This is a genomic window from Bacillus sp. 22483 (genome assembly GCF_052044605.1).
In the GTDB taxonomy this organism is placed as follows: Bacteria; Bacillota; Bacilli; order Bacillales; family Bacillaceae; genus Bacillus; species Bacillus altitudinis.
In genome coordinates, this window is record NZ_JBQENU010000006.1 from 170,663 (window position 1) to 228,333 (window position 57,671).

At 42.0% G+C, this 57,671-nt stretch carries 55 protein-coding genes, 1 riboswitch and 2 other annotated features (2 of these 58 running past the window's edge); of the genes, 48 read left to right on the forward strand and 7 right to left on the reverse strand.

The window, feature by feature from the left end:
* From mdh to ACTJJQ_RS11420, 17 genes are all read left to right on the forward strand, one after another.
* A protein-coding gene (mdh, locus tag ACTJJQ_RS11340; protein ID WP_007501693.1) for a malate dehydrogenase crosses the window boundary here: on the forward strand, window positions 1-666 show its 3' portion. The gene continues 273 nt to the left of window position 1, outside the view; 666 of the gene's 939 nt are visible here — the last part of the coding sequence; its start codon lies off the left edge, out of view; the stop codon is at window positions 664-666.
* Window positions 667-853: 187 nt separating this feature from the next.
* Entirely contained in the window at window positions 854-1,582 is a 729-nt protein-coding gene (locus tag ACTJJQ_RS11345) for a response regulator transcription factor (protein WP_017358269.1), read from the forward strand.
* The gene (gene pnpS, locus ACTJJQ_RS11350) at window positions 1,575-3,317 is read left to right on the forward strand and encodes a two-component system histidine kinase PnpS (RefSeq protein ID WP_017367831.1); all 1,743 of its coding nucleotides are present in this window, start codon (window positions 1,575-1,577) and stop codon (window positions 3,315-3,317) included. Before ACTJJQ_RS11345 ends, pnpS begins: the two co-directional genes overlap by 8 nt.
* A gap of 254 nt (window positions 3,318-3,571) precedes the next feature.
* Complete coding sequence (gene polA, locus ACTJJQ_RS11355) at window positions 3,572-6,211, forward strand: DNA polymerase I (protein WP_057079215.1); 2,640 nt, start codon at window positions 3,572-3,574, stop codon at window positions 6,209-6,211.
* Between the two features lie 25 nt (window positions 6,212-6,236).
* Window positions 6,237-7,070 (forward strand): DNA-formamidopyrimidine glycosylase, encoded by an 834-nt coding sequence (gene mutM, locus ACTJJQ_RS11360; protein WP_440600213.1) that lies wholly within the window; start codon window positions 6,237-6,239, stop codon window positions 7,068-7,070.
* A gap of 174 nt (window positions 7,071-7,244) precedes the next feature.
* A complete protein-coding gene (gene ytaF / locus ACTJJQ_RS11365; protein WP_007501684.1) occupies window positions 7,245-7,877 on the forward strand; it encodes a sporulation membrane protein YtaF in 633 nt (210 codons plus the stop codon).
* A 13-nt stretch (window positions 7,878-7,890) separates the two neighbouring features.
* Window positions 7,891-8,496, forward strand: coding sequence for a dephospho-CoA kinase (gene coaE / locus ACTJJQ_RS11370; protein WP_440600214.1), 606 nt, complete (start codon window positions 7,891-7,893; stop codon window positions 8,494-8,496).
* Window positions 8,497-8,668: 172 nt separating this feature from the next.
* A complete protein-coding gene (locus ACTJJQ_RS11375) occupies window positions 8,669-9,691 on the forward strand; it encodes a glyceraldehyde-3-phosphate dehydrogenase (protein WP_008346043.1) in 1,023 nt (340 codons plus the stop codon).
* 235 nt (window positions 9,692-9,926) lie between these two features.
* Window positions 9,927-10,307, forward strand: a complete 381-nt coding sequence (gene speD, locus ACTJJQ_RS11380) for an adenosylmethionine decarboxylase (protein WP_003216492.1) — start codon at window positions 9,927-9,929, stop codon at window positions 10,305-10,307.
* Window positions 10,308-10,492: 185 nt separating this feature from the next.
* Window positions 10,493-10,879 (forward strand): hypothetical protein, encoded by a 387-nt coding sequence (locus ACTJJQ_RS11385; protein ID WP_057079219.1) that lies wholly within the window; start codon window positions 10,493-10,495, stop codon window positions 10,877-10,879.
* Window positions 10,880-10,883: 4 nt separating this feature from the next.
* Window positions 10,884-11,342, forward strand: coding sequence for a transcriptional regulator NrdR (nrdR, locus tag ACTJJQ_RS11390; protein WP_003216720.1), 459 nt, complete (start codon window positions 10,884-10,886; stop codon window positions 11,340-11,342).
* Window positions 11,343-11,441: 99 nt separating this feature from the next.
* A complete protein-coding gene (locus tag ACTJJQ_RS11395; protein ID WP_052320466.1) occupies window positions 11,442-12,866 on the forward strand; it encodes a replication initiation and membrane attachment family protein in 1,425 nt (474 codons plus the stop codon).
* A 17-nt stretch (window positions 12,867-12,883) separates the two neighbouring features.
* On the forward strand, window positions 12,884-13,813 hold the full coding sequence (gene dnaI / locus ACTJJQ_RS11400; RefSeq protein WP_008346034.1) for a primosomal protein DnaI: 930 nt from the start codon (window positions 12,884-12,886) through the stop codon (window positions 13,811-13,813).
* A 32-nt stretch (window positions 13,814-13,845) separates the two neighbouring features.
* Complete coding sequence (locus ACTJJQ_RS11405) at window positions 13,846-14,484, forward strand: TVP38/TMEM64 family protein (RefSeq protein WP_058336551.1); 639 nt, start codon at window positions 13,846-13,848, stop codon at window positions 14,482-14,484.
* Between the two features lie 60 nt (window positions 14,485-14,544).
* Window positions 14,545-15,414: a putative sporulation protein YtxC gene (gene ytxC / locus ACTJJQ_RS11410; protein ID WP_008346029.1), complete on the forward strand. Its 870-nt coding sequence runs from the start codon at window positions 14,545-14,547 to the stop codon at window positions 15,412-15,414.
* Between the two features lie 43 nt (window positions 15,415-15,457).
* Window positions 15,458-15,705 (forward strand) — a binding site (T-box leader).
* A 45-nt stretch (window positions 15,706-15,750) separates the two neighbouring features.
* Window positions 15,751-17,691 carry a threonine--tRNA ligase gene (gene thrS / locus ACTJJQ_RS11415; RefSeq protein ID WP_048001859.1) on the forward strand — a complete coding sequence of 647 codons (1,941 nt, stop codon included), beginning with the start codon at window positions 15,751-15,753 and terminating at the stop codon, window positions 17,689-17,691.
* A 171-nt stretch (window positions 17,692-17,862) separates the two neighbouring features.
* The gene (locus tag ACTJJQ_RS11420) at window positions 17,863-18,783 is read left to right on the forward strand and encodes a methyl-accepting chemotaxis protein (protein WP_017358260.1); all 921 of its coding nucleotides are present in this window, start codon (window positions 17,863-17,865) and stop codon (window positions 18,781-18,783) included.
* A gap of 55 nt (window positions 18,784-18,838) precedes the next feature.
* Here the strand turns inward: ACTJJQ_RS11420 and ACTJJQ_RS11425 are convergent, their stop codons facing one another.
* Window positions 18,839-19,618 (reverse strand): HAD family hydrolase, encoded by a 780-nt coding sequence (locus ACTJJQ_RS11425; protein ID WP_076822409.1) that lies wholly within the window; start codon window positions 19,616-19,618, stop codon window positions 18,839-18,841.
* Window positions 19,619-19,754: 136 nt separating this feature from the next.
* Window positions 19,755-20,330 carry a DUF4352 domain-containing protein gene (locus tag ACTJJQ_RS11430; protein WP_017358258.1) on the reverse strand — a complete coding sequence of 192 codons (576 nt, stop codon included), beginning with the start codon at window positions 20,328-20,330 and terminating at the stop codon, window positions 19,755-19,757.
* Between the two features lie 336 nt (window positions 20,331-20,666).
* Window positions 20,667-20,798: a sequence feature (ribosomal protein L20 leader region), on the forward strand.
* Window positions 20,799-20,869: 71 nt separating this feature from the next.
* On the opposite strand from ACTJJQ_RS11430, the gene infC reads away from it, so the two are divergent.
* The 4 genes from infC (at window position 20,870) to ACTJJQ_RS11450 (ending at window position 22,332) form a co-directional block, all read left to right on the forward strand.
* Entirely contained in the window at window positions 20,870-21,385 is a 516-nt protein-coding gene (gene infC, locus ACTJJQ_RS11435; RefSeq protein WP_024718649.1) for a translation initiation factor IF-3, read from the forward strand.
* Window positions 21,386-21,410: 25 nt separating this feature from the next.
* Window positions 21,411-21,611: a 50S ribosomal protein L35 gene (gene rpmI / locus ACTJJQ_RS11440; RefSeq protein ID WP_003216324.1), complete on the forward strand. Its 201-nt coding sequence runs from the start codon at window positions 21,411-21,413 to the stop codon at window positions 21,609-21,611.
* Between the two features lie 31 nt (window positions 21,612-21,642).
* Window positions 21,643-22,002: a 50S ribosomal protein L20 gene (rplT, locus tag ACTJJQ_RS11445; RefSeq protein WP_007501659.1), complete on the forward strand. Its 360-nt coding sequence runs from the start codon at window positions 21,643-21,645 to the stop codon at window positions 22,000-22,002.
* A 63-nt stretch (window positions 22,003-22,065) separates the two neighbouring features.
* A complete protein-coding gene (locus ACTJJQ_RS11450; RefSeq protein ID WP_008346019.1) occupies window positions 22,066-22,332 on the forward strand; it encodes a DUF1294 domain-containing protein in 267 nt (88 codons plus the stop codon).
* 17 nt (window positions 22,333-22,349) lie between these two features.
* Here ACTJJQ_RS11450 and ACTJJQ_RS11455 read toward each other — a convergent pair whose 3' ends face one another.
* Window positions 22,350-22,754, reverse strand: coding sequence for a hypothetical protein (locus ACTJJQ_RS11455; protein WP_046527305.1), 405 nt, complete (start codon window positions 22,752-22,754; stop codon window positions 22,350-22,352).
* 179 nt (window positions 22,755-22,933) lie between these two features.
* Here ACTJJQ_RS11455 and ACTJJQ_RS11460 point away from each other — a divergent pair, with 179 nt between their 5' ends.
* Together ACTJJQ_RS11460 and cstA are read left to right on the forward strand one after the other, a co-directional pair.
* Entirely contained in the window at window positions 22,934-24,022 is a 1,089-nt protein-coding gene (locus ACTJJQ_RS11460) for a M42 family metallopeptidase (RefSeq protein WP_017358255.1), read from the forward strand.
* 349 nt (window positions 24,023-24,371) lie between these two features.
* Window positions 24,372-26,168: a carbon starvation protein CstA gene (gene cstA / locus ACTJJQ_RS11465; protein ID WP_039168858.1), complete on the forward strand. Its 1,797-nt coding sequence runs from the start codon at window positions 24,372-24,374 to the stop codon at window positions 26,166-26,168.
* A gap of 45 nt (window positions 26,169-26,213) precedes the next feature.
* Here cstA and sspI read toward each other — a convergent pair whose 3' ends face one another.
* Window positions 26,214-26,435: a small acid-soluble spore protein SspI gene (gene sspI, locus ACTJJQ_RS11470; RefSeq protein WP_008346010.1), complete on the reverse strand. Its 222-nt coding sequence runs from the start codon at window positions 26,433-26,435 to the stop codon at window positions 26,214-26,216.
* Window positions 26,436-26,548: 113 nt separating this feature from the next.
* On the opposite strand from sspI, the gene ACTJJQ_RS11475 reads away from it, so the two are divergent.
* From ACTJJQ_RS11475 to pheT, 3 genes are all read left to right on the forward strand, one after another.
* The gene (locus ACTJJQ_RS11475; RefSeq protein ID WP_035701950.1) at window positions 26,549-27,292 is read left to right on the forward strand and encodes a TrmH family RNA methyltransferase; all 744 of its coding nucleotides are present in this window, start codon (window positions 26,549-26,551) and stop codon (window positions 27,290-27,292) included.
* A gap of 376 nt (window positions 27,293-27,668) precedes the next feature.
* On the forward strand, window positions 27,669-28,703 hold the full coding sequence (gene pheS, locus ACTJJQ_RS11480) for a phenylalanine--tRNA ligase subunit alpha (RefSeq protein WP_008346004.1): 1,035 nt from the start codon (window positions 27,669-27,671) through the stop codon (window positions 28,701-28,703).
* 15 nt (window positions 28,704-28,718) lie between these two features.
* The gene (pheT, locus tag ACTJJQ_RS11485; protein WP_440600215.1) at window positions 28,719-31,133 is read left to right on the forward strand and encodes a phenylalanine--tRNA ligase subunit beta; all 2,415 of its coding nucleotides are present in this window, start codon (window positions 28,719-28,721) and stop codon (window positions 31,131-31,133) included.
* A 41-nt stretch (window positions 31,134-31,174) separates the two neighbouring features.
* Here the strand turns inward: pheT and rnhC are convergent, their stop codons facing one another.
* Window positions 31,175-32,098, reverse strand: coding sequence for a ribonuclease HIII (gene rnhC / locus ACTJJQ_RS11490; protein WP_254000711.1), 924 nt, complete (start codon window positions 32,096-32,098; stop codon window positions 31,175-31,177).
* A gap of 134 nt (window positions 32,099-32,232) precedes the next feature.
* On the opposite strand from rnhC, the gene zapA reads away from it, so the two are divergent.
* The 15 genes from zapA (at window position 32,233) to ACTJJQ_RS11565 (ending at window position 49,108) form a co-directional block, all read left to right on the forward strand.
* Window positions 32,233-32,490: a cell division protein ZapA gene (gene zapA, locus ACTJJQ_RS11495; RefSeq protein WP_008345998.1), complete on the forward strand. Its 258-nt coding sequence runs from the start codon at window positions 32,233-32,235 to the stop codon at window positions 32,488-32,490.
* 7 nt (window positions 32,491-32,497) lie between these two features.
* On the forward strand, window positions 32,498-33,031 hold the full coding sequence (locus tag ACTJJQ_RS11500; protein ID WP_025207758.1) for a CvpA family protein: 534 nt from the start codon (window positions 32,498-32,500) through the stop codon (window positions 33,029-33,031).
* Window positions 33,032-33,145: 114 nt separating this feature from the next.
* Window positions 33,146-34,858: a DNA polymerase/3'-5' exonuclease PolX gene (gene polX / locus ACTJJQ_RS11505; protein WP_368774594.1), complete on the forward strand. Its 1,713-nt coding sequence runs from the start codon at window positions 33,146-33,148 to the stop codon at window positions 34,856-34,858.
* 21 nt (window positions 34,859-34,879) lie between these two features.
* A complete protein-coding gene (locus tag ACTJJQ_RS11510; protein WP_281201256.1) occupies window positions 34,880-37,237 on the forward strand; it encodes an endonuclease MutS2 in 2,358 nt (785 codons plus the stop codon).
* 14 nt (window positions 37,238-37,251) lie between these two features.
* On the forward strand, window positions 37,252-37,656 hold the full coding sequence (locus ACTJJQ_RS11515) for a DUF350 domain-containing protein (protein WP_007501637.1): 405 nt from the start codon (window positions 37,252-37,254) through the stop codon (window positions 37,654-37,656).
* Between the two features lie 162 nt (window positions 37,657-37,818).
* Window positions 37,819-38,274: an Imm63 family immunity protein gene (locus ACTJJQ_RS11520; RefSeq protein ID WP_236809999.1), complete on the forward strand. Its 456-nt coding sequence runs from the start codon at window positions 37,819-37,821 to the stop codon at window positions 38,272-38,274.
* A 100-nt stretch (window positions 38,275-38,374) separates the two neighbouring features.
* The gene (locus ACTJJQ_RS11525) at window positions 38,375-40,084 is read left to right on the forward strand and encodes an AMP-binding protein (RefSeq protein ID WP_035391186.1); all 1,710 of its coding nucleotides are present in this window, start codon (window positions 38,375-38,377) and stop codon (window positions 40,082-40,084) included.
* A gap of 174 nt (window positions 40,085-40,258) precedes the next feature.
* Window positions 40,259-40,843: a TetR/AcrR family transcriptional regulator gene (locus ACTJJQ_RS11530; protein WP_017367816.1), complete on the forward strand. Its 585-nt coding sequence runs from the start codon at window positions 40,259-40,261 to the stop codon at window positions 40,841-40,843.
* Between the two features lie 25 nt (window positions 40,844-40,868).
* Window positions 40,869-41,648 carry an enoyl-CoA hydratase gene (locus tag ACTJJQ_RS11535; RefSeq protein ID WP_017358245.1) on the forward strand — a complete coding sequence of 260 codons (780 nt, stop codon included), beginning with the start codon at window positions 40,869-40,871 and terminating at the stop codon, window positions 41,646-41,648.
* 31 nt (window positions 41,649-41,679) lie between these two features.
* Window positions 41,680-42,453 (forward strand): electron transfer flavoprotein subunit beta/FixA family protein, encoded by a 774-nt coding sequence (locus ACTJJQ_RS11540; protein WP_052321056.1) that lies wholly within the window; start codon window positions 41,680-41,682, stop codon window positions 42,451-42,453.
* Between the two features lie 44 nt (window positions 42,454-42,497).
* Entirely contained in the window at window positions 42,498-43,475 is a 978-nt protein-coding gene (locus ACTJJQ_RS11545; RefSeq protein WP_017358243.1) for an electron transfer flavoprotein subunit alpha/FixB family protein, read from the forward strand.
* 74 nt (window positions 43,476-43,549) lie between these two features.
* Window positions 43,550-45,028 (forward strand): alpha-N-arabinofuranosidase, encoded by a 1,479-nt coding sequence (locus ACTJJQ_RS11550; RefSeq protein WP_440600216.1) that lies wholly within the window; start codon window positions 43,550-43,552, stop codon window positions 45,026-45,028.
* A gap of 246 nt (window positions 45,029-45,274) precedes the next feature.
* The gene (gene trxA, locus ACTJJQ_RS11555) at window positions 45,275-45,589 is read left to right on the forward strand and encodes a thioredoxin (protein ID WP_007501629.1); all 315 of its coding nucleotides are present in this window, start codon (window positions 45,275-45,277) and stop codon (window positions 45,587-45,589) included.
* A gap of 140 nt (window positions 45,590-45,729) precedes the next feature.
* Window positions 45,730-47,502, forward strand: coding sequence for an excinuclease ABC subunit UvrC (gene uvrC, locus ACTJJQ_RS11560; protein ID WP_046344170.1), 1,773 nt, complete (start codon window positions 45,730-45,732; stop codon window positions 47,500-47,502).
* 61 nt (window positions 47,503-47,563) lie between these two features.
* Window positions 47,564-47,741: riboswitch (Lysine riboswitch) on the forward strand.
* A 131-nt stretch (window positions 47,742-47,872) separates the two neighbouring features.
* Window positions 47,873-49,108 (forward strand): aspartate kinase, encoded by a 1,236-nt coding sequence (locus ACTJJQ_RS11565; RefSeq protein WP_206114005.1) that lies wholly within the window; start codon window positions 47,873-47,875, stop codon window positions 49,106-49,108.
* Between the two features lie 374 nt (window positions 49,109-49,482).
* On the opposite strand, the gene ACTJJQ_RS11570 is transcribed toward ACTJJQ_RS11565, so the two are convergent.
* The gene (locus ACTJJQ_RS11570; RefSeq protein WP_019744096.1) at window positions 49,483-49,926 is read right to left on the reverse strand and encodes a YslB family protein; all 444 of its coding nucleotides are present in this window, start codon (window positions 49,924-49,926) and stop codon (window positions 49,483-49,485) included.
* A 283-nt stretch (window positions 49,927-50,209) separates the two neighbouring features.
* Here ACTJJQ_RS11570 and ACTJJQ_RS11575 point away from each other — a divergent pair, with 283 nt between their 5' ends.
* From ACTJJQ_RS11575 to ACTJJQ_RS11595, 5 genes are all read left to right on the forward strand, one after another.
* Window positions 50,210-50,818 carry a succinate dehydrogenase cytochrome b558 subunit gene (locus tag ACTJJQ_RS11575; protein WP_007501622.1) on the forward strand — a complete coding sequence of 203 codons (609 nt, stop codon included), beginning with the start codon at window positions 50,210-50,212 and terminating at the stop codon, window positions 50,816-50,818.
* Window positions 50,819-50,855: 37 nt separating this feature from the next.
* The gene (gene sdhA / locus ACTJJQ_RS11580; protein ID WP_008345971.1) at window positions 50,856-52,616 is read left to right on the forward strand and encodes a succinate dehydrogenase flavoprotein subunit; all 1,761 of its coding nucleotides are present in this window, start codon (window positions 50,856-50,858) and stop codon (window positions 52,614-52,616) included.
* 1 nt (window position 52,617) lies between these two features.
* Window positions 52,618-53,382: a succinate dehydrogenase iron-sulfur subunit gene (gene sdhB, locus ACTJJQ_RS11585; protein WP_017358239.1), complete on the forward strand. Its 765-nt coding sequence runs from the start codon at window positions 52,618-52,620 to the stop codon at window positions 53,380-53,382.
* A gap of 122 nt (window positions 53,383-53,504) precedes the next feature.
* Entirely contained in the window at window positions 53,505-53,963 is a 459-nt protein-coding gene (locus ACTJJQ_RS11590; RefSeq protein WP_007501614.1) for an acyl-CoA thioesterase, read from the forward strand.
* Window positions 53,964-54,035: 72 nt separating this feature from the next.
* On the forward strand, window positions 54,036-54,752 hold the full coding sequence (locus ACTJJQ_RS11595; RefSeq protein ID WP_135226591.1) for a biotin--[acetyl-CoA-carboxylase] ligase: 717 nt from the start codon (window positions 54,036-54,038) through the stop codon (window positions 54,750-54,752).
* Window positions 54,753-54,875: 123 nt separating this feature from the next.
* Here ACTJJQ_RS11595 and ACTJJQ_RS11600 read toward each other — a convergent pair whose 3' ends face one another.
* Window positions 54,876-56,006: a 2-methylaconitate cis-trans isomerase PrpF family protein gene (locus ACTJJQ_RS11600; RefSeq protein ID WP_156060316.1), complete on the reverse strand. Its 1,131-nt coding sequence runs from the start codon at window positions 56,004-56,006 to the stop codon at window positions 54,876-54,878.
* 135 nt (window positions 56,007-56,141) lie between these two features.
* On the opposite strand from ACTJJQ_RS11600, the gene ACTJJQ_RS11605 reads away from it, so the two are divergent.
* Window positions 56,142-57,002 (forward strand): LysR family transcriptional regulator, encoded by an 861-nt coding sequence (locus ACTJJQ_RS11605; protein ID WP_007501609.1) that lies wholly within the window; start codon window positions 56,142-56,144, stop codon window positions 57,000-57,002.
* Window positions 57,003-57,157: 155 nt separating this feature from the next.
* Window positions 57,158-57,671 carry the 5' end (the start) of a CitMHS family transporter gene (locus ACTJJQ_RS11610; RefSeq protein ID WP_060832539.1) on the forward strand. It continues 803 nt past the right edge of the window, so only the first 514 of its 1,317 coding nucleotides appear in the window; it begins with the start codon at window positions 57,158-57,160; its stop codon lies beyond the right edge, outside the window.

Here is a 57,671-nt window from a genome sequence, read left to right on the forward strand (position 1 = left end):
AGCCGTGACGACCTCGTGTCAACAAATGAAAAAATCATGCGCAGTGTGACACGTGAAATCGTTAAATATTCTCCAGAAGCGATCATTGTTGTGTTAACAAACCCTGTTGATGCAATGACATATGCAGTTTATAAAGAATCAGGATTACCAAAAGAAAAAGTCATCGGACAATCAGGAATTCTTGATACAGCACGTTTCCGTACGTTCGTTGCTCAAGAATTAAACCTATCTGTGAAAGATGTGACGGGCTTTGTTCTTGGCGGACATGGGGACGACATGGTTCCTCTTGTACGTTACTCTTATGCAGGCGGTATCCCGCTGGAAACATTAATTCCTAAAGAGCGAATTGATGCAATTGTTGAAAGAACAAGAAAAGGCGGCGGTGAGATCGTCAACCTATTAGGTAACGGTAGTGCGTATTATGCACCTGCTGCTTCACTCGTAGAAATGGTTGAGGCGATCTTAAAAGATCAACGCCGCGTCATGCCGACGATTGCATACCTTGAAGGTGAATATGGCTACGAAGGCATTTACCTTGGCGTTCCAACAATCGTAGGTGGAAACGGCCTTGAGCAGATCATCGAGCTTGAGCTGACAGAAGAAGAAAGAAGTCAGCTTGACCGTTCTGTTGAATCTGTAAAGAACGTCATGAAAGTATTGTCTTAATATGAATAAAAAAGAAGGCTTCTCGTATGAGGAGTCTTCTTTTTGTTTACAAAGTCAATCTTGTCGAAATTTTAAATTGTTCTCTTGTTAAGCTTTCGTTAAAATGAAAGAGAAAGCATGACTTCTCGCTTTTCACATAAGATACAAAAAACCGGATGCAGGGGAAATCACTAATTGGAGGCACAACATGAATAAAAAAATATTAGTTGTGGATGATGAAGAATCAATTGTAACACTTCTAAGCTATAACCTTGAAAGGGCGGGCTACGATGTCGTCACAGCAAAAGACGGAGAAGAAGCGCTTGAAAAAGCAGCAAGTGAACAGCCTGATCTGATTGTGCTTGATTTAATGCTTCCGAAAATGGACGGCATTGAAGTGTGCAAACAACTGAGAATTCAAAAAATGATGTTCCCTATTTTAATGCTGACAGCAAAGGACGATGAATTTGATAAGGTGCTCGGTCTTGAACTTGGAGCCGATGATTACATGACAAAACCTTTCAGTCCTAGAGAAGTGGGTGCTCGGGTAAAAGCCATTTTGAGAAGAGCACAGCAATCTCAGCCGGCTCCCGTGCAAGAAGAGAAGGAAGAGATCATTGCAGACCAAATCAAAATTGGAGACCTGCGCATTTTACCTGAACATTACGAAGTCTATTTCCAAGAAGAACGTCTAGAGCTCACGCCAAAGGAGTTTGAACTGCTTCTTTATTTGGCTAAGCATAAAGGCCGTGTCCTTACGCGTGATCTATTGTTAAGTGCGGTTTGGAATTATGACTTTGCAGGTGATACTCGTATTGTGGATGTGCATATCAGCCACTTGCGGGACAAAATTGAAAAGAACACGAAAAAACCAACATATATTAAAACCATTCGAGGCTTAGGCTACAAATTGGAGGAGCCAAAGCCAAATGAGTAAAGTGAGAACCCGCCTTTTTTCTGGGCTCATTTTTCTCCTGTTTATTGTGTTTGTTGCGCTTGGTCTTTTCTTGGATCATATGTTTCATATTTTTTATGAAACAAAATTAACCGAACGAATGGAAAAGGAATCGAGTTTTCTCCTTTCTTCAATGAATGTTGAAGATTTGAACGCGGAGCAAAACAAGAAGATTCTCAATCAAGCAAAGCAGCATCTCGATATGAATGCGTCGATTGTGGACGTGAAGGGGAATATCATACATACAACGGGTCAAGCAGAACAAAGAGCCGTCATTTTAAACACGCTGGAAAATGAGCAGCTCCAAACAAAAGGAACGTTCATTGAGGATGAGAAAGATGCGCTGTTTCATTATGCAGTTCCAATGATGAAACAAAACGAACCGGCGGGATATTTATTTCTTCATGCTTCATTCCAGCCTTTGAATGAGATTGATGGTCAGCTCTGGCTTGCATTAGCCTTTTGTCTTGGTTCAGCCATTATTATCATCGTCTTTTTTGGCTATCGCATGTCGATGAAGTATGTAAAGCCGATTGATTATGCCACAAAGGTGGCCAAACAGCTTGAACGAGGGAACTATGATACAAATAACTATGAAGAGCTGATCATTGAAACAAGTGAACTCAATACATCAATGAAGCGTCTGGCAGAAAGTCTTCAAGACATGACAAGCGCTGGCGAAATGCAGCGAGATCGTCTGCAAACAGTCATTGAAAACATTGGAGCGGGGATTATTTTGATTGATAAAATGGGCTATATCCACTTAGTCAATCGAACATTCCGCAAGCAATTCAAAGTGCAAAAACACATTTACATGCACAAGCTGTATCATGAAGCCTTTACCCATGAAGAGATTATTGAGTTAATAGACGAAATTTTCATGACAGAAACCAAGGTCCGAAAGTTCTTACGTCTCGCTGTTGACATCGAGCGGCGTTATTTCCAAGTCGATGGTGTCCCGATCTTAAGTACGGACGATGAATGGAAAGGAATTGTTCTTGTCTTTCATGATGTGACAGAAACAAAGCAGCTAGAACAGATGCGAAAAGACTTTGTCGCTAACGTGTCACATGAATTAAAGACACCGATCACGTCAATTAAAGGCTTTTCTGAAACACTTCTTGATGGTGCCATTGACGACAAAGAAGCGCTGACACAATTTTTGTCCATCATCCTAAAAGAGAGTATTCGTTTAGAAACGCTCATCCAAGACTTACTTGATCTCTCGAAAATTGAACAGCAGCATTTTAAGCTGAATATTCAAGAAGCCAATGCGACAGAAATCATTCAAGAGATTGAAGTGCTGCTAAAACAAAAGGCTGCTGAAAAAGGCATTGACCTACAAGTGCGTGTCCCGAAAGAGCCGGTCTATGTCATGGCAGATCCGCTGAGATTAAAACAAATTTTCCTCAACCTGATCAATAATGCCCTCACCTATACACCAGAGGGAGGAAGTGTCACGATCACAGCAAGACAGAGGAAAGACAGCTATGAATTTGATGTAGCAGATACAGGGATCGGTATGAAAAAGAGTGAGATTCCAAGAATATTCGAGAGATTTTATCGAATTGATAAAGATCGAAGTAGAAACTCAGGCGGTACAGGGCTTGGTCTTGCCATTGTCAAACACCTTGTCGAAGCACATGAAGGAACGATTTCTGTTCATAGCAAACAAGGCAAAGGGACGACGTTTACCGTGAGTTTAAAGTCAAAATAGAGAAGAATGGAAAGTGGCGTTAAAATTTACATGATCTTTACAATGAATTCATGTTTTGTTAATCAATCATTGGTAGGATGAATAGGAACCCCTTCATCCAAGGAGCCAATTTTGGAAGGACGAAAACACTTGTTGTTTTCGTCCCTTTTTTATGCAGGCTCGTCTATTTTCTTTTCAAAATAAACTTTGATAAAATGAACATACAATGTGCGAAAGAGACGGCTGAGCCGGCTCAGTCGATGGAGGATTAAAAGATGACAGATCAAAAGAAATTAGTACTTGTGGATGGAAACAGTCTCGCTTATCGAGCCTTTTTTGCTTTGCCGCTATTATCCAATGATAAAGGCGTACATACAAATGCCATTTATGGCTTTGCGATGATCTTAATGAAGATGCTGGAAGACGAGAAGCCGACTCATATGCTCGTAGCATTTGATGCGGGTAAAACCACCTTCCGTCACGAGACCTTTAAGGAATATAAAGGCGGAAGACAAAAAACTCCGCCAGAACTATCAGAACAAATGCCGTTCATCCGTGAGCTATTAGATGCTTATCAAGTGAAAAGGTACGAGCTTCCGCAATACGAGGCAGATGACATTATCGGCACACTGGCTGTAGAGGCAGAAAAGGACGGCTTTGAGGTCAAAATCTTCTCAGGAGATAAAGACTTAACGCAGCTTTCAACAGACCATACAACAGTAGCCATTACGAAAAAAGGGATCACAGAAGTAGAATATTACACGCCGGCCCATATTGAAGAGAAATACGGCCTCAGACCAGATCAAATCATCGACATGAAAGGGCTGATGGGAGACTCATCAGACAATATCCCTGGCGTGCCTGGTGTCGGTGAAAAAACAGCGATCAAATTACTAAAGCAGTTTGAAACGGTTGAAAATCTGCTTGATCATATTGACGAAGTCAGCGGGAAAAAGCTAAAAGAAAAGCTTGAAGAATATAAAGAACAAGCGGTGATGAGTAAAAAGCTGGCGACGATTCTCGTAGAAGCACCAATAGATGTGTCAAGCAAAGAGCTCGCCTATGAAGGTCCTCACATGGAGCAGGTCATCTCGCTTTATAAAGAACTGGGCTTTCAAACGCTGCTAGAGCGTTTAGGAGAAGCGCCAGAATCAGATGAACCAGTAGAAATAGACGAACTAGACGTGAAGAAAATGACAGATGTCACGGAGGACATGCTGACAGATCACGCTGCACTTGTGGTAGAACAGCTAGGAGACAATTATCACGAAGCCGATTTGATAGGGTTTGCGATCCATAATGAGAACGGTGCATTTTTTATGACAAAAGAAGATGCTCTGCAATCTGAAGCGTTTAAACAATGGGTACAGGATGAAACGAAGAAGAAATGGGTCTTTGATTCCAAAAGAGCGGTTGTTGCGCTCAGATGGCATGATGTTGATCTTAAAGGTGTCGATAACGATGTCCTGCTCGCTTCCTATGTGGTCAATCCGCAGAAATCCTATGAGGACGTTGCAAGTGTGGCGAAGGAATATGGCCTGAACATAGCCCTTTCCGATGAAAAAGTATACGGAAAAGGAGCGAAACAGGCGATTCCACCGGAAGAAGAGCTAAAAGACCATCTTGGAAGAAAAGCAGCAGCGATCTCTGCGCTGCATGATTTGACCCGTGAAGCGTTAGAAAAAAATGATCAGCATGAGCTGTATGAAGATTTAGAGCTGCCACTTGCCCTCATCTTAGGTGAAATGGAATCTCTTGGGGTAAAAGTGGATGTTGAACGCCTTCAGAAAATGGGTGAAGAACTCACGAAGAAGCTGAAGGAATATGAAGAAACCATTCATCGGTTAGCAGGAGAAACATTTAACATTAATTCACCGAAGCAACTTGGTGTGATTTTATTTGAAAAATTAGGACTGCCCGTTATCAAAAAGACCAAAACCGGCTACTCTACGTCTGCGGATGTCCTTGAAAAGCTTGAAGACAAGCACGAAATTATTCGGTCCATTCTGCATTACCGTCAAATAGGAAAGCTGCAATCTACTTATGTGGAAGGCTTAATGAAAGTGACGCGCAAAGATACGCATAAAGTGCACACAAGATTTAATCAGGCACTTACACAAACAGGAAGACTAAGCTCAACAGATCCAAACCTTCAAAACATCCCGATTCGTTTAGAAGAAGGCCGAAAGATTCGTCAAGCATTCGTTCCGTCAAAAGAAGGCTGGCTCATGTTTGCAGCTGACTATTCTCAAATTGAGCTGCGTGTACTCGCGCACATTTCTCAAGATGAGAACTTGATTGAAGCCTTTACGCAAGATATGGATATTCACACGAAAACAGCAATGGATGTGTTCCATGTCTCAGAAGAAGAAGTGACTTCCTCTATGAGAAGACAGGCCAAAGCTGTCAACTTCGGAATCGTATATGGAATTAGTGATTATGGACTGTCTCAAAATCTTGGGATTACAAGAAAAGAAGCAGCGGCCTTCATTGACCGTTATTTAACAAGCTTTAAAGGCGTGAAAACCTATATGGAGGACATCGTGCAGGAAGCAAAACAAAAAGGATATGTGACCACGCTTCTTAAACGTAGACGATATATCCCAGATATCACAAGCCGTAATTTTAATGTGAAAAGCTTTGCGGAAAGAACGGCAATGAACACACCGATCCAAGGCAGTGCCGCCGATATCATCAAAAAAGCGATGATTGATATGGCACGAAAGTTAAAAGAAGAGAATCTGCAGGCAAATCTGTTATTGCAAGTGCACGATGAACTGATCTTTGAAGCGCCAAAAGAAGAAATCGCCATATTAGAAAAAATCGTCCCAGAAGTCATGGAAAGCGCACTTCAGCTCGATGTGCCGCTAAAAGTCGATTTCGCTTCAGGCCCATCTTGGTACGACGCAAAATAAAGAGAGAGAAAAAGGAGCGAGGAGCATGCCGGAATTACCAGAGGTTGAGACCGTCCGGCGCACTCTTCAGCGGTTAGTCAAAGGAAAAACGATTGAAACGGTCGATATCAAATGGCCAAATATCATCAAACGTCCTGGGGAACCGGAAGAGTTCGCTAGAAGGATGGTAGGAGAAACCATTCAAACCATTGAAAGAAGAGGGAAGTTTCTACTCTTTCATTTAGACCACTATGTGATGGTCTCCCATTTAAGAATGGAAGGGAAATACCGTGTACATGAAACTGGTGAGCCTTATGATAAACATGTACACGTCGTCTTTACGTTCACAGATGGTACCGAACTTCGGTATCATGATGTCCGTAAATTTGGGACGATGCATCTATTTCAGCTAGGCGAAGAAGAAAAAGAACTTCCGCTATCACAGCTGGGGTATGAACCTTTTTCAGACTCATTTACACCAGACTATTTATGGGAGCAATTAAAGAAAACCTCCCGCGTGGTCAAAACGGCTTTACTTGATCAAAAAATCGTGGTAGGCCTCGGTAATATTTATGTAGATGAAGTGCTGTTTAAATCAGGCATTCATCCAGAAACAAAAGCGAATCAGCTAAGTCTTGCATCTTGCAAGGTGCTCCACAAACATATTATTGACACGCTTCAAGTGGCTGTTGATGCAGGAGGTAGCACCATTCGTTCCTACATCAATTCACAAGGTGATATTGGGACTTTTCAGTTACAGCTTCTTGTATATGACCGGCGGGGAGAACCTTGCCAGACGTGCGGAAGTATCATAGAAAAAACAGTGGTTGGAGGGCGCGGCACTCATTTTTGTGTGACCTGCCAAAAACGCCCTTCATAAAAGTAAGCCGTCAGCATGCTTCCTTTTTGCCATGCATACGATAAAAAACATTCTTTTTTCAGCAAGGTGTAGACTGACACACAGCCCACCTGCTCTTCATATAGTGAAGAAGAGTCTAAGGACGCCTAGAGACTCTTGATCATCGTTGCATGAACAGAAAGGAAGAGTACAGGTATGATTTCGTTTTCGCTTCTGTTTTTAGCTATTGCCGTCAGCATTGACAGCTTTTCTGTAGGTTTTACGTATGGTCTTCGCAAGATGAGAATTCCATTTAAAGCCATCGTTATTATTGCTTGCTGTTCAGGAATTGTGTTGCTCATTTCCATGCTGATTGGCAGCCTGCTCACGACATTCCTCCCTGTCTCAGTGACAGATAAACTGGGTGGAGGCATTTTAATTGCCATCGGACTTTGGGTTCTGTATCAATTTTATAAACCAGCGAAAGAGCGTGATTTGCTCCTTCATGAAAAAACACTTCTCAATGTAGAAGTGCAGTCTCTTGGGCTTGTCATTCATATTTTGCGAAAGCCTACAAGTGCAGATATTGACCGCTCTGGCACCATTAATGGAATGGAAGCGGTGCTTCTTGGAATTGCTTTATCCATCGATGCATTTGGTGCAGGGATTGGTGCAGCGATTCTTGGTTTTTCTCCAATTGTCATGAGCATCACGGTCGCTGTGATGAGTTCTCTTTTTGTATGCATCGGACTGCGTGCGGGTCATTATTTGGCCAATTGGCGCTGGATCGATAAACTCGCATGCTTACCAGGGCTGTTGCTCATTTTAATTGGGGTGTGGAAGCTGTAAAGGAGGAAACGAATTGACGCTCGTCATTGGATTAACAGGCGGGATTGCTAGCGGAAAAAGCACAGTCTCGCAGATGATAAAAGAAAAAGGCATTCGGGTGGTGGATGCTGATATCATTGCAAAAGAAGCGGTTTCTAAAGGATCGGCTGCCCTTCATCAAATCGTTCAAACTTTTGGTGAAGAGGTTCTTCTGCCAAATGGTGAACTGAACCGGCAGCAGCTTGGAACGATCATTTTTTCTGATGAAGAGAAAAGAAAACAGCTCAATGCCATCGTTCATCCTGAAGTCAGAAAGGAAATGCTCAAACAGCGTGATGAAGGGGTGAGCAACAATGAAACATTTGTTGTGCTTGATATCCCGCTCCTATTCGAGAGCAAGCTGGAAGGGCTAGTCGACCGCATCATCGTTGTGTACACGACGCCTGAATTGCAGCTGTCGCGGCTCATGAATCGAAACGACCTGAGCGAGGAAGAAGCACTGAATCGCATTCACTCCCAGCAGTCTCTTGAGGAAAAATGCCAAAAAGCAGACCGTGTGATAGAAAACACAAAAGATCTTGCTTTTATTAGAAAGCAATTAGAGAACATATTAAACGAATGGGAACATACAGATAAGTAAGAGTACATACAGTACTCTTCTTTTTTTATGCTTTTTTCGTCAATTTCATTGCAAAGAACAGCCCTTTTTTGAAAATATACGTTTATATACTGGCAATTACATTCTAATGTGATATACTAATTTCATAAATAAATTTATTGAGTATAACACATAATAGAGGAGTGACCTGTTCATGAAGGTAAAAGCAGCGATCAATGGGTTTGGCAGAATTGGACGCATGGTCTTCAGAAAAGCAATGCTTGATGATCAAATTCAAATTGTAGCGGTGAACGCAAGCTATCCTGCCGAAACGCTAGCACATTTAATTAAATATGACACAAATCATGGACGTTACGAATGCGATGTGACAGCAGAAGATGACGCGTTGATTGTCAATGGCAAAAGAGTGCTTTTGCTCAATAATAGAGACCCAAAGCAGCTTCCATGGGGAGAGCTTGGGATTGATATCGTGATCGAAGCAACAGGGAAATTTAATTCAAAAGATCAAGCGATGGGCCATATAGATGCCGGAGCGAAAAAGGTCGTACTTACAGCTCCAGGTAAAAATGAAGACGTTACAATTGTAATGGGTGTCAATGAGGATGATCTTGATCCTGAAAAGCACGTCGTTATTTCAAACGCATCTTGTACAACAAACTGTTTAGCGCCAGTTGTCAAATTGTTAGATGATGAATTTGGCATCGACAACGGCTTAATGACAACGGTTCATGCTTATACAAATGATCAAAAAAATATCGACAACCCCCACAAGGATTTGCGCCGGGCAAGAGCATGTGCCCAGTCCATCATTCCAACGACGACGGGTGCCGCTAAAGCGCTTTCTTTAGTGCTGCCGCACATGAAAGGGAAATTACATGGACTTGCACTTCGAGTGCCAGTTTCTAATGTATCGATGGTTGATCTTGTGGTCGACTTGAAAAAAGATGTCACAGCAGAAGAAGTCAATGCTGCCTTTGCAACGGCTTCAAAAACATCTCTTGCTGGCATATTAGACTACACCGATGAACCACTTGTCTCCACAGACTTTAACACAAACCCTTATTCTGCTGTCGTTGATGGACTTACAACGATGGTGATGGAAGGCAGAAAAGTAAAAGTTCTTGCATGGTATGACAATGAATGGGGCTATTCTTGCAGAGTGGTTGATCTTGTAAAGTTTGTTGGTTCCCAGATGAAAGAGCTTTCAGCTGTTTGAAATGAAGAAGACTGAACGTCCCTTTTCAAGAAATGAGAGAAAATCCCACTAAAAACACAGCTTGCAAAATGGGTCTAAACAAAGTATACTATTTTTCGTGAACTTCTTGTTCGCAGACTCATTCGGGTATACTTAAAGGGTTAGGACCTCTTTGGACTAACTTTCCCCCGTGGTATATGTCCGGTCCGGCTGCTTAGAACTTCACTCTTTCATTCTTGTTTAAGGGGGGTCCATGATGGAAACAATCGGACGTCACGTTATCTCCGAGTTATGGGGATGCGACTGTGATAAACTGAACGACATGGATTTTATTGAAAAAACGTTTGTAAATGCAGCTTTGAAATCAGGAGCTGAAGTAAGAGAGGTTGCTTTTCACAAATTTGCACCTCAAGGAGTAAGTGGAGTTGTCATTATTTCTGAATCTCATTTGACAATTCACAGCTTTCCTGAACATGGTTATGCGAGCATAGATGTTTATACTTGCGGCGATCTAGATCCGAATATTGCAGCAGATCATATCGGAGATGAACTAGGTGCTGAAACAAGAGAAAACATCGAAATTCCTCGAGGCATGGGACCTGTACAAGTGAAACAGGCGCAAGCCAAAGCACTGTAAACATAAAAAAGATTGCAATGGGAGCTGGCCAAAAGCATTAAATGCCTTTGTGTTATGCTCCTTTTTATATTTGTTCCATACACGGGCATCCAGCATGATCTAACCTGTCTATACTTTTGTTCTAGGAAAACAAAGGTTTTTTTTATAAAATAAAGAAGAGGGTTTATGACAAAGGGGATACGTGTATGACTTTAGGGCAAAAGCTAAAACGATTCATTTCAAATCATACAGAAACATCTGACCATCATCCAGTGTCAGAGCTGAAAAGCCATTACTACAAATCGACACAAACTCAAGTTTTCCAAACGGTAGAAGCCGTTCTTTCAAGAAACGATTCCTATCAAGTGACATCTGTTTCAGCAGAACGAGGTGAAATCAGCGCAAACATACGAACGCCGAAAAAAGCTTTTCTCGTGGCGACTGTCATTTCAATTCGTCCTTTTGAAACAGCTGTCGATTTTAATGTGACAACAGAAACAGCACTGCCAACAGACTTTGGCTACAGTCAAAAGGCTGTTTTGTCCCTTTATAAAGAACTAGACAAACAACTTCCAAGAACAGATCGGAGCTGATGAAATGAAATGTCCCACATGTCAGCACCTTGGCACAAGGGTGCTTGATTCAAGACCAGTAGATGAAGGAAAATCCATTCGTCGGAGAAGAGAGTGTGAAAGCTGTCAATATCGCTTCACGACGTTTGAAAAATTAGAAGAATTGCCATTGATTGTGGTGAAAAAAGAAGGAATTCGAGAAGAATTCAGCCGGGAAAAGATGCTAAGAGGCCTCATCAAAGCGTGTGAAAAACGTCCTGTCGCTTTAAAACAGCTCGAGGATGTCTGCTTTAACATCGAGAAGGAATTGCGTAACCAAGGCATGTCAGAGGTGAAAAGCGAGCTTGTAGGGGAAATGGTGATGGACGAGCTGGCGAAAATTGATGAAGTGTCTTATGTCAGGTTTGCCTCGGTTTACCGTCAGTTTAAAGATATCAATGTGTTTATTGATGAATTAAAAGATTTATTAAAGAAAGAACGCTAAAAAAGAGCTGAAGATTCTTCATGCTCTTTTTCCTGCGTAAAGCGTAAAACGCAAAAAGAGTGTACAATGAAGACAACCGTATTAAGGGAGGATCAGCATATGACAGAGCATTGGAAGGAAGTGCTAGCCGTCGATCCGTATGTCGTCAAAAGCGCTTCATTGCTCGGTGACATCGATAGACAGCTTATTACTCTTTTATATCAGCCGCTTATTGGCATGTCCGCTTTCAGTTTATACATGACGCTATGGGGAGAGCTGGAACAAAATCGAATGTGGGGGAAACCCGCACCTCACCGTCAGCTGATGGTGATGCTGCAAACGAATTTAAATGATATTTTTGAGGAGCGCTTAAAGCTTGAAGCGATCGGATTACTCCGCACATATGAACAGGAAACGGAAGAAGGCAGACTGTTTACATATGAGCTCGTGCCGCCGCTGAGACCGGATGAATTTTTCCAAGACGGTATGCTGAATGTCCTTTTGTATCATCGGGTAGAGAAAGCAAAATATATGCAGCTCCGTGATTATTTTTCTTATCCAGGAGTTCCTGCTGATGCAAAGAACATCTCCCGATCGTTTGAAGAAGTGTTTCACGTCTTGCAGCCAGGAGAGCGCAAGATGACAGAGGAAATCAATCAGGCGTCATCGCTTGATGAGGGCTACGAATATGTGACAGTTGGCTCAAGTCAGCCTGCACCGCTTTCAGATGAATCTTTTGATTTTGATCTCCTGTTAGCAGGCATGTCGGACATGATGATTCCGAGAAAAGCTTTGACAAAGCAAGTGAAAGAGACAATTAAGAAGTTAGCGGTCGTCTATGGCATCACACCGCTGCAAATGCAAAATATTGTCGCAGGTGCCTGTGGTTCAGATCAGATGATATCAACTGAGGATCTGCGAAAAGCAGCGAGAGACTGGTATCAAATTGAATACAGGGGCGAACAGCCGAAGCTGATTGATCAAAAACAGCCAAGGCATTTACGTCACGATGCCACGCAACAGCCAGGTGCAGATGCGCCTGATGCGAAATTGATTGAAAAGCTTGATCATATTTCGCCTAGAGAGCTTCTAAAAGATATGGCAGATGGCATTGAGCCAACATATGCAGACTTAAGAATTGTTGAAGATATTATGCTTGAGCAGCAGCTAGAGCCTGGGGTCATGAATGTCCTGATCTACTATACACTGCTAAAAACGGATATGAAACTGTCCAAAACATATATGCAGAAAATCGCCGCCCATTGGGTGCGAAAGAAAATCAAAACCGTGGCAGCTGCTATGAAAATTGCCAAAGAAGAGAATAGGCAAATGACAGAATGGGCGCAGCAAAAAAATAAGCGTCAATCCTATGGATCAGGAAAAGTGATCCGCGAGGAGAAGCTGCCTGACTGGATGAAAGAAGCTGAAACGAAAGAACAGCCCGCAAAAGAACAGACAGATAACTTGTCTACAGAGGACCTTGAACGAGAAAAAGAAAAATTGTTAGATCAGTTTAATAATATGAAAAAGTACAATGCACATTAATGTGAGGTGAGATGGAGATGAAACCGATCGGTCGTTCATTTGATCAGCTAAAAGGGCGGGTAGATTTTCGCGTGAGATACAATCAGATTAAAGAAAGTGTCCTAGCTGATGAAGATGTAAAAGCTTTTTTAAAGGAGCATCAAGAGGACATCCAAGAAGACATGATCAATCGCAGTTTGAACAGGCTCTTTGAATATGTACAGCAATCAAAGGGCTGTTCTTACTGCTTAGAGGAAGAGAATGTAAATGTCATTTTAGACGGGTATCACCCGAAGCTTGTGATCAAAGGTCAGAGCATTGATATTGAATATTCCCCTTGTCCTGTCAAACTGCGGCTTGATAGACAGAAAAAACAGCAAGAACTCATGAAAAGTATGTATATTCCGCAGAATGTTCTTCAAGCGACGTTTGCTGATTTAAATGTGGTTGGAAGACAAGAAGTCATTCAAAAAGTAGGTCAATTCTTGCAAAGTTATGATGAAACAGGTAAGGGCAAAGGCCTCTATTTACATGGAAAGTTTGGGGTCGGAAAAACATTTATTCTGGCAGCGATTGCGCAGCAGTTAGCGGTAAAAGAGTATCCATCTCTCCTTGTATACGTGCCTGAATTTGTGAGAGAGTTAAAAAATTCGTTAGCCGATCATACACTCGAAGAGAAGCTGAATATGGTCAAATCAACACCGATTTTAATGCTTGATGATATTGGAGCAGAGTCGATGACAAGCTGGGTACGAGATGAACTTTTAGGAACAATCTTGCAATACCGCATGGCAGAGCAGCTGCCGACTTTTTTCTCTTCTAATTTCTCACCGAATGAGTTAAAACATCACTTTACGTACTCGCAGCGCGGGGAAAAAGAAGAGGTGAAGGCAGCTCGATTAATGGAACGTATTCTCTACCTAGCTGAACCAGTTCTGCTTGAAGGGGAAAATCGCCGTCATTTATAAAAAGATAGGTCACGTGAAGGGGAGCGGATGAAATGAATAAAAGAAAATGGCTGCTTTTCCTCGTGATTGGCGTCCTAGCTGCTGTGCTATGGTGGCTCAACAAACAGCATTTTCAACTGTCGCCGAAAGATGTGAAGAATTGGATTCTTCAATTTGGGATGCTAGCTCCCTTTGTCTTTCTTTTCTTATCACTTTTTCGTCCATTTGTGCTTGTCCCTCTCACCGTCTTTTCGCTAGCAGCAGGTTTGGCATTCGGCAGTGTCCTTGGGACCATTTATGCCTTAGCTGGCGCGACAGCAGGTGCAACAGGATCTTTCCTGCTTGCCTCAACCTTCCGTTCAAACAAGCAGGAAACCGAATCAAGCAATCGGAAGCTAAAAGCGGTGACGTCCCGTATTCAAGAGCATGGATTTCTTTATATCCTCTTATTACGCATTGCGCCCATTCACTTTGATTTTGTCAGTTATGCTGCAGCAGCTTCACGTGCGAATTATCGTGCATTTGCGGCAGCGACTTTTTTAGGGTTAATACCTGGTACTGTGGCGTTAAATGTCCTTGGATCAAGCTTTGTAAGCGGAAATTATGCCGCCTTAGCGATTGTTTGTTTGATTTATTTGATCTTTATCTCAGTGCCACTGATTTTAAAAAGAAAGATGCCTGATTTATTTTAGGCGTCTATTTTTTATGTTCTCCCCATATATATGTAACAGATGTCGTTAGGGGGGACAAACATGCTTGAAATAATCTTTGAAGATGAATATGATACCGCCGCTTTTTTACATCTTGCTGAACACTTGGACAGTCGGCATCACATTTCGATTCAACAAGGGAAAGACCGGCTTCTCATAGAAGCGAAGAAATCAGGAGAAGCCATAGAGCACATTGTGCGGACATTACTGATTCACTTTTTTTTGGAATGCAAAGAAAATGAACGCATGCGCAGCATCCTTGAAAACACATACTTATTTAAAGATCCAGAAGAGCAGCACCAAATTCTTTCAATCGCACATAGCATCATGAAAGGGGATCTAGATGATATCCCTGGAATTCATCAAGACCCGCCGAGGGAGGATCTGTTAAAAAAAGAGCTTGAGACGATTTCTTTACAGAAAGGTGTTTTTTCCATTGGTTCATTTATGACATTTAGGCTCTCAGCGTATGACAGAAGGCTGAAGAACTATGTTGAAGTATCCATCGAAGAATATAAAATGGAACAAGAATATCAAAACTTTATTCAATCCCTTCGAGACTATGTGATGTCAAGAGAACCTAAGCTTGAAAAAGTACATGTTGTACATCAGGACCGCCTGATGATTTGGGAATTTCGGTACGCTTCTGAGCGTGATCAAAAACAATACATAGACAGACAGTTTGTAAGAGAGCATCCAATGTATATTGATTCGCAGTTGATTGCACCGCTTGTATCCATTGCGCCACAAAAGATTGACCTATTTACAGATGATACGGGTCACTCGATGGTGCAAACCATTCAAAATATTTTTCAAGAAAGAGTTGAGGTATTCCCTCCTCATTCGTTTCAGGAACAGCATGTTCAATTTGTTCCTAGTCATTTGGAAAAGAAAAGTGAAAAGCTTTCTTGATTTTCACGAAAAAACGTTTTATAATACGGTGTAACTTCATACAGAGACCGTATTGATAAGGACATGAACAAATGAACACCCGCTTAAAGAGAGGGAAGCCGTGGCTGAAAGCTTCCTAGCGTAGGAACATTTGCTTTACCACCTTTGAACATCAGCTGTGAACTGTTTAGTAATAGCTGACGGGAATTCCCGTTATTGAACCACAAGCCGTATTTGTTTTTGACAAAGCAAGCTGCAAATACGGGAAAAAGGGTGGAACCACGATTCCGTTTATTCAACCTCGTCCCTTTCCAGGGGGCGGGGTTTTTATATTGCCAAAAAAAGGAGTGACTAGAGATGTCAGAACAAATTCAACTTACATTTCCAGATGGAGCAGTCAAGGAGTTTGACAAAACAGCTACAACAGAAGACATCGCGGCATCAATTAGCCCAGGCCTAAAGAAAAAAGCGCTTGCCGGTAAATTGAACGGCAAAGAAATAGATCTGCGTACGCCGCTGTTAGAAAGTGGAACAATCGAGATCATCACAGATAAGAGTGAAGAAGCGCTCGATATTATGCGACACAGCACAGCGCATTTGCTTGCACAGGCAATCAAACGCATTTATGGAAAAGAGTATCACGTCCAGTTTGGCGTAGGCCCTGTCATCGAAAATGGCTTTTACTATGATGTCGACATCGATGTAGCGATTACACCTGAAGATTTACCAAAGATTGAAAAAGAAATGAAAAAAATCATTAACAGCAATTTGCCGATTGAGCGCATTGAAGTTTCAAGAGAAGAAGCGAAAGCACGCTTTGAAGCAATTGGCGATGAATTGAAGCTAGAGCTGTTAGAAGCAATCCCAGAAGGCGAAGCCGTCACAATTTATGAGCAAGGTGAATTCTTCGATCTATGCCGAGGTATTCACTTGCCGTCTACAGGGAAAATCAAAGAATTCAAGCTGTTAAGCCTTGCAGGTGCTTACTGGAGAGGCGACAGTAACAACCAAATGCTTCAGCGTATTTACGGAACAGCTTTCTTCAGCAAAGAAGAATTAAACGAGCATTTACGTCTGCTTGAAGAAGCAAAAGAGCGTGATCACCGTAAACTAGGCAAGGAATTGAAACTGTTTGCGAACTCTCAAAAGGTGGGCCAAGGTCTTCCGCTCTGGCTGCCAAAAGGGGCAACAATTCGCCGCGTCATTGAGCGTTATATTGTTGATAAAGAAGTACGCCTTGGTTATGAGCATGTGTATACACCCGTTCTTGCGAGTGTAGAATTGTATAAAACATCAGGCCACTGGGCGCATTATCAAGAAGACATGTTCCCTGTGATGGAAATGGACAACGAAGATCTTGTCCTCCGTCCAATGAACTGTCCGCACCATATGATGATTTACAAAAACGAGCCGCATAGCTATCGCGAATTGCCAATTCGGATTGCAGAGCTTGGTACAATGCACCGCTATGAAATGTCAGGTGCTTTATCCGGCCTTCAACGTGTTCGCGGGATGACATTAAACGATGCTCATATCTTTGTTCGTCCAGATCAAATCAAAGACGAATTCATTCGTACAGTTCGCCTAATTGAAGAAGTGTATCAAGACTTTGGCTTGAATGACTACACATTCCGCTTATCTTACCGTGATCCAGAAGATACTGAGAAGTATTTTGACGATGATGCAATGTGGAATAAAGCGCAGTCTATGCTGAAAGATGCAATGGACGAGCTTGGACATGACTACTATGAAGCAGAAGGCGAAGCGGCATTTTATGGTCCGAAGCTTGACGTCCAAGTAAAGACAGCTCTTGGAAAAGAAGAGACTTTGTCTACTGTACAGCTAGACTTCTTACTTCCAGAGCGTTTCGATCTCACATATATCGGAGAAGATGGAAAACACCATCGTCCAGTTGTCATTCATAGAGGAGTTGTGTCCACAATGGAACGCTTCGTTGCCTTCTTAATTGAAGAATACAAAGGAGCTCTTCCAACATGGCTGGCACCTGTACAATTCCAAGTCATCCCGGTTTCACCATCTGTCCATCTAGATTACGCGAAAAAAGTGCAAGAACGTTTGCAGCTTGAAGGACTGCGTGTAGAACTAGACAGTCGTGATGAAAAAATAGGATACAAAATTAGAGAAGCGCAAATGCAAAAGATTCCGTACATGCTAGTTGTCGGTGATCAAGAAGCAGAAAATGGCGCGGTCAATGTAAGAAAATATGGGGAACAAGATTCAGAAACAATGGACCTCGAAGCTTTTGTGAAACATGCAGTCGCAGAAGCAAAAAAATAATGAAGGCGCACGAAACAGTCAGTGATCTCATCTATTGAGGTTGCTGGCTTTTTTCTTATGGAAAAAAATTCTCCACTAGTGATCCATTTGCGCAAATGATACGTTTAGATAGTACGAAAGTATGGGTAAGTATGTACTATTAGAGAGAGGCAAATTGGGGGAATGAAAGCGATGATTCAAACAACAAACACTTCATCAACACAAGTATTGGAGCAATCAGCTGTGCTTCGTGCGTTAGAGCACTCACTGGCGATGATTGAATTTGATGTCACAGGTAAGGTCCTATGGGTCAATGATATTTTTGCAAAAGCCATGAAATATTCAAAGGAAGAAATGATTGGTTTAAAGCATAGACAGTTTTGTCCTCCGCATATTGCAGAAGACGCAAGTTATCAAATGTTTTGGAAGCGTTTGAAAAATGGTCAAGTGTTTCAGGAAAAGGTGCAGCGGATCACGAAGTACGGTGACACCTTATGGCTTGAAGCGACGTATACACCAGTGCTCAATGAAGAGGGGAACGTAGTGGCTGTCGTGAAAGTGGCAACAGATATTACGGAGAGAGAAAACACAATGAAGCAGGTAGTAGAAGACCTAAAAGATATGTCTGCAAAATTAATGGAGCGAGCGGAAATCGGCATCCAGCATAGTCAAAGTGTAAATGCTTCTTTTGAACATATTGCGAATGAAACGGATCAAAACATGAGTTTGCTAGAAGGGTTAACAGAGCAGGTGGAGTCGATCAGCTCAATTGCTACAACGATTAACAGTATCGCTTCCCAAACGCAGCTGCTCGCATTGAACGCGGCCATAGAAGCTGCGCATGCGGGTTCCTATGGAAATGGCTTTAGTGTCGTCGCGGCAGAAATCCGTAAGCTTGCGACAGATTCAAAGGAAGCGATCGTAAAGGTGGATCGTTATGTGAAGGCGATCCATTTAGAAGTTGAAAAGGTCAGCAACGGAACAAGCCGTGCAAAGACAAGCGTGTTTACAAACCGGGATCTTGTCAAGCAAGCAAGCGAGGAATTCATGAATGTAGGAGAAGCAGCACGCGGCTTAGATCGTCAAGCACAAAGTTTAGCAGCAATTGTATAGCCGAAAACGAAAAAACACCCAATCTTGATCAGGAGAAGGGTGTTTTTCCTATGGTTTATTTTAAAATATCAAACAATTCGTGTAAGTCTTTAATTTCATAATCTGGTGTCACATCTGTTTCATTTTTCTTGCCATGACGATTGATCCAAACGGTTTGGATGCCAGCGCGAGAAGCGCCGAGAATATCTGTTTTTGGATTATCTCCTACCATGATGACGTCACCTTTTGTGAGATTTAACAGCTGAAGGCAGTGCTCAAAGATGCCAGGATCAGGCTTTCCTTTCCCATAATCTCCTGAAATCACAATTTCATTAAAGTAAGGGGCAAGTTCCGGGACACCTGCAAGTTTTTCTTTTTGCAGACTAGGATCTCCATTTGTTAAAAGAAGTAATTCATAGTTGCCCTTCAGGCGCTCTAAAACAGGATACGTTTCTTCATAGACATACGGGCGTTTTCTGCGCTCTGCTGCAAAGAAATCTGCTAAGTATTGACCAAATGCTTCATCGTCAATTCCTGCCTCTTTTAAGCCGTTTGTCCAAGCGTTTTTGCGATACTCTGGTGCAAGGGCGTTCAGCTTTTGAAAGCCTTCGCTAATCGGCTCACTAAAATTGGACCACAGTCCTTCAAAAGGATTAATGCCAATCATGACAGTATAATCATATGTTTCATAAGAAGAGTACAGCTTTCTTGCTTCTTCACGCACAATCTGTTCAAACGATTCTGGATCAAGTCCATATTTCTTTTCCGCTTCCCTGCATGTTTCCTGAAAAGTGGTATGAATGCTTTTTTCATCCCAAAGCAAAGTATCATCTAAATCGAAAAATACGGCTTTCATGATCTTCTCCCTTGTTATGTATGTAGTTACCCTCAATTGCATGTGACAGGCTCATGTTCATTTTACAATAGAAGTTTTAGAGTTTAAATAGATTATTTAGTAATAAAAAAAGTGCACAAAAATGTGCACTCTTACATTATTTTGATAAATCAATGGTCTTATACTTACCGCCAGTCCATCCTAATCCTGATGAGACTTGAAGCGAGAATTTCTTTTCGTTTGGAACTTCAAAAGCAATTCTGCCTTTTTTAGATAATTTAGGATTTATTTGTTTTAAGAAGAAACTTGAATCGGTATCATTTACATACATATTATTTGTTGCAAGTGATTTGTATTCTGTGCCGTCTTTGCCAATTAACCTGAACATCTCAGTATCTACCATTCTGCCTTTTTTACCTGTATTTTTGACCGTTACTTCAACAATCACAAATTTGCCGTCTGTCGTTACATCGCTCATATACTGTTTTTGTAAAGATTTTGCTTCTGTTACGCTGTTTACTTGATAAGTAAAATCTTCGACTGCTACTTTATCTCCAATTTTATGCGTTTTTTCTTTATCATTTTTCTTTTCGCTACTCGTTACTGCATTTTTAGAACCAGTATTTGATGTATTATCTTTTTTGCTGCCGCCCCCAGCCATACAAGATACAAAGATAATAATCAAAATGAGAATAATGATACTAAGACACCCAATCTTAAAAAACTTTTTCAAATAAATCCCCTACTTTTCCTTAATTTATTAAATGAATTTGAATACTTCTCCAATGATAAGTCTAAAGAATTATAAAATCAATCATTTTTTTGAAAAAATAGATATATAATCCTTTTTTATATGGAATATGATTTATATTTTTGTTTATTTATGTATACAACTTGATTTATATCGGTGTGATAATGAAAAATTGAAGGATTTGAAGAGACTTTATTTCTTTTTAAATAAGGCTTGCCCAAATCGTTTCGTCATGCTAAAATGAAAAAGTTGTTTCAAGAGTTCGGTTACTTGACGGACAAATGAAAATTGTGTAGAATAGTTAACGAATTGAATAGATATCACAAGCAGAAGCACCCGCTTCTCACCTGATTGACACATGTTTGTAGTTGACAGGTTGACCGTACATTTATTTTTTCATGCAAATGTTCGCAGTGTGGGTGTTTTATATGCCCACACTTTTTGTTTGCCTGTAAAACATACAACGAAATGGTCAAAATGAATTGTGAACTCAATTCAAAATCTCATGGAGGTGGCTCACTATTAGCAAAGATCAATTAGTTAATGAAGGTATTCGTGCGCGTGAAGTTCGTTTGATCGGACAAAATGGCGATCAGCTTGGGATTAAAACCCGCCAGGAAGCTCTGGAAATTGCTACGAAAGCCAATCTTGACCTTGTGTTAGTTGCTGCAAATGCAAAACCACCTGTTTGCCGAATCATGGACTATGGTAAGTTCCGATTCGAACAACAGAAGAAGGAAAAAGAGGCACGTAAGAATCAAAAAATCATTAGCTTAAAAGAAGTTCGGTTGAGCCCGACAATCGATGAACATGATTTTAACACGAAGCTCCGTAATGCAATCAAATTCCTTGAAAAGGGAGATAAAGTGAAAGCTTCTATCCGCTTTAAAGGCCGTGCGATTACGCATAAAGAAATCGGACAGCGCGTGTTAGACCGTTTCTCTGAAGCTTGCGCTGAAGTAGCAACAGTAGAAACAAAACCTAAGATGGACGGACGCAGCATGTTCCTCATGCTTGCACCAAAAGTCGAAAAGTAAAAGTAACAGAGGGAGGAAACATCCAATGCCAAAAATGAAAACTCACCGCGGATCTGCTAAACGTTTCAAAAAAACAGGTTCTGGTAAACTTAAACGTTCTCATGCGTACACAAGTCACTTGTTCGCTAACAAATCTACAAAGCAAAAACGTAAATTGCGTAAGAGCGCAATCGTAAGTGCTGGAGATTTCAAACGTATCAAACAACAACTTGCAAACATCAAGTAATCTGGAATAGGAAACATAGGAGGGAATTACAATGCCAAGAGTAAAAGGCGGAACTGTGTCGCGTCAGCGTCGTAAAAAGGTTCTTAAATTAGCAAAAGGTTATTTCGGTTCAAAACATAGATTATATAAAGTAGCAAACCAACAGGTGATGAAATCTGGAAACTACGCTTTCCGTGACCGTCGTCAGAAAAAACGTGACTTCCGTAAACTATGGATCACTCGTATCAATGCTGCAGCTCGTATGAACGGTCTTTCTTACAGCCGTTTAATGCATGGCTTAAAGCTTTCTGGTATCGAAGTAAACCGCAAAATGCTTGCTGATCTTGCTGTGAATGACCTAAACGCATTCAACCAGCTTGCTGATGCTGCAAAAGCACAACTAGACAAGTAAGTCATATAAAAGATCATTCCGCCAAGGAGTGATCTTTTTTTCTCATCATGTGAGGTGAAATCAATGAATATCGCTCTGATCGTGCTGCTCATCTTGGTCAATGTCTATGGGTTTTGTCTCATGGGAGAGGATAAACGCCGAGCGAAAGCACACAAATGGAGAATATCAGAAGCGCACTTATGGAGTGCCGCAGTACTTTTTGGTGCTGCTGGGTCATTTCTTGGCATGCAGTATTTCCGTCATAAAACGAAGCATCCTGCCTTTCAAATGGGTATGCCTGCTTTAATTGTTGTCCAATTGGTGATATTGGTCTATCTCAATCTCATCTGAAAAGGGAGCAGACGCCGTTAAGTCGGCGTATCTGCTCCCTTTTTTTGTTTGATTTTTTTGATGGGCTGATCCCAATCAATTTTTGTTTGAGGATACCGTTCAATGATGTTGTCCTCAAGTTTTTCAAAGTCTTCTAATGTGAATTCATTTAGCTTCTCAGGTGACTCCGTCCAAACGTAAATGGAGTGGACAAACAGAGGATGATCCTTAGAAGGAACATGCTTCTCCCCTTCAAACAAGACACCTTTATAGACGAAATTAAAATTTTTACGGGCATTTTGCTGTTCGTCCATAAAATAAAAGCCTTCTTTTAATTGTGCTTGTTTCAGCTTTCTTCTCGGGTTTGAGAAGAATTTTACCGCCATGTAGAATATATAGACAAGCAATGCAACAAGAGCAAGTCTAATGAGGATGACAAACATGACAGGATGCACCTCCAATACCGTTATCTGATGTACTACGAATGAGAAAGACAAAAGGTTTCAACTTTTTTAAAAAAAATATTTCGATTAACGAAAAAATATTCATAAAAAGATCGTATTGAACGAAAGAGGTTTTGTATAATAAGAATGCACCATGAAGAAAAAGGAGGATACACAGAATGACAAAACTAGATCAAACATTAACTATGCTGAAAGACCTAACGGATGCAAAAGGGATTCCAGGAAATGAACGTGATGTAAAAAAAGTCATGCAGTCATACATAGAAACATATGCGGATGAAGTCTCTACAGACCGCCTTGGCAGCTTAATTGCTAAGAAGGAAGGAAATGCAAATGGGCCTAAAGTGATGCTTGCTGGTCACTTAGATGAAGTAGGATTCATGGTGACAAAAATCGATGACAAAGGCTATATTCGTTTTCAAACGGTCGGTGGCTGGTGGTCTCAAGTTATGCTGGCGCAGCGTGTCACCATTGTGACGAAAAAAGGAGACATTACAGGTGTGATTGGTTCTAAACCGCCACATGTTTTATCACCAGAAGCACGAAAGAAATCAATCGAAATCACAGATATGTTCATTGATATTGGGGCTTCGAGCAAAGAACAGGCAATGGAATGGGGCGTCCTCCCTGGAGATCAAATCGTACCTTACTTTGAGTTTACGGTAATGAATGACGAAAAAATGCTTCTTGCAAAAGCCTGGGACAACCGTATCGGCTGTGCAGTAGCGATTGATGTCATGAAGAATTTAAAGGATACTCAGCATGAAAATATTGCATACAGTGTAGCAACTGTCCAAGAGGAAGTTGGCTTACGTGGAGCTAAAACAGCTGCAGCTACCATCCAGCCTGATATTGGATTTGCTATTGATGTTGGAGTAGCAGGTGATACACCAGGTATTACTGAAAAAGAAGCAACAAGCAAACTTGGCAAAGGACCAACGATTGTTGTGTTCGACGCTTCCATGGTTTCTCATAAAGGGCTTCGCGATTTTGTTGTCCAAACTGCAGATGAATTAAACATTCCTTATCAATATGATTCCATGCCAGGTGGAGGAACAGATGCTGGAGGTATTCACTTAACAGGTCATGGCGTTCCATCACTATCCATCGGGATTCCAAGCAGATATATTCATACCCATGCAGCCATGATTCATCGAGATGATTATGAAAATGCGGTGAAGCTTTTAACAGAAGTCATCAAAAGACTTGATCAAAAAACGGTCGAACAAATTACGTACGGTTCTTAATGATAAAACCTTTCCTCAGTATGGGGAAAGGTTTTTTAATTGCGTTGAATTTCCCAGGAAATGAACTTTGGAATGTAAGTTGTGTCAAAAGAACTGTTTTCAGTAAATGAAGTGATATTTTTCTAGTGAGGAAGGCACATGTGATCTATCTTGTATTTATGTAAGATGAAATCAATAAAAAGGACAGAGCCAATTGAGGCTCTGTCAAAAGAGAGTTTATGGAAGTAGGTGAAGCTTATTTTAGATTAAATCAATTATTCCTATTTGTCAACTAGGTTTTAAAAGAAAGAAAAATCACTCAATTTATGTTATATTTGTAACAAATTGTTTATACAAAGGGGATGGTTAAATGAATGCGGTTTCAATTGTGATAGGATCGATGTGTATTTTAGCGATTGCCTATCGCCTCTATGGCACGTTTATGATGGTGAAGGTACTAAAGGTCACAGATGATCATCCTACACCGGCTCATGCACTCGAGGATGGGAAAGATTATGTGCCAACAAACAAATGGGTCACATTTGGGCATCACTTTGCTGCAATTGCCGCTGCTGGTCCATTAGTTGGTCCGATTTTAGCCGCACAATTTGGGTATTTACCTGGTCTCCTTTGGCTCTTAATTGGAGCGGTGATTGGCGGAGCTGTTCATGATCTTGTGGTCTTGTTTGCTTCGATGCGAAAAAAGGGGAAATCACTATCCGAGGTAGCGAAAGAGGAGCTTGGTCCTGTTGCAGGATTTTGCACAGGGCTCGCCATGTTATTTATTATTACAATTACAATGGCAGGACTGTCCATGGTTGTGCTTCATGCTTTAGAACGAAATCCTTGGGGAACCTTTGCAGTTGGTATTACCATTCCAATAGCGATGGGAGTCGGCCTTTATTATAAAAAGACAGGCAATTTAAAGCTGGCGACATCTGCGGGATTCATATTACTGATGTTGGGGGTATTCCTTGGACCGAATATTCAAGGAACAGCACTTGGAGATTTGTTAACACTTGATACAAAAACGCTTGCTCTTGCCCTGCCAATCTATGCGTTCTTTGCTGCGGCCCTGCCGGTTTGGTTGCTTTTGGCACCAAGAGACTATTTAAGCAGTTTTATGAAAATTGGTGTTTTCATCGCGCTGATTGCGGGAATCTTTGTGGTTAATCCAACCATCCAATTTCCGGCGTTTACGGAGTTTGTAAATGGAGGAGGGCCTGTCTTAGCTGGACCTGTATGGCCTTTTATTTCGATTACCATTGCTTGTGGTGCGATTTCTGGTTTTCATGCATTTGTTGGCTCTGGCACAACGCCAAAAATGCTAGATCGTTGGAGTGATATGAAGCCGGTGGCGTTTGGCGCGATGCTCGTAGAATGTTTAGTGGGAATCATGGCGTTAATTGCCGCTACTGCGCTTCATCCGGGAGATTATTTTGCAATTAATAGTACACCTGAAGTGTTCCGTACGCTTGGTATGAGTGTCGAGAATCTTCCTCAACTAAGCAAAGAAATCGGTCTTGACTTAGAAGGAAGAACAGGTGGAGCTGTTACATTAGCTGTAGGGATGGCGTACATCTTTACGGGTATTCCGTTCTTTAGTCATTTGGCCTCTTATTTCTTCCAATTCGTGATTATGTTTGAAGCCGTCTTTATTTTAACGGCGATTGACGCAGGAACCCGTGTCGCGCGATATTTGATCCAAGACTTCTTTGGAGAAGCATATAAACCGCTGAAACGAAATGACTGGGTACCAGGGTCAGTCTTTGCAAGTGCACTTGCTTGTTTTATGTGGGGATACTTGCTTTACTCTGGAGACATTGGGTCCATTTGGGCACTCTTTGGCGTGTCAAACCAGCTAATGGCCTCGGTCGGATTAATCATTGGGGCGACGGTTGTGTTAAAAATTGCGGATAAAAGACGGTATATGTTGACTTGTTTAATTCCACTTGCTTACTTATATGTGACGGTGAATTATGCGGGTTATTGGATGGTTGCGAATGTCTATCTCAATCCTGAAGCATCTGGCTACAGTGTACTGAACGCCGTGCTTTCGATGATTATGCTGATTTTAGGTTTTGTCATTATCGTGTTCGCTATTAAAAAATGGATCGAGATTTGGCGCGATCCAGCTCTTCGAATGGAGACACCAATCACTGGCTAAATGAACAAAGCCGGCTTGCTCATAGATAAGCAAACCGGCTTCTTGTTATTGCTGATGCTCAGGCTTTAAGCCCTGCTCCAATGTTTCAAGAATTTCATTTTTTTCATCTTCTGATGCCTCTTGCCATAACACCTCAAACAAAACGCCAAGACCTGGCAGCATTTTTTCCTCGCCACTTTGAATCGCATCTAAAATCGTATGCTCAAGCTGCTCTTGATTATGGCCAGTAATGTTTTGAATCACTGCGCCTCTTAAATTAAAATCCATTGCCCACACTCCTTTTTTGATGGTGATAGCCCTATTCTGTCTCAAAGACAGGTTTATTATGTAGTGTGCTTGAGATATAATAAATTCATGATATTTAAAGGAGTTAAAGTCGCTTGAAATATATAGAATCAGCTAAAAACGCACACATTAAACAATGGAAAAAGCTCCATACAAAAAAAGAACGAACGAAAACAGGGCTATTCCTTGTTGAAGGAAAACACTTAGTAGAAGAAGCATTAAAAAGCGGGGTTGTGAAAGAGTTAATGATCACAACACCTGACATGCTCCCTGCTGACATCGAGCCTGACATTGAGTTGTATGAATTAAGTGAAGAGGCTTTTACTGCGATGACGGAAACGGAAACACCTCAGCAAATCGCAGCGGTTTGTACAATTCCTGTATTTGAGGAGAAAAAATATGAACGAATGCTTCTGTTAGATGCAGTGCAGGATCCGGGGAATTTAGGCACACTTATTCGGACAGCAGATGCAGCGGGTCTTGATGCTGTGATTCTAGGGGATGGAACCGTTGATGCGTTTAACGGAAAAACGCTCCGTTCAGCACAAGGGTCTCATTTTCACCTGCCTATCTTAAAACAAACGCTACAACAGACAATTCCAGCATTAAAGGCGCAAGGTATACCTGTATATGGCACTGCTTTAAAAAATGCGAAAGAGTATAGACACATAGCATCAGAAGGTCCATTTGCGTTAATTGTAGGCAACGAGGGAGCAGGTATTGATCCAGAGATTCTTCAAATGACAGATCAAAATTTATATGTTCCAATGTACGGACAAGCGGAATCATTAAATGTGGCTGTGGCAGCAGCGGTTCTTGTCTATCATTTGCGCGGATAGTGTTGCAACACGTCCTATTTTTCACTATAATGAAACTAATATTTTAAAAACCATGATAGAGGAAGATTGTTTCACGGAGCGTCCTAATAGGGAGAATGCATCGTAGACTGAAAGTGCATTTAAGGAATGCTGAAACAGGAATTCACCTCTGGAGTTGTCACCGGGACCGCAGGTTTTGCGTAAAGGTGAACCGGATTCGTTTGATTCCGTTATGTCAATGAAGCTTATTCGCACATATATTTGTGCTTAACAAGGGTGGTACCGCGACCACAACTCGTCCCTTCTTTTATGGAGGAACGAGTTTTTTTATTGTCTTCAAACGATCAAACAGCCGTTTATCCGAGCGGTTTTGTATATCAAAAGGAGGATCACACTCATGCAAGAAACGTTAAAACAGCTTGAAACAGAGGCGATAGCAAAGGTTGAAGCAGCCAGCTCGCTCAAAGAAGTCAATGATATTCGTGTTCAATATTTAGGGAAAAAAGGTCCGATTACAGAAGTGCTGCGCGGAATGGGCAAGCTTTCCGCTGAAGAAAGACCAAAAATGGGCGCACTTGCAAATGAAGTGAGAGAGCAGATTGCTGGTGCCATTGCTGAAAAAAATGAGCAGCTAGAAGCAGAAGAAGTGAAAAAGAAACTGGCTTCTCAAACCATTGATGTCACATTGCCAGCAAGTCCGATCAAAATCGGGGCAAGACATCCATTAACGATTGTCGTAGAAGATATTGAAGATTTATTTATCGGCATGGGCTATACCGTTGAAGAGGGCCCAGAGGTGGAAACAGATTACTATAACTTTGAAGCGCTCAATCTTCCAAAAGAACACCCTGCACGTGATATGCAGGACAGCTTCTATATTACTGAAGACACACTCATGAGAACACAAACATCACCCGTTCAAGCACGTACACTTGAGAAATATAAAGGCCAAGGTCCTGTGAAGATCATCTGTCCTGGTAAGGTATATAGACGTGACAGCGATGATGCCACTCACTCGCATCAATTCATGCAGATTGAAGGACTTGTGGTAGATCACAATATTAGCATGAGTGACCTCAAAGGAACGCTTGAGACAGTCGCAAGAAAAATGTTTGGGGAAGATCGTGAAATTAGACTGCGCCCAAGCTTTTTCCCATTCACAGAACCTTCCGTTGAAGTTGATGTGTCATGCTTTAAATGCGGCGGGAAAGGCTGTTCCGTATGTAAAGGAACAGGCTGGATTGAAATTTTAGGTGCAGGAATGGTTCACCCGAATGTATTAAAAATGAGCGGATTTGATCCAGATACTTACCAAGGCTTTGCTTTTGGAATGGGTGTTGAACGTATTGCGATGCTGAAATACGGCATAGATGACATTCGTCATTTCTACACAAATGATATTAGATTCACGAAGCAATTTAAGCAGGACTAAGAGGAGGAAATCAACATGTTTGTTTCATATAAATGGTTAGAGGACTATGTCGATTTAGAAGGCATCAAGCCGGATGAATTAGCAGAGAAAATCACAAGAAGCGGAATTGAAGTGGAAGCCGTTGAGTATAAAGGCGAAGGCATCAAAGGCGTTGTCGTTGGACACGTCATTGAACGTGAACAGCATCCGAATGCGGATAAATTAAACAAATGTCTTGTTGATATCGGCGAAGACGCACCGGTGCAAATTATATGCGGGGCTCCAAATGTGGATAAAGGACAGCATGTGGCTGTCGCAACGGTTGGTGCAGTCCTTCCTGGAAACTTTAAAATTAAAAAAGCAAAACTGCGCGGTGAAGAGTCTCATGGCATGATTTGTTCTCTGCAAGAATTAGGCGTAGAGAGCAAGCTCGTACCAAAAGAATATGCAGAAGGCATCTTTGTTTTCCCGAATGACGTGAAACCAGGAGATGATGCCCTTCAAGCGCTTCAATTAGATGACGCGGTACTTGAACTTGGCTTAACACCAAACCGTGCCGATGCCCTTAATATGCTAGGAGTGGCTTATGAGGTTGCCGCCATTTTAGGGAGAGACATCAAGCTTCCTGATACAGCGCATGACACTTCTTCTGAAAAAGCAGCAGACTATATTTCTGTTAAAATTGAGGATCAAGAAGCGAATCCACTTTATGCAGCGAAGATCATTAAAAATGTAAAGATTGGACCAGCACCGCTTTGGATGCAAACAAGATTGATGAATGCAGGTATCCGCCCAATTAACAACGTCGTGGATATTACGAATTTTGTCTTACTTGAATACGGCCAACCTCTACATGCCTTTGATTATGACCGCTTTGGTTCAAAGCAGGTGGTCGTACGTAAAGCGGCTGAAAATGAAATGATTCAAACTCTGGATGAACAAGAACGTACATTGTCTTCGAAGCATCTTGTCATTACAAATGGCACAAAAGCGCATGCTGTTGCAGGCGTCATGGGCGGTTTTGAATCAGAGGTGCGTGATGAGACGACAACGATTCTTTTAGAAGCGGCATATTTCAACGGTCAAACCGTCCGTCAAGCATCTAGAGACTTAGGGCTTCGCAGTGAATCAAGCACAAGATTTGAAAAAGGGCTCGATCCGCAGCGGACGAAATCAGCAGCCGAAAGAGCAGCGCAATTGATCAGCATCTATGCAGGTGGTGAAGTGTTAAGCGGGACTGTGGAGGAAAACCACCTTGAAACAAGTATGAATGTCATCCACGTATCAACTGAGCGTGTGAACAAGGTGCTTGGTATGAGCATTTCAAAAGAAGATATGATTCAGATTTTCAACAAACTAGGCTTTACTGTGGGCGAATCAAATGATGTGCTTGTCGTAACGGTTCCTTCCCGCAGAATGGATATTACGATTGAAGAAGACCTCATTGAGGAGGTCGCGAGACTATATGGCTACGACAATATTCCATCTACACTCCCTGCGACAGCTGGTACCGTTGGCGGTCTCACGCCATACCAAGTGAAGCGCAGAAAGGTGAGACGTTTCTTAGAGGGCGCAGGGCTTTCTCAAGCGATTACGTATTCATTAACGAATCAGCATAAGTCCACAGCCTTTGCTTTAAATCCAGCTTATCAAACAAGACTTTCCTTGCCGATGAGTGAGGAACGAAGTGTGCTGAGACAAAGCCTTCTGCCGAACTTACTTGATTCTGTTGCATATAACTTAGCAAGACAAGCTGATTCTTTTGCCTTTTATGAAACGGGTTCTGTGTTCTTAGCAGAAGCTGAAGGGGCAAAACCGGTGGAGAAAGAACATGTCGCTGGTGCGCTGACAGGCTTATGGCATAAAAATCTTTGGCAGGGCGAGAAAAAAGCTGTCGATTTTTATGTAGCGAAGGGTATTGCAGAAGGGCTGTTTGAAAAGCTTGGTGTATCAGGAGAGATCACGTATGTTCAAGCAGAGCGTGAGGGCCTTCACCCAGGACGTACAGCCGATGTTCATTTAAATGGAAAAGTGATTGGCTTTGTAGCTGCACTTCATCCAGTAGTGGAAAAGGAATTAGATTTAAAAGAAACGTATGTATTTGAATTTGATTTAACAGATGTAATGACGTCTGAAGCAGAGGATATGAAATATACGGCAATTCCGAGATTCCCAGCAGTGACAAGAGACATCGCACTTGTCGTCGATCAACATATTTCAAGCGGACAGCTGGAGCAAGTCATTTATGAAGCTGGCGGCCAATTGCTCACAGACCTTTCCGTCTTTGATGTGTATGAGGGTGAGCATATGGAAGAAGGCAAGAAATCTGTTGCATTCTCTCTGCAATATTTAAACCCAGAACAAACGTTGACCGAGGAAGAAGTCACGGCTGTTCATACAAACGTATTGAAAGCATTAGAAGATACGTATCAAGCCGTCTTGCGCGGATAATAAAAAGAGCTATTGCCTTATGGGCGATAGCTCTTTTTTGATTATAACCATTTTTTCGCTTTTTGGGTGTTGGCAAAATGAAGTTTTGTAAATTGGCGTAAAGCCTCTTCGCCGTGATGTTTCATCAGCTTTGCTGCCGCTTTGTCAACATGCGGACCGGCCCCTTTTGGAATGTCAAAGCCCGCTGCTTTTGATAATTTATCCATTTCAATTAAAAAAGCATATCTTGCAATAATAGAAGCTGCAGCAACCGATAAGTGGATGCCTTCTGCTTTCGTACTAAAATATGTACGCTCCCGAATGATCTTTTTCCCCGCAAGGTGCCTGAAATAAATGCCTGGTTCGGCAAATTGGTCAATGAGAATGGCTTCTGGTTTCTTGCCATCCAGTTTTTCTAGCACGGAGGTGATGACTTGGTTATGAAGCAGTGCCTTCATTTTCCCTTGGCTCATGCCCTTTTCCTGCATCGCATTGTATTTTTCATTCCGAAGCACGAGAAGGCTGAACGGGATGGTTTTGATCAAGTCTTTGGCAATGTTGATAATCTGCGGATCTTTTAGTCCTTTTGAGTCTTTCACCCCGAGCTCTTTCATGAGAGCAAGCTGACTGGAATCAACATAAGCCGCACAGACCGTAATGGGTCCAAAATAATCGCCAGTACCGACCTCATCTGAGCCAATAACCGACATGGAAGCAATGCCGGGTGGTGGGCTGTACTGTGTGATGGATGGTGTTTTTTTGCTTTTTGTTTCAGCTGCTTGTAAATGGTTGAACTGACTTGCTTCAGCTTCTGCCTTTTGTCCTTGGAACAGTACTTTTCCAGATTTGTAGGCTGTAATCGTACAGCCGGGAACCTTTGCTTGAAATAGAGCGCCTGGCGGCAAAGTGTCAGTTAAATGCTGAGCGTACACGCTCTTCATTTTTTTCATGTCTTCTGATGTTGCTTTTAAGACGGATTGGGGCACAGTGGATAACTCCTTTTTACCTTGATATCATTGATTTCTAAAGTGTACCATAACAGGGAAGGGCTCGTCTTTCCATTCAATGTCTAAACATGTTATGATAGAGACTAGGATTCTCGTGGAATGGAGGAGAAACGTTGTCTGACGGCGGTAAAACGAAAACAACAGTTGAGATTTACGGACAGTCCTATACGATCATCGGTCAAGAAACGAAGATGCATATGCGACATGTTGCTTCAATTGTTGATGATAAAATGAGAGAAATCAATGAAAAAAATCCATACCTTGATATAAACAAATTAGCTGTACTGACAGCAGTCAATGTCGTCCACGACTACTTGAAATTAAAAGAGCAATACGAAAAACTAGAGCTTCATCTAAAAGAAAAGGAATGAAATTACCGTGATCGATATCATCATTTTGTTTTTGCTTCTTATGGGAACGCTTGTCGGTCTAAAACGCGGGTTTATTCTTCAATTTATTAAATTGATTAGCTTTGTTGTTTCTATTTTAGTGGCTTCTCTGTTTTATCAGTCACTTGCACCACAGCTTACGTGGATTCCAGCACCTAATTTTAGCGGCGGTCAAGCGCAGCTCGCTTTCTTTAGTGGGAATCTAGAAACAGCTTATTATAATACCATTGCGTTTATCATTCTGTTTATCTTGACCAAAATCCTGCTCGCTATCATCGGCGGATTGCTCACAACCATTGCAAGTATCCCTGTGATTAAACAGGTCAACAAACTGCTTGGCGCTGTTTTAGGATTTCTTGAAACCTATCTATTTGTGTTTATTCTATTGTTTGTGGCTGCATTACTTCCAGTCGATGCGCTTCAAACCATGATGAGCAAATCAATGTTAGCAGATGTGATCGTAAATAGCACCCCTTACCTGTCCGGTCTTGTCAAAGACCTCTGGTCGACGTATGGAGTTTAAGAACTTCTCCTTTCTTGGAGAAGTTTTTTCTCATTCCATGACAGAAAGTTGTCGGATGAAGGGAAAGTTTGTATATTTATATAGGAAGATGCCAAAGCAGCTGGAGGATGAGAGATGAATAAAAAAGATATTATCAAACTTCTTGAAACAATTGCAGTCTATATGGAGCTAAAAGGAGACAATCCTTTTAAAATTTCTGCCTTTCGTAAAGCAGCTGCGGCACTGGAACAAGATGACCGCAGTCTTTCTCAAATAGATGACCTATTAGCATTACCCGGCATTGGAAAAGGAACCTTTGCTGTGATCACAGAGTATATCGAAAAAGGACAGTCTGAAACACTCGAACAATTAAAAAAAGAAGTGCCTGAAGGACTTGTCCCGCTCTTAAAATTGCAAGGACTCGGCGGGAAGAAGATTGCTAAGCTCTACCAAGAGCTTGGTGTTCACGATGCACAGTCTTTAAAAGAAGCATGTGAAGCGGAAAAAGTACAAACGCTTGCTGGGTTTGGCAAAAAAACAGAAGAAAAGATTCTTGCCGCTCTTGAGGAGGCAGGAAAGCAGCCAGAACGACTGCCAATTGGCTTTGCATTAGATGTGGCAGAGCGAATTGATGATGCGCTGGAACAGATGGAGGGAATCATCCGTTTTTCAAGAGCGGGCAGTTTAAGACGTGCGCGTGAAACGGTTAAAGATTTAGATTACATCATTGCGACTGATAACCCTGAACAAGTGAGAAAGCAGCTTGTTGCTCTTGATGATGTCAAAGATGTCATTGCGAGCGGTGATACGAAGGTATCGGTCATTCTTGCACTTGATTTTGAAATCAGTGTAGATTTCCGGCTTGTGACAACAGACCAATTTGCAACAACGCTGCACCATTTCACTGGCTCAAAAGATCATAACATTCGTATGAGACAGCTTGCGAAGGAACGCGGTGAGCGTATTAGTGAATATGGGGTTGAAACGATCGAAACTGGGGATGTGAAAACATTTGAAGACGAAAGTGCTTTTTATGCACATTTCCAACTTCCGCTCATTCCGCCAGAAATTCGTGAAACCGGAGCAGAGATTGATTCGTATAAAGAAAGTATGCAATTTGTAGAACGAAAAGATATCAAAGGCGATCTTCATATGCACTCGACATGGAGTGATGGCGCCTTTTCTATTCGCGAAATGGCAGAGGCATGTATCGCAAAAGGCTATGAATACATGGCCATTACAGACCACTCACAATATTTAAAAGTAGCAAACGGTTTAACAAAAGAACGTTTGCGTTTGCAAGCAAAAGAAATTGACAAGCTGAATCAAGAATTCGAACATTTTCACATTTTCAAAGGGGTCGAAATGGATATTCTGCCGGATGGATCGTTAGATTATGATGATGACTTTCTAGCAGACATGGATTTTGTCATTGCGTCTATTCATTCTAGCTTCTCTCAGCCGGAGGAAGTCATCATGGAGCGCCTAGAAAATGCCTTGAATAATCAGCATGTGGATTTAATTGCCCATCCAACTGGCCGTTTGATCGGTAGACGAGACGGCTATGCTTTAAATATTGATCAGCTCATAGAGCTTGCGAAAAAAACGGGCACTGCACTGGAACTCAACAGCAACCCGTCAAGACTTGATTTAAAAACAGAGCATTTAATGAAAGCAAACGAAGCGGGTGTGAACATCATGATCAACACAGATGCACACAACATCGCCATGCTCGATCATATGGACGTCGGTGTCACAGCTGCAAGAAAGGGCTGGACACCAAAAGCAAATGTCGTGAATACATTTTCACTCAATGAGATGAAAAAGTTTTTAACGCGTGACAGGTAGTCGTTAGGAGGCTGGACCATGCTGCAACAAAAAGTGTTAGCATCATTAGAATTTCATAAAGTAAAAGAAAAAGTCATGTCCTATACTGCTTCGACTTTAGGGAAAGAAAAAGCGCAGGACTTAATACCACTCACAGATATCGAGAGCATTCAGCATCTGCTAGAAGAGGTAGCAGAAGCGCAAGATGTGATTCGTTTAAAAGGATCTGCGCCGTTTGGCGGGTTAACGGATATTAGACGAGGCGTCAAACGAGCAGAAATAGGCAGTATATTAAGCCCTGCTGAGCTGATGGAAATTGCGGCGCTGTTATATACCACAAAAAACATGAAGCACTTTCTCACCTCTATGTATGAGGACGGAGTAGAGATACCCCGTCTTCATACATATGCAGAATCGCTGATTTTACTGCCAGACGTGAGAAAAGAAATCGAAAGCTGTATTGGTGACAATGGAGAAGTGCTTGATCACGCAACGTCTGCACTCCGCACCATACGAACGCAGTTACGATCACTAGAATCAAAAGTACGAGATAAATTAGAATCAATGATTCGTTCACAATCTGCCTCGAAAATGCTGTCAGACACCATTGTGACCATTCGTAATGATCGGTTTGTCATTCCCGTAAAACAAGAGTACCGCTCGAATTATGGAGGGATTGTTCACGATCAATCTTCTTCAGGCGCAACTCTTTTTATTGAGCCGCAAGTGGTCGTGGATTTAAATAACACCTTGCAGCAAACTCGCCTAAAAGAAAAGCAAGAGATTGAAAAGATTTTGCAAATGCTGACAGCGAGTGTGTCAGAGCACATTGATGAATTGCTTCATAATGTGAATGAACTTCAGACATTAGATTTTATTTTCGCCAAAGCCAAATATGCAAAAGCAGAAAAAGCCACAAAACCTACTGTGAATAACCAAGGGGAGATTTATTTAAAACGGGCAAGACATCCCCTATTGCCCCGAGATCAGGTTGTGGCAAATGATATTGAGCTAGGCAAAGATTTTTCTACGATCGTCATCACGGGTCCAAATACAGGCGGTAAGACCGTCACTTTAAAAACACTTGGACTTCTTACGCTGATGACGCAGGCAGGTCTTCATATTCCAGTCGAAGAAGGATCAGAAGTGGCTGTATTCGATCAAGTCTTTGCTGATATTGGAGACGAGCAGTCTATTGAACAGAGCTTGAGTACATTCTCATCTCATATGGTCAATATTGTGGATATCTTAAAGCATTTAACGTCTAATTCACTCGTGTTATTTGATGAATTAGGTGCGGGGACAGATCCTGCTGAAGGTGCAGCACTTGCGATGAGCATCTTAGATGAAGTTCATCAAACAAATGCGCGCGTCATCGCAACGACTCACTATCCTGAGCTGAAGGCATACGGATATAACCGAGAAGGCGTCACAAATGCGAGTGTAGAGTTTGATATTGAAACCTTATCCCCTACATATCGCTTGCTCATCGGGGTGCCGGGACGAAGTAATGCATTTGAAATTTCCAAGCGTCTAGGATTGCCTCATCATTTAATTGACCGTGCAAAAGCAGATATGCATGCGGAACATAATGAAGTCGATCAGATGATTGCTTCATTAGAAGACAGCAAAAAACAAGCAGAAGAAGAACTGCATGAGACGGAATTCTATAGAAAAGAAGCAGAGAAGCTCCATAAAGAATTGCAAAAACAAATCCTTGAATGGAATGAACAAAAGGACAAACTGCTGGAAGAAGCTGAACAAAAAGCGGCAGAAAAGATTGAACAAGCAACAAAAGAAGCAGAAGAGATTATTCAAGAGCTTCGGTCCATTAAAAGTGAGCATCGTTCATTCAAAGAACATGAACTCATTGATGCGAGAAAGCGTCTTGAAGAAGCTGTCCCTGAGTTTGACCGTAAGAAAAAACCAGAGCCGGTGAAAAAAGCAGCAAGACAGCTAAAGCCAGGCGATGAAGTCAAAGTGCTGACGTTTGGCCAAAAAGGAACGCTCATCGAACAAACGGGTAACAAAGAATGGAGTGTCCAAATGGGCATTCTGAAAATGAAAGTAAAAGAAAAAGATATGGAATTTATCAAATCAGCACCGGAATTTAAGCAAGAGAAAGCCATCACGGCGGTCAAAGGAAAAGACTATCATGTATCACTTGAGCTTGATTTAAGAGGAGAGCGTTATGAGAATGCCTTAAGCAGAGTCGAGAAATACTTAGATGATGCCGTCTTAGCTGGCTATCCGCGTGTGTCGATCATTCACGGTAAAGGCACTGGCGCCTTGAGAAAAGGGGTCCAGGAATTATTAAAACAGCACCGTAGTGTAAAAAATGCTCGTTTTGGAGAACAAGGCGAGGGAGGATCAGGCGTCACCATCGTCGAATTAAAGTAAAAAGGAGAAAACGCATGAAAGCCTTTTGGGAAAATGAACTTGTGGAAATTGCCGCCTATTACAGCGTGGCCGTCCTATGTCTTGTCTTATTTCTAACCATATTTGAACTCGTGACCTCCTATAAAAACTGGGAAGAGATTCAGCGGGGGAACTTAGCTGTTGCTATGGCAACCGGCGGGAAGATTTTTGGGATTGCCAATGTCTTTCAGCATTCCATCGCCCAGCACAACTCGCTTCTTCAAATGGTCGGATGGGGCGTATACGGCTTTGTGATGCTGCTCGTCAGCTATTTCATTTTTGAATTTTTAACACCACGATTTAAAGTAGACAAAGAGATTGAGAATGATAATAGAGCGGTCGGGTTTATTTCACTCATTATTTCTGTTGGGCTGTCTTATGTAGTAGCAGCCGGCATTTAAGGAGACGACATGGAAAAAATAGCCAAAGTATTAATTGTAGTTGCCTGCACTTTTGCGGTTATTGGTGCCGTTTACATGTTCCTGTAAAATGAAGAATACATTCTAGAAAGCTGTCAGGGAAAACCTTGACAGCTTTTCACTCATCAAAGGCGGCGAATCAGGATGAATCAAATCTTGCAAAAAGACGAACTCATAAAGCGCATTGACACTTGTCTCAAAAAGACATCTCTTCCCCAAGACATATATGAACCGTATATTGCACGTCCTTTTCAAACGACTGGTTTTTTTGATGATTTGAGCCCCTATATTGAAATTGATCCAGTCGGCTATATTCTTATTCAATATGAACGAGGGATTAAAGTGCTTCATAAAAGAACAAAAGAGGCGGATGAAGTCGTTTATTGGATTTTAGAAGACACCATCTTTCTAACTGTGTATCTAGACATGATGAGACAATATCAAGTGGACAATATCCACACACATTTACCTAATGACCCTAGTATCCATAAACAGATCGTGGAGAGAGTCCATGAGTCATTTCGTGTGATCGGTGGATTATACGAAAAGTGGCATCATGAAGGGAAAAGAGCCTCTATAGAAACACCGGCGAAAAAATGAAGATGTGCCATAGAACGAGCTCGATTTGAAAAAAGCAAACTGCCATAAGGAAAAGTTTGCTATAATAAAATAGTACGAAAGTTCAGGAAGGAGGGTTTTTATGCAGTCAGATAAACGATGGCTTCTGCATTACCCGAATCAAATTCCCCACGAACTCACCATCCCAAATGAAACATTGCAATCTTACTTATTCAGCTCCGCAGAGGCAGCACCTGAGCATACAGCCATTCATTTTTTAGGAAAAAACATCACCTACCAGCAGTTACAAGAAGATGCGCTGAAATTAGCCAGTCACTTGATTGACATCGGTGTCAAAAAAGGCGACAGAGTAGCGATTATGCTGCCAAACTGCCCGCAATCGGTGATTTCTTATTATGCGGTTTTAATAGCAGGCGGCATTGTCGTTCAAACCAATCCGCTTTATACGGAGAAAGAACTGGAATATCAAATGGAGGACAGCGGCTCTAAGGTGCTGATCACTCTCGATCTACTGTATCCAAAGGCCTATAAAATGAAAGCGCTGACAAGTATGGAACATTTGATCATCACAAAATTACAAGATTACTTGCCATTTCCGAAAAACATATTGTTTCCGATTGTCCAGCGAAGGAAAAACAACATGGTCATCCAAGTGGAGAAGAGTGATTCCATTCATCATTTCTCACAGATCATGAAAGAGTCGTCAGGAGAACAGATTCCGCAAATATCCTTTCAACCGAAAGAGGATGTCGCAGTTTTGCAATATACAGGCGGAACGACCGGTTTACCAAAAGGAGTCATGCTCACACACGAAAATATAGTAGCCAATACAGAAATGTGTGCATCCTGGATGTATAAAACGAACCGTGGAAAAGAACGGATTCTAGGGATCATTCCGTTCTTTCATGTATACGGCATGACGACCGTGCTAAACCTTGCAGTCAAAGAAGGTCATCAAATGATTCTTCTTCCGCGTTTTGATGCAGCGGATGCCTTGAAGACTATTGAAAAACAGAAACCGACGCTGTTCCCAGGAGCACCAACGATGTATATTGCCCTGCTTCATCATCCGAATATTGAGAAGTATGACCTATCATCCATCACGGCATGCTTAAGCGGATCGGCCGCTCTTCCTGTTGAAGTCAAACAGAGTTTTGAAAAACTAACAGGAGGAAGGCTTGTAGAAGGGTATGGACTTTCAGAAACTTCTCCTGTCACTCATGCCAATTTCTTATGGGGAGCGAACAAAATAGGAAGTATCGGGTGCCCTTGGCCGAATACGGATGCCGGTATTTATTGTGAAGAAACGGGTGGACTCAAAGCGCCATATGAGCACGGAGAGATTATCGTCAAAGGTCCTCAAATCATGAAAGGGTACTGGAATCAGCCGGATGAGACAGCGGCAGTGTTAAGAGACGGCTGGTTTTTTACAGGAGACATTGGGTATATGGATGAGGATGGTTTTTTCTATATCGTAGACCGGAAAAAAGATGTCATCATAGCGAGTGGCTATAATATTTACCCAAGAGAGGTTGAAGAAGCCCTTTATGAGCATGAGCTTGTACAAGAAGTTGTTGTGGCGGGTATTCCAGATCCGTATAGAGGGGAAACAGTAAAAGCCTTTGTTGTCCCGAAGAAGGATGCCTATGTAACAGAGGATGAACTGGATCGTTTTGTTAGAACAAGAATTGCCTCATTTAAAGTGCCGCGTGTCTACGAATTTAAGGAATCACTGCCTAAAACGGCTGTAGGGAAAATCTTGCGCAGAGTGTTAATTGAAGAAGAAAAAAGAAAGCAATCATCTTCAACAGAAGAACCAGTCGATCGATGAGAGAATGAACCAGCATCATCCGGTCAAGCGGCCGGATGATTTGAATTGTACGTGTCTGCTCTGGTATGCTAAAGGTTGAAAAGAAAGAAGAACATCACTTGACAAATCACTCGTTTCTTTTTAACATAAAGTTATGAATGAATGCTCATTCAATTTAGAAAGGGACGAAGCACATTGAAGCAGAAAAGACCGAAGTACATGCAAATTATTGATGCAGCCGTTGTGGTGATTGCAGAGAACGGCTACCATCAATCACAAGTTTCAAAGATTGCCAAACAAGCAGGGGTAGCAGACGGAACCATTTATCTCTATTTCAAAAACAAAGAGGACATTTTGATCTCATTGTTCAAAGAAAAAATGGGACAATTCATCGAACGGATGGAAAACGATATTCAAAAGAAACCGTCTGCCAAAGAAAAGCTTCTTCTCCTCATTCGAGAACACTTTCGCCTGCTATCGCAAGACCATCATTTGGCCCTTGTGACACAGCTTGAACTCAGGCAGTCAAACCTTGAACTGCGCCAAAAAATCAATGAGGTGCTGAAAGGGTATTTAAATATGCTCGACTCCATTTTAACCGAAGGAAAGAAGACCGGAGAATTTAGACAAAATCTAGATGTCCGCTTAGCGAGACAAATGGTATTTGGGACGATTGATGAAACCGCTACAACATGGGTCATGAATGATCAAAAGTATGACCTGCCTGCACTCGCAGAAAGTGTACATGATCTTCTCTTAAACGGAATACATCAATCTTAAAGACAATTGAAAAAGGATGATTGACATGGAAAAAATACTTAGCTTACACCAAGACGAACAGACAGCACTCATCACGATTCAACACCCACCTGCAAATGCCTTATCCTCTCAGCTTCTCACTGAACTCAATGACATGTTTGATCAGCTTGAACAAAACAGTGAAGTGAGAGCTATTGTCATTCATGGAGAAGGTAGATTTTTCTCAGCAGGTGCTGATATTAAAGAATTTACGACCTTGCAGGAAGAATCTGATTATGCCAGCCTTGCAGACAGAGGACAGCAAGTGTTTGAACGAATTGAACAATGTCCAAAACCGGTGATTGCTTCCATTCACGGGGCAGCATTAGGCGGCGGGCTTGAGCTGGCGATGTCGTGTGATATTCGAATCGCAACAAAAGATGCAAAGCTGGGACTGCCGGAATTAAATCTCGGTATTATCCCAGGATTCGGCGGAACGCAGCGCCTGCCTCGCTACGTTGGATCAGCTAAAGCACTTGAAATGATGGGAACAGCTGAGCCAATTACAGGAGAAGAAGCATTTGCCTGCGGACTTGTTTCAAAACTTGCGGAAACAGAGGAAGAAGCGCTGGAAACAGCGAAAACATTGGCGGCGAAATTTGCAGCGAAAAGCCCTAAAACGCTTGAGTATGTGCTTGAGTTATTGAATGCGACAAAAGTGTACTCATATGATGGCGGAATGAAGCTGGAAGCCAAAAAGTTTGCTGAGGTGTTCCAGTCGAATGATGCCAAAGAAGGCATCCAAGCTTTTATTGAAAAGCGTAAACCGAATTTTAAAGGGGAATAAGGGATTAGTACGACACAAGGGGGAGAAATGAATGAATATTTTTGTTTTAATGAAGCGTACGTTTGACACGGAAGAGAAAATCTCTATTCAGTCTGGTGCTATTCAAGAAGATGGGGCAGAGTTCATTATTAATCCTTATGATGAGTACGCAATTGAAGAAGCGATTCAGCTTCGGGATGAGCACGGGGGAGAAGTAACGGTCGTGACAGTTGGCAATGAAGATGCGGAGAAGCAGCTTAGAACAGCACTTGCAATGGGCTGCGATCAAGCCGTTTTATTAAATGTTGAAGATGATTTGGAGGAGTGGGATCAATTTTCCGCTTCTACGATTCTATATCACTATTTCAAAGATAAAGAAGCATCCTTGATCTTAGCAGGGAATGTAGCGATTGACGGCGGGTCTGGACAGGTGGCCCCGCGTCTTGCTGAATTACTCGGTTTTCCATATGTCACAACCATTACAAGTATTCAAATCGACGGCGGCACTGCTTCAATTGAGCGAGATGCAGAGGGGGATGTGGAAGTGATTTCTGCCGAGCTCCCACTAGTGGTCACCGCGCAGCAAGGTCTCAATGAGCCTCGTTATCCATCGTTACCAGGCATCATGAAGGCAAAGAAAAAGCCTTTAGAAGAATTAGAATTAGACGATCTAGATCTAGATGAAGACGATGTGCCATTTAAAATCAAAACAATCGAACGTTTCTTACCGGAGAAAAAAGAGGGTGGCAAGGTGCTGAGCGGCGAGCTTCAGGATCAGGTCAAGGAACTGACAGACCTGCTAAGAAATGAAGCAAAAGTCATCTAAACATCCACTTTACGATACCACGAGAACAAGGGGGAGCTTAAAGGATGAGTAAAAAAGTTGTTGTACTTGGAGAAAGTCGTGACGGTAAATTAAGAAATGTGACATTTGAAGCGATTGCTGCCGCTCACGAGGTGGCTGATGGCGGTGAAGTGATTGGCGTTTTAATAGGGGATCACGTCAAAGACCAAGCGGATGAACTGCTTTATTATGGAGCGGATCATGTGATGATCGTCGAGCACCCGCATCTTTCTTATTATACGTCTGATGGTTTTGCGCAGGCGCTTCAAGCAATATTAGATCAAGTCAATCCTGATGCAGTGCTCTTCGGTCATACATCGATCGGAAAAGACTTGTCACCAAAAATAGCTGCACGCCTGCAAACAGGCTTAATTTCAGATGCAATAGATGTAAGCGTTACCGGTGAACATCTTGTTTTCACTAGACCGATTTATTCAGGAAAAGCTTTTGAAAAAGTCATTTCAACAGATCGTCTGCTTTTGGCTACTATCCGTCCAAACAACGTGGCACCGCTGGAGCGTGATGCGTCACGCAGCGGAGAAGTGACGCCAGTTTCTGTCGATATTCAAAACCTAAGAACGATCGTGAAGGAAGTCATTAAAAAAACATCAGAAGGTGTAGATTTATCTGAAGCGAAGGTCATTGTTGCAGGAGGCAGGGGGGTCAAGAGCAAAGAAGGCTTTGAACCGCTGAAAGAACTTGCCCAAACGCTTGGCGCAGCAGTCGGTGCCTCGCGTGGTGCATGTGACGCTGACTACTGCGATTATGCCCTGCAAATTGGTCAAACCGGTAAAGTGGTCACACCTGACCTTTACATTGCCTGCGGGATTTCAGGAGCTATTCAGCATTTAGCCGGTATGTCCAACAGTAAAGTCATTGTTGCGATCAACAAAGACCCAGAAGCTGAAATCTTCAAAATTGCCGATTACGGAATTGTCGGTGACTTATTCGAAGTCGTTCCGCTTTTAAATGAAGAGTTAAAAAAGATGAATATCCATTCTTAACGCTCATACACTCAGAATGCCTAGGTATTCTGGGTTTTTTTTATGTCATCACGAAACAAAGGAGCGGTTTACAAGTGAATGGAACAGTAAAAGTCAATGAAGTGATTGGACGCATTTCTAAACACATCTATGGACACTTTCAAGAGCATTTAGGAAGAGGAATTTATGACGGCATTTGGGTAGGGAAAGACTCATCGATTGACCATATTGAGGGGATACGTACCGATGTACTAAAGGCACTTCAAGCCTTACATATCCTGGTGCTGAGGTGGCCGGGCGGCTGTTTTGCAGACGAGTATCATTGGGCAAATGGCGTCGGTGATCTGAGTGAACGAAAGCCGATGGTGAATACTCATTGGGGTGGCACCGTTGAATCAAATGCGTTTGGTACACATGAATTTATGAGACTGTGTGAATTACTTGAATGTGAGCCTTATATTTGTGGAAACGTTGGAAGCGGCTCTGTTCAAGAATTAGCAGAATGGATTGAATATATCACATTTCCTAAGGGGACACCTATGTCGGATTGGCGGATTCAAAATGGAAAACAAGAACCGTGGGAGCTGACGTATGTTGGTGTAGGCAATGAAAGCTGGGGATGTGGTGGAAATATGACGCCAGAGTATTATGCAGACTTATATAAACGCTACCAAACGTATGTGAGAGAATTTGCTGGTCAGCACATTTACAAAATCGCATGCGGTGCGAATTCAAATGATGTGAATTGGACAAAAGTATTAATGGAGCGTGCAGCGCCTTGGATGGATGGGCTCAGTTTGCATTACTATACGGTCCCAGGAACATGGGAGAAGAAAGGGTCAGCGACCGATTTTGATGAGGATGAGTGGTTTACAACGCTGAAAAAGGCGTCTGAAATGGAGCGGCTTGTTGTGGAACACGGAGAGATCATGGATCGTTATGACCCAGACAAGCGAATCGGGATGATTATTGATGAATGGGGGACATGGTATGATCCAGAACCGGGGACAAATCCAGGGTTTTTGTATCAGCAAAACACATTAAGAGATGCTCTAGTCTGTGCCTTGCATTTTCATATTTTTCATCGCCATTGCCAGCGGATTCATATGGCGAATATTGCCCAGACCGTCAATGTGTTGCAAGCGATGGTGTTAACGCAGGACGAAAAGATGCTCCTGACACCTACCTATCATGTATTTCACATGTTTCAAGTGCATCAAGAAGAAGAAGCGCTTGAAGTAGAATTGAATGCGCCTTCGTATGAACGCCGGGGTGAAAAAATTCCTCAAGTCAGTGTGTCAGCCTCGCGGTCATCTGACAAGATGCATATTAGTTTATGTCATGTGAATCCCCATGAAAAAGCAGACGTATCTCTTGCGATAGAGGGAATCGATGCAAAAACGAAGGTCACTGGCCGTGTGCTGACTGCTGATCGGATGAATGCACACAACACGTTCGATGATCCTCATTCTGTTCAGCCTGCGGACTTTCGACAATTTGCTGTTAAGCACGGCGAGCTGACTATTGATCTGCCGCCTATGTCGGTTGTCATGTTGACCGTCGATCTGGCTTGATCGCATATTTCAATGTTTGATGAGAAGAATGTTGGGGCATCATACATTGTAAATGAAGCGGAAAGGGAGTTATGTCATATGCTTAGAACCATTCTGATGATCATTGGTGCGATTGTTGTTATTGGTGCGATTATACGGTTTGTTTTTTAATTCATTTCATAAAAAATGATTCGTAAGCATTTCATTCGCAAGTCACATTGGTAGATGCTATACTAAAAAGCATAATTTACATTGGAGGAATGAATAATGGCAATCGTAAAAGCTACTGACGCAACATTTTCACAAGAAACTGCAGAAGGTGTTGTTCTTGCAGATTTTTGGGCACCTTGGTGCGGACCTTGTAAAATGATTGCTCCAGTTCTTGAAGAACTTGATCAAGAAATGGGCGATAAAATGAAAATTGTAAAAATTGATGTGGATGATAACCAAGAAACTGCTGGTAAATATGGCGTTATGAGTATCCCAACACTTCTTGTTTTAAAAGACGGTGAAGTCGTCGAAACGTCTGTTGGTTTCAAACCAAAAGAAGCACTAGCTGAGCTTGTAAACAAACATCTATAAACCGATCTATGCCCGCGTGGCATGATCTCAAAAAGCGGTTCTCGTATAGTCGAGAGCCGCTTTTCTTTCATCGTGGTATAAAACAAATGTTCGTGATACACTAGAAGGAGTGAACGAGGAAAACAAGGACGGATGAAAATATGAACAAATTGATCAAAGAAAAGCTGTCAGTCTTACCTGATCAACCAGGCTGTTACTTAATGAAAGATAGACAAAATACGATCATTTATGTGGGAAAGGCAAAGGTATTAAAAAATAGGGTCCGCTCTTATTTTACAGGATCTCATGATGCCAAAACGCAGCGGCTTGTCAGTGAAATCGAAGACTTTGAATACATTGTCACCTCTTCAAATATTGAGGCACTTATTTTAGAGCTGAATTTAATCAAAAAATATGACCCGAAATACAATGTCATGCTCAAGGATGACAAAACGTACCCTTTTATTAAAATTACGAATGAACGTCACCCTAAGCTGATTGTCACCCGCAATGTGAAAAAGGATAAAGGGAAATACTTCGGTCCATATCCGAACGTACAAGCAGCAAGAGAAACGAAAAAGCTGCTCGACCGTTTATATCCACTTAGAAAATGTGCAACACTCCCTGACCGAGTCTGTCTTTATTATCATCTTGGACAATGTCTTGCTCCGTGTGTGTATGACATTTCTGAAGAAACGAATAAACAGCTCGTCGATGAAATCACAAGATTTCTAAACGGAGGTCATCAGCAAATTAAGAAAGAATTAACAGAAAAGATGCAAGAAGCGGCCGAACAATTAGAATTTGAGCGGGCAAAAGAGCTGAGAGATCAAATCGCATACATTGACTCAACGATGGAAAAGCAAAAGATGACGATGAGTGACTTATCCGATCGTGATGTATTTGCCTATGCTTATGATAAGGGCTGGATGTGTGTCCAAGTTTTCTTCATCAGACAGGGGAAATTAATCGAACGTGATGTCAGCCTATTTCCGATGTATCAAGACCCTGAGGAAGAATTTCTCACGTTTATGGGGCAGTTTTATGAAAAAAACAACCACTTTTTGCCGAAGGAAATTTTGGTACCAGACAGCGTCGATCAGGAGCTGATTGAGCAATTGCTTGAAACGAATGTTCATCAGCCGAAAAAAGGAAAGAAAAAGGATTTGCTTTTACTTGCCCACCAAAACGCCAAAATTGCTCTCAAAGAAAAGTTTTCGCTTATAGAGCGTGATGAAGAACGGACGATTGGTGCAGTGAAGCAGCTTGGAGATGCACTTAATATTTATATGCCATACCGGATTGAGGCATTTGATAACTCCAATATTCAAGGAGCAGACCCCGTATCCGCTATGGTTGTCTTCCAAGACGGGAAGCCGTATAAAAAAGAATACCGAAAATACAAAATTAAAACCGTTGAGGGACCCGATGATTATGCTTCCATGCGTGAAGTCATTAGAAGGCGGTATACCCGTGTGTTAAAAGATGAACTGCCGCTTCCTGACTTGATTTTAATCGACGGAGGAAAAGGACAAATCAACGCAGCCATAGATGTGCTCGAAAATGAATTAAATCTGTCTGTTCCTGTGGCAGGTCTAGTGAAAGATGAAAAACACAGGACATCGAATCTGATGATGGGTGATACGCTTGAAATTGTTGCGCTCGAACGAAATAGTCAGGCCTTTTATTTATTGCAGCGTATTCAAGATGAAGTGCACCGGTTTGCGATTAGTTTTCACCGGCAGCTGCGAGGGAAGAATGCTTTTCAGTCTATTCTAGACGATGTCCCAGGTATCGGGGAAAAGCGTAAAAAGCAGTTGCTTAAACATTTTGGCTCTGTGAAAAAGATGAAAGAAGCCTCTATCCAGGATTTTCAGGACGCTGGTATTCCGAAACAAACGGCTGAACTTTTAATGGAGGCATTAAAAAAATAGATTGTACTTTTTCCAAAAGTCTGTTAAGATGTGACTAATTTAATAAATGAACGTGTTGTTTGTTGAAGATAGAGGTGCGAACTTCAAGAGTAAGCCTTCAGAGATCGAGGGGATCTAGGAAGAGGGCTGAAAGGGGAGCGTCGCCGAAGTGAATAAAATCCACTCATTTTATTCGCTGGCTGTACATTGAAGAAATGTAGGGCTGTCAAGAATGTATTTCTTGGAGGGCTATCTCATTGTTTGCATCGTTTGATGATGATTTTAAAGCAATGGGAGATTTGTTCTCTCATTGCTTTTTTATTTGCAGTGCAGAGAGCAATCTCCGCAGCCTCTTCTCTCACACGTGATCTTTTGAAAAAGGGTGGTAGACATGGGACTAATTGTACAAAAATTTGGTGGAACATCTGTTGGATCGACAGAAAAAATTCGCAATGCCGCAGAGAGAGTCATCGCTGAACGCGAGGCAGGAAATGATGTGGTCGTGGTTGTGTCTGCGATGGGCAAATCAACGGATGTTTTAGTAGATTTAGCGAAAGAACTCACAGACGAACCAAGCAAAAGAGAAATGGATATGCTGCTCACGACTGGAGAACAAGTGACCATTTCGTTACTGGCCATGGCACTGCAAGCAAAAGGCTATGATGCCATTTCCTTTACAGGCTGGCAAGCTGGGATGAAAACAGAGAAGGTGCACGGAAATGCAAGAATCGTGGACATCGATGAAGTAAGAATCAAAGAAGAACTGAGTGCGGGAAAAGTCGTCGTTGTAGCAGGTTTCCAAGGAATTGCGGATGATCTACATATTACAACACTTGGGCGTGGTGGATCAGATACGACAGCAGTGGCACTAGCTGCGGCACTCAAAGCGGACAAATGTGATATTTATACGGACGTACCAGGTGTGTTTACAACAGATCCTCGTTATGTGCCGTCTGCGCGAAAACTTGCAGGAATTTCATACGATGAAATGCTTGAGTTAGCCAATTTAGGAGCAGGTGTGCTGCATCCGAGAGCGGTCGAATTTGCGAAAAATTATCAAATCCCACTAGAAGTCCGTTCTAGTATTGAAAATGAATCGGGTACGTTAATTGAGGAGGAATCATCCATGGAACAAAATTTAGTTGTAAGAGGCATTGCATTTGAAGATCAGATGACACGCGTGACGGTATGTGGCCTTTCAAGCGGTTTAACAACGCTATCGACTATTTTTACGACACTTGCAAAGCAAAATATCAATGTTGATATCATTATTCAGTCTGTCACAAGCACCAATCAGACCTCCATCTCTTTCTCTGTGAAAACGGATGATTTGACTAAAACAGTTGAAGTATTAGAAGAATATAAAGGAGCGCTTGGCTATGAGCAGATCGAGACAGAAAGCAAATTAGCCAAAGTATCTATCGTTGGCTCTGGTATGGTCTCAAACCCAGGCGTTGCGGCTGAAATGTTCGCTGTGTTAGCTCAAAAAGACATTCAAGTGAAAATGGTCAGTACGTCTGAGATCAAAGTCTCAACAGTCGTTGATCGTGAAGATATGGTGAAAGCTGTAGAAGCCCTTCATGATGCGTTTGAATTATCAAAGGTGAGCGCCGCTGCTCATTCTTAAATCTTCAAAAGAGGTGTATCCCATAAAAAGATACACCTCTCAGCGTGTAGCCAAACCCTCGCATTCTTTGTCAGTCCTGCGTACTGGTGCTCACGAATGTCAAATTCGCTCCGCTCCAGTACTCGTCTTTCCTAGACTGCAAAGGTTTTCTATCACGCTGAAAAGAAGACAAAGGGCTAAAATCAAGTTCATTTTAGCCCTTTGTCAACAATCTGAAAGGTGTATCCCATAAAAAGATACACCTCTTTTTTATATTGGAAATCATCAGCATATGAAGAAAGAAAAACATGCGTAAACCGGTACCCCAAGTGTGCTATGATAGAAGGGCATATAAAAAAGGCGTGACACGAAGTCCTCGCCTTTCAGGTGCAGTGTTAGCTAGGGTCTCTTAAATCCCATTTAACGGTCAAAATGACTTTATCAGCACGCTTTTTTACTTGTTCATAGGATTCAGCCACGTGCTCATTGAGCAGCTGAATCTGTTCAGCAATAAAACCTGCTTCCATTTGAAAGCATGGCTCCTTTTGATAGCTGAGTCGATTCGATACAAGTGGACCTTCGAGCTCAAACTCAATTTCCTGTTTTTTAGAATGGACCATCGTGAGAGTTCCCCATCCGGCATCATGGAAAAATTCGGGGATCTTCTCCCATGACTCTTGAGGAAATTTACGAGCAAGTAGCTTACCCGCAAAATACATCATAGATGAATGATCCTGACCAAGAATGTCAGGCAGCAGAACTTCGCGTATCAGCTCGTAGGCAAATCCATTGATTTCAATTTCTTTTAGCTGTTCTAAGTTAGATTCGAATTTATTCATTGTATGGCTCCCCTCTTTCAACAATTTATTATAGCTTATGTGGGCATATGATGACAGAGTTTTCCCTGAAGTCTAAGAAATTCTTATTGTAGTAAAACGAATTTTGATTTAAAACTTTTAAATTTCGGAAAATTTTAATTTATGTACGCGGTTTCTTGACGCTTTTTTGACATAGGAGTAAAATGAAATTGTCAATAAATTTGAATAAAGTGCTTACAATTGAAAGAAGCGGGGGTAAGACAATTTTCAAGCAATTGCACTTTTTTTACTAGGGGGTAAAGTAATGTCGGGGAACAAAGAATTTTTTTATCGGAGATTGCATTCTTTGCTTGGCGTCATTCCGGTCGGTCTATTTTTAGTACAGCACTTAGTGATTAACCACTTTGCGACGAATGGACCAGAGGCGTTTAACAAAGCTGCACACTTTATGGAACAGCTTCCATTCAGATATGCACTTGAGCTGTTCGTGATTTTCTTACCACTGATCTATCATGCTGTTTATGGGGTGTACATAGCCTTTACGGCACAAAACAACACGTCTCGCTTCAGTTACTTAAGAAACTGGTTGTTCAGACTGCAACGGATTACAGGTATCATCACATTGATTTTTGTCACTTGGCACGTATGGGAAACACGCATTCAAGCGCAGCTTGGAGCTGAAGTAAACTATGACATGATGGCGAATATTTTAAGCTCTCCATTTATGCTAGGTTTCTATATTGTCGGCGTTTTATCTACTATTTTCCACTTTGCTAATGGCTTGTGGTCATTTGCTGTCAGCTGGGGAATTACAGTTTCACCACGCTCACAAAGAATCTCCACATATGTGACATTAGGTATATTTATAGCGCTTTCATATGTAGGGCTAAGAGCAATTTTCGCTTTTGTTTAAGAGGAAATAGATTAGTAGAAGAGGGAGAGGGGCTACAATGAGTAATTCTAGCATCATCGTTGTCGGAGGCGGCTTAGCTGGTCTCATGGCAACTATCAAAGCAGCAGAAGCGGGAACAGCTGTTAAACTATTTTCAATCGTACCTGTAAAACGTTCGCATTCTGTTTGTGCACAGGGCGGAATTAACGGAGCGGTCAATACAAAAGGTGAAGGAGATTCACCTTACGAGCATTTTGATGACACGGTATATGGCGGAGACTTTTTAGCTAATCAGCCGCCAGTAAAGGCAATGTGTGAAGCAGCGCCGTCCATTATCCACTTACTTGATCGTATGGGTGTAATGTTTAACAGAACACCAGAAGGATTACTGGACTTCCGCCGTTTCGGGGGAACACAGCACCACCGTACAGCATTTGCTGGTGCGACAACAGGTCAGCAGTTATTATACGCACTAGATGAGCAGGTTCGCCGCTATGAAGTAGCGGGGCTTGTGACGAAATATGAAGGCTGGGAATTCCTTGGCGCTGTCTTAGATGACGAAGAAGTATGCCGAGGCATTGTCGCACAGAACTTGACGACAATGGAAATCGAATCCTTCCGTTCAGATGCTGTCATCATGGCAACAGGCGGCCCTGGTATCGTATTCGGTAAATCAACGAACTCCATGATTAATACCGGATCAGCTGCATCGATCGTTTATCAGCAAGGTGCTCATTATGCTAATGGAGAATTCATTCAAATTCACCCAACAGCGATCCCAGGAGATGACAAGCTGCGTCTCATGAGTGAATCAGCTCGTGGTGAAGGTGGACGTGTTTGGACATATAAAGACGGAAAACCTTGGTACTTCCTTGAAGAAAAGTACCCAGCATACGGGAACCTTGTACCGCGTGACATTGCAACGCGTGAAATTTTCGACGTATGTGTTGAGCAAAAGCTTGGCATCAACGGAGAGAACATGGTGTACCTAGATCTTTCTCACAAAGATCCAAAAGAGCTTGATATTAAGCTTGGTGGAATCATTGAAATCTATGAAAAATTCATGGGTGATGACCCGCGTAAGCTTCCGATGAAAATTTTCCCGGCTGTTCATTATTCAATGGGCGGATTATGGGTTGATTATGATCAAATGACGAATATCAAAGGCTTGTTTGCTGCAGGAGAATGTGATTACTCTATGCACGGCGGAAACAGACTTGGTGCAAACTCATTGCTTTCTGCGATTTACGGTGGAATGGTTGCTGGACCAAATGCTGTGAAATACATTAGCGGTCTTGAAAAGTCTGCAGAAGATTTATCATCTGCAACATTCGACAGTGCCGTGAAGAAAGAGCAGGAGAAATGGGACAACATCCTTAGCATGGATGGCACAGAAAATGCATATGTGCTTCATAAAGAGCTTGGAGAATGGATGACGGACAACGTGACAGTGGTTCGTTACAACGAGAAGCTCTTAAAAACAGATCAGAAGATTGAAGAACTGATGGAGCGCTATAAGCATATTAACATCAACGATACAGCTTCATGGAGCAACCAAGGCGCTGCCTTCACGCGTCAGCTTGACAACATGCTTCAGCTGGCACGTGTGATTACGATTGGGGCTTACAACCGGAATGAAAGCCGAGGCGCACACTATAAACCGGAATTCCCAGAAAGAAACGATGAAGAATTCCTAAAAACAACGATGGCTACGTTCAAAGGGAAAAACCAAAAACCTGCATTCCACTATGAGGACGTCGATGTATCGTTAATTGCACCTCGTAAACGAGATTACTCGAAGAAAAAGGTGGAGAAATAAGATGAGTGAAAAAAACACGATTCAATTTATTATCACACGTCAAGATACAGCAGATGGCAAGCCTTATGATGAGGAATTCGAAATCCCTTACCGTCCGAATATGAACGTCATTTCCGCACTCATGGAAATCAGACGTAACCCGGTCAATAAAAAAGGTGAAAAAACAACGGCGATCAACTGGGACATGAACTGTCTTGAAGAAGTATGCGGCGCTTGTTCTATGGTCATTAATGGAAAGCCTCGCCAGTCTTGTACAGCACTGATCGATCAGTTAGATCAGCCGATTCGTCTTCAGCCGATGAAAACGTTCCCGGTTGTGAGAGACTTGCAGGTTGATCGAAGCCGTATGTTCAATTCATTGAAAAAAGTCAAAGCATGGGTGCCAATCGATGGCACATATGATCTTGGACCTGGACCAAGAATGCCTGAGAAAAAGCGTCAATGGGCGTATGAGCTTTCAAAGTGTATGACATGTGGTGTCTGCCTTGAAGCTTGTCCAAACGTGAATGATAAGTCTTCCTTTATGGGCCCTGCACCGCTTTCACAAGTTCGTCTATTTAACGCACATCCGACAGGTGCAATGAATAAGTCTGACCGTTTAGAAGAAATTATGGGTGATGGCGGTCTTGCAAACTGCGGGAACTCTCAAAACTGTGTGCAGGCTTGTCCGAAAGGAATCCCGCTCACAACATCAATTGCAGCACTTAACCGAGATACAACTTTACAAGCTTTCCGTAACTTCTTCGGAAGCGATCACGCAGAATAACATCACATTCAGTCCTCCTTGCCAATCATGATGAGTGTTTACAAGAGGCTGGATGCAAAACATAACAAACGCCTCTTCCAATACGGGAGAGGCATTTTGTTTGCGAATAAGGAGTGGATCAAATGAGGCTGCCGTCATATATTGAAGAGCCGTTTGAAGAGTGGAGGGCATCGTTTCGTTTTTATGTGGAAACAACCGTCCGTTTTTCAGAAACGGATATGTTTGGTCACATGAACAATGTCACCCCGTTTGTGTATTTTGAAGAGGCACGGATTGCCTTCTTTCAAAAAACGGGAATTGTAGATAAACGAATGAAGCGAGCGAGAGAGACGATTACGGTCGTGGCAAACCTTCAATGTGATTACATCAAGCAAGTGGAAATCGGTGAGAGGCTGCGTGTGTATGTAAAGCCAGAAAAGGTTGGATCAAGCTCTCTCATCCTTCATTATTTAGGAGAGAATGAACAGCAAGAACCGTGTTTTACAGGCTCAGTCACGATGGTGCAAATAAGTAAAGACACCGGTGCCCCTGTACCGTTTACAGAAGAGGAAAAAGAGACTTTTCAGGCCCAGCGACATTAAAGAATCACGGTCACATGTTTCATTTTGTTATAATAAAAGAATCATAATGAAGAAGAAACAAAAGGAGAGCACATGAAGATTTTTCAATACGACACCATTGATAGTACAAATAATGAAGCGAAAAGGCTTATTCAGCAAGGAGAAACCCCTTCATTTGCTGTATATGCCCGGCAGCAGACAGCAGGGAGAGGCAGGCTTGGCAGACCGTGGGAAACGCCTACAGGGAATGTAGCTGTCACGATGACAGTAAAACCGCCAGTAGATATCTCCACCCAATCAACGATTGCCCCGCTGACGGCACTTGCCATTTATGATGTACTCAAACCACTCATGAGAGCAGAGGATCAACTGGCGATCAAATGGCCAAATGATCTATTGATTAATGAAGCGAAAGTATCTGGCACATTAATTGAAGCAGACCGGAGCGCCATTTACATCGGTGTGGGCATCAATGTAGAGACAAAGCCGGAGCGCGTTCCGTATAAAACCGTTTGCCTATCAGAACTGACTGAGGTGAAAGCGGACCAGCTAGTGAAAGATTTGGCAGCGGCCTTTGAAAAATACCATGCACGCTGGCAAATGGAAGGATTTGAAGCCCTCACTGCCCTTTATAACAAACGATTATATCGGCTAAATCAACCGCTTCGTATTTCATTAGATCGTGAAAAGCAAACATGGCAGGAAGGGATTTGCTGTGGTGTGAACCGATATGGTCATATTCAGTTAAAAGATGATCAAGGACATATAAAAGCCCATTCAGCAGGAGATATTGATGCACCGCCCAAGTAGCCCAATTTCTCGTTCGATTATTCGGTGTTAGAACGGAGTTGCTTTAAGATTTTCACACTGAAAAAAAGACAAAGAGCTAAAATCAGTTCATTTTAGCTCTTTGTCGACATGATGACGTCTCATTTATGCTTCTCTTTTTATTTGAGGTTGAACCATGTAGTCTTTTTTTGTAAAGACCACTCCATCTAGGATTTCTCTTGCGGTTCGAATGACTTTCACTCTGTTTTGTGAGATATCAATTTCAGTTTGCATAATACCAGCAGGATGACCAATTCGAAGTGTATCATCTTGACCTTGAAAAAGCTGTGCCGGAAGCGTTTGATCCATGAAACAGCTGGCTGACACACAGACAGATCCGGTAATGGCAAGTGCTTGGTGCGGTCTTTGCATCGATAGCATTCGAACGATGATGTCCATATCTGCTGCTCTTCTCAATATTCCATTTGTATCTACATAATCAGCAGGCTCGCTAATAATTGCAAGCTTTGGAACAGCTGGAGACTGTAATGTAGCCAGTTCTTTTGGTGCGAAGTGACACATTTCAGCAGCGACGGAACGAATCTCTTCTAAATCATCCAGCAATTCGTCTGTAAACTCCTCAGGCAATTCAGTTCCTTTTAATTGAATATCTTTGGCACGGACAAAGGCGATTGGATTTGCAATGTCAACGATTGAGATCGGAATCTCTCCAAACTTTGTCTGGATCGTATCCATTTTGTTTCCAGTCGGAAAGGTTTTACCTGTGACAGCGCCTTCAGGTTTCTCAAAGGATAAATAAATGGGAGAACCTGTTCCTTTCACTCCTGGAATTTCTGCCTGTCCTTCAAATTTTACTTCTCCGTTCTCGACTTCTACCTCTGCCACAATGATTTTATTCGTGTTGGTATTCAGAATACGTACTGTTGTGACAGGCTCAACTGCTTGGACAAGCCCTTTAATGATGGCATACGGCCCAACCGCTGATGAGATATTCCCGCAGTTTCCTTTAAAGTCGACAAATCTTTCATTGATGCTGACTTGTGCAAACGTATAGTTCACATCCACATCTGGACGAGTGGCTTTATCGATAATGGCCACCTTACTTGTTAAAGAATTACCGCCCCCGATTCCATCAACTTGCAGCCGGTCAGGGCTGCCCATAATGTCTAATAGAAATGCTTCGAGCTCATCGTGTTCATATGGTGCATCATTGGCTTGAATGAAGACCCCTTTGCTTGTACCGCCTCGCATGATTGTGATTGGAACTTTTCTCATTGCTCTCACCCTCAATTGTTTAGTTACTATTTATCTAATCAAAATGGTAAAGTATAATAAGAAATAAGTTAAATACATTATTTTAAGATAAACTGATAAAATATTTTTATAACAAGGTCAAAAGGAGGGCACACAATGGATGAGAAAGACTGGCGGTTTTTAAAGGTGTTATATGAAGAGAAGAACATCACAAAAGCGGCAGAAAAATTATTTGTCTCGCAGCCTGCCTTAAGTTATCGATTGAAACAGCTTGAAGAGGAGTTTGACATGAAGCTTTTCTTTAAAAGAAAACGAGGCATTGAATTTACATCAGAGGGCGAATACTTGGCTAAATACGCAAATGACATGCTCAAGCAGCTCCAGCAAACGAAAGATGGCATGCTCAATATGCAAAAAAAGGTCAAAGGAACGATCAGGTTAGGGGTGTCGAGTAACTTTGCTCAATATAAATTGCCGGAAATTTTAAGAGAGTTTTCTAAGCAGTATCCACATGTTCAATTTATGGTGAACACAGGATGGAGCACAAAAGTCATGGATTTATTAGGGACATCAAGTGTACATTTAGGGATTTTAAGAGGAGATTACGACTGGAATGGAGAGCGATTTTTGCTTGATAAAGAACGGCTTTGTATCATTTCAAAATCAGAAATACAGCTAAAGGATCTTCCTAAGCTGCCGCTCATTGACTATCACACGGATAGTTCATTAAAACGATTGATTAACAGATGGTGGCAGGAGACGTTCACGATGCCTCCGCTTGTGACAATGGAGACAGACAGGCAAGATACATCAAAAGAGATGGTGAAGCATGGTTTAGGTTATGCTATTGTCCCGGAAATTTGTCTCAGACCAAGTGATGAGCTATTTGTAAAAGGTCTTTCGTATAAAGATGGACAGCCTGTTTTAAGAGATACATGGCTCATGTACCAGCCGGATTCTCTTCATTTGTCTGTTGTGAAAGCATTCATTGAGTTTTTAAGAAGTCAGCAAGGCTAATTATAAAAAAAATTTATTGAATAGACGAAAAAATCGATATTTTCATTATAAAAAAAGCTATTATATCCTTGAAATAGAAAGCGCTAACATTTCGGGCCACAAGTGCAAAAGGGGCGCTTGTGGATCGTGTAAAGAAGAGGATGGAGGGATATGAAGTGCTAGCTATTTTAGGGATCTTGATGGTCGTGACTTTTACATTTCTTATTATGACAAAACGTATGCATCCGGTGGTGGCTCTCACCGTTGTGCCAATCATCTTTGCATTAATCGGTGGATTTTACAGCGGATTAGGGGACATGATGCTTGATGGACTCAAGACCGTTGCACCATCTGCTGCTTTATTGTTATTTGCCATCTTATTTTTCGGTGTCATGCTGGATGCTGGATTGTTTGACCCATTGATCAAACTGATTTTACGTCTTGTGAAAGGCGATCCGGTCAAAATTGCTTTTGGGGTAGCGATTTTGTCTATGCTTGTTGCATTAGATGGTGATGGGACCACAACGTACATGATTACCGTATCAGCTATGCTGCCACTTTTCTTAAGAATTGGGATGAACCCGCTGATTTTAGGGACGATTTCACTATTATCACTAGGCATTATGAGTGGAATGACGCCTTGGGGCGGTCCAGCTACTCGTGCGATTGCTGCACTTGGTTTAGATGCAG

Excerpts from the sequence above, each read along its gene's own strand:
- ACTJJQ_RS11345 (WP_017358269.1), top strand. The coding sequence starts at position 854 with ATGAATAAAAAAATATTAGTTGTGGATGATGAAGAATCAATTGTAACA.
- pnpS (WP_017367831.1), top strand. The coding sequence starts at position 1,575 with ATGAGTAAAGTGAGAACCCGCCTTTTTTCTGGGCTCATTTTTCTCCTG.
- polA (WP_057079215.1), top strand. The coding sequence starts at position 3,572 with ATGACAGATCAAAAGAAATTAGTACTTGTGGATGGAAACAGTCTCGCT.
- mutM (WP_440600213.1), top strand. The coding sequence starts at position 6,237 with ATGCCGGAATTACCAGAGGTTGAGACCGTCCGGCGCACTCTTCAGCGG.
- ytaF (WP_007501684.1), top strand. The coding sequence starts at position 7,245 with ATGATTTCGTTTTCGCTTCTGTTTTTAGCTATTGCCGTCAGCATTGAC.
- ACTJJQ_RS11375 (WP_008346043.1), top strand. The coding sequence starts at position 8,669 with ATGAAGGTAAAAGCAGCGATCAATGGGTTTGGCAGAATTGGACGCATG.
- speD (WP_003216492.1), top strand. The coding sequence starts at position 9,927 with ATGGAAACAATCGGACGTCACGTTATCTCCGAGTTATGGGGATGCGAC.
- ACTJJQ_RS11385 (WP_057079219.1), top strand. The coding sequence starts at position 10,493 with ATGACTTTAGGGCAAAAGCTAAAACGATTCATTTCAAATCATACAGAA.
- nrdR (WP_003216720.1), top strand. The coding sequence starts at position 10,884 with ATGAAATGTCCCACATGTCAGCACCTTGGCACAAGGGTGCTTGATTCA.
- ACTJJQ_RS11395 (WP_052320466.1), top strand. The coding sequence starts at position 11,442 with ATGACAGAGCATTGGAAGGAAGTGCTAGCCGTCGATCCGTATGTCGTC.
- dnaI (WP_008346034.1), top strand. The coding sequence starts at position 12,884 with ATGAAACCGATCGGTCGTTCATTTGATCAGCTAAAAGGGCGGGTAGAT.
- ACTJJQ_RS11405 (WP_058336551.1), top strand. The coding sequence starts at position 13,846 with ATGAATAAAAGAAAATGGCTGCTTTTCCTCGTGATTGGCGTCCTAGCT.
- ytxC (WP_008346029.1), top strand. The coding sequence starts at position 14,545 with ATGCTTGAAATAATCTTTGAAGATGAATATGATACCGCCGCTTTTTTA.
- thrS (WP_048001859.1), top strand. The coding sequence starts at position 15,751 with ATGTCAGAACAAATTCAACTTACATTTCCAGATGGAGCAGTCAAGGAG.
- ACTJJQ_RS11420 (WP_017358260.1), top strand. The coding sequence starts at position 17,863 with ATGATTCAAACAACAAACACTTCATCAACACAAGTATTGGAGCAATCA.
- ACTJJQ_RS11425 (WP_076822409.1), bottom strand. The coding sequence starts at position 19,618 with ATGAAAGCCGTATTTTTCGATTTAGATGATACTTTGCTTTGGGATGAA.
- rpmI (WP_003216324.1), top strand. The coding sequence starts at position 21,411 with ATGCCAAAAATGAAAACTCACCGCGGATCTGCTAAACGTTTCAAAAAA.
- rplT (WP_007501659.1), top strand. The coding sequence starts at position 21,643 with ATGCCAAGAGTAAAAGGCGGAACTGTGTCGCGTCAGCGTCGTAAAAAG.
- ACTJJQ_RS11450 (WP_008346019.1), top strand. The coding sequence starts at position 22,066 with ATGAATATCGCTCTGATCGTGCTGCTCATCTTGGTCAATGTCTATGGG.
- ACTJJQ_RS11455 (WP_046527305.1), bottom strand. The coding sequence starts at position 22,754 with ATGTTTGTCATCCTCATTAGACTTGCTCTTGTTGCATTGCTTGTCTAT.
- ACTJJQ_RS11460 (WP_017358255.1), top strand. The coding sequence starts at position 22,934 with ATGACAAAACTAGATCAAACATTAACTATGCTGAAAGACCTAACGGAT.
- cstA (WP_039168858.1), top strand. The coding sequence starts at position 24,372 with ATGAATGCGGTTTCAATTGTGATAGGATCGATGTGTATTTTAGCGATT.
- sspI (WP_008346010.1), bottom strand. The coding sequence starts at position 26,435 with ATGGATTTTAATTTAAGAGGCGCAGTGATTCAAAACATTACTGGCCAT.
- pheS (WP_008346004.1), top strand. The coding sequence starts at position 27,669 with ATGCAAGAAACGTTAAAACAGCTTGAAACAGAGGCGATAGCAAAGGTT.
- pheT (WP_440600215.1), top strand. The coding sequence starts at position 28,719 with ATGTTTGTTTCATATAAATGGTTAGAGGACTATGTCGATTTAGAAGGC.
- polX (WP_368774594.1), top strand. The coding sequence starts at position 33,146 with ATGAATAAAAAAGATATTATCAAACTTCTTGAAACAATTGCAGTCTAT.
- ACTJJQ_RS11515 (WP_007501637.1), top strand. The coding sequence starts at position 37,252 with ATGAAAGCCTTTTGGGAAAATGAACTTGTGGAAATTGCCGCCTATTAC.
- ACTJJQ_RS11520 (WP_236809999.1), top strand. The coding sequence starts at position 37,819 with ATGAATCAAATCTTGCAAAAAGACGAACTCATAAAGCGCATTGACACT.
- ACTJJQ_RS11525 (WP_035391186.1), top strand. The coding sequence starts at position 38,375 with ATGCAGTCAGATAAACGATGGCTTCTGCATTACCCGAATCAAATTCCC.
- ACTJJQ_RS11535 (WP_017358245.1), top strand. The coding sequence starts at position 40,869 with ATGGAAAAAATACTTAGCTTACACCAAGACGAACAGACAGCACTCATC.
- ACTJJQ_RS11540 (WP_052321056.1), top strand. The coding sequence starts at position 41,680 with ATGAATATTTTTGTTTTAATGAAGCGTACGTTTGACACGGAAGAGAAA.
- ACTJJQ_RS11545 (WP_017358243.1), top strand. The coding sequence starts at position 42,498 with ATGAGTAAAAAAGTTGTTGTACTTGGAGAAAGTCGTGACGGTAAATTA.
- trxA (WP_007501629.1), top strand. The coding sequence starts at position 45,275 with ATGGCAATCGTAAAAGCTACTGACGCAACATTTTCACAAGAAACTGCA.
- uvrC (WP_046344170.1), top strand. The coding sequence starts at position 45,730 with ATGAACAAATTGATCAAAGAAAAGCTGTCAGTCTTACCTGATCAACCA.
- ACTJJQ_RS11565 (WP_206114005.1), top strand. The coding sequence starts at position 47,873 with ATGGGACTAATTGTACAAAAATTTGGTGGAACATCTGTTGGATCGACA.
- ACTJJQ_RS11570 (WP_019744096.1), bottom strand. The coding sequence starts at position 49,926 with ATGAATAAATTCGAATCTAACTTAGAACAGCTAAAAGAAATTGAAATC.
- ACTJJQ_RS11575 (WP_007501622.1), top strand. The coding sequence starts at position 50,210 with ATGTCGGGGAACAAAGAATTTTTTTATCGGAGATTGCATTCTTTGCTT.
- sdhA (WP_008345971.1), top strand. The coding sequence starts at position 50,856 with ATGAGTAATTCTAGCATCATCGTTGTCGGAGGCGGCTTAGCTGGTCTC.
- sdhB (WP_017358239.1), top strand. The coding sequence starts at position 52,618 with ATGAGTGAAAAAAACACGATTCAATTTATTATCACACGTCAAGATACA.
- ACTJJQ_RS11590 (WP_007501614.1), top strand. The coding sequence starts at position 53,505 with ATGAGGCTGCCGTCATATATTGAAGAGCCGTTTGAAGAGTGGAGGGCA.
- ACTJJQ_RS11595 (WP_135226591.1), top strand. The coding sequence starts at position 54,036 with ATGAAGATTTTTCAATACGACACCATTGATAGTACAAATAATGAAGCG.
- ACTJJQ_RS11600 (WP_156060316.1), bottom strand. The coding sequence starts at position 56,006 with ATGAGAAAAGTTCCAATCACAATCATGCGAGGCGGTACAAGCAAAGGG.
- ACTJJQ_RS11605 (WP_007501609.1), top strand. The coding sequence starts at position 56,142 with ATGGATGAGAAAGACTGGCGGTTTTTAAAGGTGTTATATGAAGAGAAG.